Here is a 57,183-nt window from a genome sequence, read left to right as displayed (position 1 = left end):
GACGCACCTGCTGCACGCGATCGGACACTACGCGCGGAGCCTCTACCCGGGCACGCGCGTGCGGTACGTGAGCTCGGAGGAGTTCACCAACGAGTTCATCAACTCCATCCGCGACGGCAAGGGCGACAGCTTCCGCAAGCGGTACCGCGAGATGGACATCCTTCTTGTCGACGACATCCAGTTCCTCGCGGACAAGGAGTCGACGCAGGAGGAGTTCTTCCACACCTTCAACACGCTCCACAACGCGAACAAGCAGATCGTGCTCTCCAGCGACCGGCCGCCCAAGCAGCTGGTGACGCTGGAGGACCGGCTGCGGAACCGTTTCGAGTGGGGACTCATCACCGACGTCCAGCCGCCGGAGCTGGAGACGCGTATCGCGATCCTCCGTAAGAAGGCGGTGCAGGAGCAGCTCAATGCCCCGCCGGAGGTCCTGGAGTTCATCGCGTCCCGCATCTCGCGCAACATCCGCGAGCTGGAGGGCGCGCTGATCCGGGTGACGGCGTTCGCGTCGCTCAACCGGCAGCCGGTGGACCTGGGCCTGACGGAGATCGTCCTCAAGGACCTGATCCCCGGCGGCGAGGACTCGGCCCCCGAGATCACCTCGACGGCCATCATGAGCGCGACCGCCGACTACTTCGGGCTCACCGTCGAGGACCTGTGCGGCACCTCGCGCGGCCGCGCCCTGGTGACGGCACGGCAGATCGCCATGTACCTGTGCCGTGAGCTGACCGACCTGTCACTGCCGAAGATCGGCGCGCTGTTCGGCGGCCGCGACCACACCACCGTCATGCACGCGGACCGCAAGATCCGCAATCTGATGGCCGAGCGGCGCTCCATCTACAACCAGGTGACCGAGCTGACGAACCGCATCAAGAACGGCTGACAGCCGCGCCGACGGCTCGCTGAGGGCGCCCCGGGACGAGTTCCCGGGGCGCCCTTCTTCGTGTCGCGGCAACCTGCTGGGCAACCCGCTGTTCGAATACGGGCCGCGTTACGGCCTCTCTCCACAGATTCGGTGACTTTCTGCCGTCCACACCCTGGGGACCCAGGAGTTGTCCAGATCGTGTCCACAGGCGCCGCTGCCGAAAGACCGTCAGGCCAGGTCAGGTGCCTGTGGATTAGTGGACGAAGGATCTCCACAGACTGTGGACAGCCGAATGATCCACAAGCTGTGCACGAAGTTGTCCACCGACAACCCACAGGCCAGGGCCGGTTGTCCCCAGCGATCACCAGCTTCTCCACATCTCTGTCCACTGTTCGGCAACGCGACGCGCCTGATCACCGGGTCGAGTGAAAGGCGTCACACGAAGGTGCCGGGTTGGGCTGTGGGAAACGTGGGTAAAGCTGGGGACGGCGCTGGGGAGAAGTGCCCCTCGGCTGTGCACGGAGTGTGCAGAACTTTCCGTTCTCCACAGAAGCGCCCGGTTGTCCACCGCCTCCGCCCACAGGGCCAGTGGACAAAATTCCCGCTCTGAGCTGGGAAAACGAGGTTATCCACGGTTTCCACAGGCCCTACTACTACTAGCAACTAGAGAGAGCTGGGAAACCGTTTCGAAGTGGGTCCTGTGCACAACTCGCTGTCTCGCTCCCGACTGCCCCTCGTCACGACTTGACCCCGAGAGGCACCTACTGTCAGTGGGGTGCGTCAGACTGTTCCCCGGTGTCCTTCCCTTCACAGGGGCTGACAACACCGAGACAGACGACGAAGCCAGGCAGGCCGAGAAGCGCCGGCAACAGCAGGAGGCGGCAACAGTGAAGATCCGGGTGGAACGCGACGTACTCGCGGAGGCAGTTGCCTGGGCGGCACGCAGCCTCCCGGCCCGTCCGCCGGCGCCTGTCCTCGCCGGCCTTCTGCTGAAGGCCGAGGACGGCCAGCTGAGCCTGTCCAGCTTCGACTACGAGGTCTCCGCACGCGTGTCGGTGGAGACCGAGGTCGAGGAAGAGGGCACGGTCCTGGTCTCCGGCCGCCTGCTCGCGGACATCTGCCGCGCGCTGCCCAACCGCCCGGTGGAGATTTCCACAGACGGTGTACGGGCGACGGTGGTCTGCGGCTCCTCCCGCTTCACCCTCCACACCCTGCCTGTGGAGGAGTACCCGGCGCTGCCGCAGATGCCGAACGCGACGGGCACGGTCCCCGGCGAGGTCTTCGCGGCCGCCGCCGCCCAGGTGGCCATCGCCGCCGGACGCGACGACACGCTGCCCGTGCTCACCGGTGTGCGCATCGAGATCGAGGGCGACACGGTCACGCTGGCCTCCACCGACCGCTACCGCTTCGCGGTCCGCGAGTTCCTGTGGAAACCGGAGAACCCTGAGGCGTCCGCGGTCGCCCTGGTGCCCGCCAAGACGCTCCTGGACACCGCCAAGGCCCTCACGAGCGGCGACAGCGTGATCCTGGCGCTGTCCGGCTCCGGCGCGGGCGAGGGCCTCATCGGCTTCGAGGGCGCGGGCCGCCGTACGACGACCCGGCTCCTGGAGGGCGACCTCCCGAAGTACCGCTCGCTGTTCCCGACGGAGTTCAACTCCATCGCCGTGATCGAGACCGCCCCCTTCGTGGAGGCCGTCAAGCGCGTGGCCCTGGTCGCCGAGCGCAACACCCCGGTGCGGCTCAGCTTCGAGCAGGGCGTGCTGATCCTGGAGGCCGGCTCCAGCGACGACGCACAGGCTGTGGAAAGGGTCGACGCCCAGCTGGAGGGCGACGACGTGTCGATCGCCTTCAACCCGACGTTCCTGCTGGACGGCCTCAGCGCCATCGACTCCCCGGTCGCCCAGCTGTCGTTCACGACGTCCACCAAGCCCGCGCTGCTCAGCGGCAAGCCGGCGCTGGACGCCGAGGCGGACGAGGCCTACAAGTACCTGATCATGCCGGTGCGGCTGAGCGGCTGATCAAGCCTTCGGAAACCCGCAGGTCGGGGCGTACGTTTGAGCGCGTATGCCCACAGGTGTGCGTGAGCGTCCGGGTTTAGGCTCGGACGTGGGTGCGAACAAGCGCCCCACACGACACTCGGCAACCTAAGGAACAACTGATGGAGCTCGGTCTCGTCGGCCTCGGCAAGATGGGCGGCAACATGCGCGAGCGGATCCGCCGCGCAGGCCACACCGTCGTCGGATTCGACCGCAACCCGGACCTCGCCGATGTCCACAGCCTGGAAGAGCTTGTGGGCAAACTCCAAGGCCCGCGCGTGGTCTGGGTGATGGTCCCGGCCGGTGCCCCCACCCAGTCGACCGTCGACGAACTGGCCGAGCTCCTGGAGCCGGGCGATGTCGTCGTGGACGGCGGCAACTCCCGCTGGACGGACGACGAGAAGCACGCCGAGGAACTGGCCGCCAAGGGCATCGGATTCGTCGACTGCGGCGTCTCCGGGGGCGTCTGGGGCCTGGAGAACGGCTATGCGCTGATGTACGGCGGCGACGCGGAGAACGTCGCCAAGGTGCAGCCGGTCTTCGACGCCCTCAAGCCCGAGGGCGAGTTCGGCTCCGTGCACGCCGGCAAGGTCGGCGCCGGGCACTTCGCCAAGATGGTCCACAACGGCATCGAGTACGCGATGATGCAGGCCTACGCCGAGGGCTGGGAGCTGCTGGAGAAGGTCGACTCCGTCACGGACGTGCGCGAGGTCTTCCGCTCCTGGCAGGAGGGCACGGTGATCCGGTCCTGGCTGCTTGACCTCGCGGTGAACGCGCTCGACGGCGACGAGCACCTCGACAAGCTCAAGGGCTACGCACAGGACTCCGGCGAGGGCCGCTGGACCGTGGAGGCCGCCATCGACAACGCGGTGCCGTTGCCGACGATCACCGCGTCGCTGTTCGCGCGGTTCGCCTCCCGCCAGGACGACTCGCCCCAGATGAAGATGATCGCGGCGCTGCGCAACCAGTTCGGCGGCCACGCGGTCGAGACGAAGTAATCCACAGGGCTGCCCGGCAGTCCACAACCCGGGGGAGGTCGGCGAACGACCATGCACGTCACGCATCTGTCGCTGGCCGACTTCCGCTCGTACGCCGGGGTCGAGGTCCCGCTCGACCCCGGCGTCACCGCCTTCGTGGGCCCCAACGGGCAGGGCAAGACGAACCTCGTCGAGGCCGTCGGCTATCTCGCCACCCTCGGCAGCCACCGCGTCTCCTCCGACGCCCCCCTGGTGCGCATGGGCGCCGAACGCGCGGTCATCCGGGCGCAGGTCAGACAGGGCGAGCGGCAGCAGCTGATCGAGCTGGAGCTGAACCCTGGCCGCGCCAACCGCGCCCGTATCAACCGCTCTTCGCAGGTCAGGCCGCGTGACGTGCTCGGCATCGTGCGGACCGTGCTGTTCGCGCCCGAGGACCTCGCCCTGGTCAAGGGCGACCCCGGCGAGCGCCGCCGTTTCCTCGACGAGCTGATCACCGCCCGCTCCCCGCGCATGGCCGGCGTCCGCTCCGACTACGAGCGTGTTCTCAAGCAGCGCAACACGCTCCTCAAGAGCGCGGCCCTGGCCCGACGGCACGGCGGCCGCTCCATGGACCTGTCGACGCTGGACGTCTGGGACCAGCATCTCGCGCGCGTGGGCGCCGAGTTGCTCGCCCAGCGCCTGGACCTGATCGCGGCCGTCCAGCCGCTCACCGACAAGGCGTACGAGCAACTGGCGCCCGGCGGCGGCCCGATCGCGCTGGAGTACAAGCCGTCCGCGCCCGGTGAGGCACACACGCGTGAGGATCTCTACGAGCAGCTCATGGGGGCGCTCGCGGAGGCGCGCAAGCAGGAGATCGAGCGGGGCATCACCCTCGTAGGACCCCATCGGGACGATCTGGTGCTCAAGCTCGGGCAGTTGCCGGCCAAGGGGTACGCCTCGCACGGGGAGTCCTGGTCCTATGCGCTGGCGCTGCGGCTGGCGTCGTACGACCTGTTGCGGGCCGAGGGCAATGAGCCGGTGCTGGTGCTCGACGACGTGTTCGCCGAGCTGGACACCCGGCGGCGGGAGCGGCTGGCGGAGCTGGTCGCGCCCGGGGAGCAGGTGCTGGTGACGGCCGCGGTCGACGACGACGTACCGCATGTGCTGGCGGGGACGCGGTTCTCCGTGGCGGACGGGGCGGTGGAGCGCGTATGACCGACGAAGAGCCTGTCGTCCCCGAGAAGGCCGCCGAGCCGTCCGGTGTCGACCTCGCGCGCGTGGCGCTCAGGGCGGCGAAGGAACAGGCACGCGCGCGTGGGGACGCGGCGCGGCAGAAGAAGCAGGCGCGGCGCGGGGGCCTGCGCTCCGGCGCGCGCGCCGACGGTCGCGACCCCATGGCGTTCGGTGCGGCGATCAACCGGCTGATCACCGAGCGCGGCTGGGAGGCCCCGGCCGCGGTGGGCGGGGTGATGGGCCGCTGGCCGCAGATCGTCGGCGAGGACGTGGCCAAGCACTGTGTGCCGGAGCGGTACGACGAGGACGAGCAGGTGCTGGTCGTGCGCTGCGACTCGACGGCCTGGGCGACGAATCTGCGCCTGCTGGCGCCCACCCTGGTGGCCCGGCTGAACGAGGATCTCGGGCACGGCACGGTGAAGGTGATCAAGGTGCTCGGGCCCGGCGGGCCCGCCCGGAACTACGGTCCGCTGCGCGCTCCGGGCAGCAAGGGACCCGGCGACACCTATGGGTGACTGACATCACATATGTGGGTGCGTGACGGCCGGCTCGCGCAACGGCACACGGTTGCGAATCGCGATCTGACTCCCAAGTAGCCAAGGGTTGACAGCCGGAAGCGCTGAGTGCCGCTGTGAGCCTCTTGGAGCCCCGCTCCGTATATGGGGACCCGGAAGACGCCGGTTGAGGGCGGCACATGAGGACTCAGGTACCGGCAAACCCCCATCACTGTCGGTGCTACCGGTAGACTGGGAGCTAATCCCGCCCCACTGATGGGGACCGCCCGGGAAAAGCTGAGCAACGCTGATCAAGGCTTACCAACGCAACATGCCGCAGCCGCTCCGGCAACCCGCCGACGAGCCTGGCTGGTGCTGTGCCAGAAAGGGCGCTTCGTGGCCGATTCCGGCAACCCCAACGAGAACATCCCGTCCAGCGACGCCGACGAGAACGGCGCGGTGACCTCGTCGAACGGTGAGGTCACCGCCTCGTACGACGCCAGCGCCATCACCGTCCTCGAGGGTCTGGACGCGGTCCGCAAGCGACCCGGTATGTACATCGGTTCGACCGGTGAGCGAGGTCTGCACCACCTCGTGCAGGAAGTCGTCGACAACTCCGTCGACGAGGCGCTGGCCGGGCACGCGGACACCATCGACGTGACGATCCTGGCCGACGGTGGTGTGCGCGTCGTCGACAACGGCCGTGGCATCCCGGTGGGCATCGTCCCGTCCGAGGGCAAGCCCGCCGTCGAGGTCGTGCTGACGGTGCTGCACGCGGGCGGCAAGTTCGGTGGCGGCGGCTACGCGGTCTCCGGTGGTCTGCACGGCGTGGGCGTCTCCGTGGTGAACGCGCTGTCCAGCAAGGTCGCCGTCGAGGTCAAGACCGACGGCCACCGCTGGACGCAGGACTACAAGCTGGGCGTCCCCACCGCCCCGCTCGCGCAGCACGAGGCCACGGACGAGACCGGTACGTCGGTCACCTTCTGGGCCGACCCGGACGTCTTCGAGACCACCGAGTACTCCTTCGAGACGCTCTCGCGGCGCTTCCAGGAGATGGCGTTCCTCAACAAGGGTTTGACGATCAAACTCACTGACGAGCGCGAGGTGGCGAAGGCCACGGTCGGTGCCGACGAGGCGGGTGCGGACGAGAAGGACGAGGTCAAGTCCGTCACGTACCACTACGAGGGCGGCATCGTCGACTACGTGAAGTACCTCAACTCCCGCAAGGGAGAGGTGGTGCATCCGACGATCATCGACCTGGAGGCCGAGGACAAGGACAAGAGCCTGTCCCTCGAGGTCGCCATGCAGTGGAACAGCGGTTACAGCGAGGGTGTGTACTCCTTCGCCAACATCATCCACACGCACGAGGGCGGTACGCACGAAGAGGGCTTCCGGGCCGCGCTGACGTCGCTGATCAACAAGTACGCGCGCGACAAGAAGCTGCTCCGCGAGAAGGACGACAACCTCACGGGCGACGACATCCGCGAGGGTCTGACCGCGATCATCTCGGTGAAGCTGGCCGAGCCGCAGTTCGAGGGCCAGACCAAGACCAAGCTCGGCAACACCGAGGCGAAGACCTTCGTGCAGAAGGCGGTCTACGAGCACCTCAACGACTGGCTGGACCGCAACCCGAACGAGGCCGCGGACATCATCCGCAAGGGCATCCAGGCCGCCACCGCGCGCGTGGCCGCCCGCAAGGCCCGCGACCTCACCCGTCGCAAGGGCCTCCTCGAGACCGCGTCCCTGCCGGGCAAGCTGTCCGACTGCCAGTCCAACGACCCCACCAAGTGCGAGATCTTCATCGTCGAGGGTGACTCCGCCGGCGGCTCGGCCAAGTCCGGCCGGAACCCGCAGTACCAGGCGATCCTCCCGATCCGAGGCAAGATCCTCAACGTCGAGAAGGCCAGGATCGACAAGATCCTGCAGAACCAGGAGATCCAGGCACTGATCTCCGCCTTCGGCACCGGGGTCCACGAGGACTTCGACATCGCCAGGCTGCGCTATCACAAGATCATCCTGATGGCGGACGCCGACGTCGACGGACAGCACATCAGCACCCTGCTGCTGACCTTCCTGTTCCGCTTCATGCGGCCGCTGGTCGAGGCCGGGCACGTGTTCCTGTCGCGTCCCCCGCTGTACAAGATCAAGTGGGGCCGTGACGACTTCGAGTACGCGTACTCGGACCGTGAGCGCGACGCGCTGATCGAGCTGGGCCGGCAGAGCGGCAAGCGGATCAAGGAAGACTCGATCCAGCGCTTCAAGGGCCTCGGCGAGATGAACGCCGAGGAGCTGCGCGTCACCACGATGGACCAGGAGCACCGTGTCCTCGGCCAGGTCACCCTGGACGACGCCGCGCAGGCCGACGACCTGTTCTCGGTCCTGATGGGCGAGGACGTCGAGGCGCGCCGCCAGTTCATCCAGCGCAACGCCAAGGACGTCCGCTTCCTCGACATCTGAGTCGGTCTCAGCTGACCGCACCAGGAAGGATCCCCACCAGCAATGACCGACGAGAACGCTTCCAGTACGCCTGAAGAGGGCGTCATCGCCCAGCGCGTCGAGCCCGTCGGGCTCGAGACGGAGATGCAGCGCTCCTACCTCGACTACGCGATGTCCGTCATCGTGTCGCGAGCGCTGCCCGACGTCCGTGACGGTCTCAAGCCCGTCCACCGCCGCGTCCTGTACGCGATGTACGACGGCGGCTACCGGCCCGAGAAGGGCTTCTACAAGTGCGCCCGTGTCGTCGGCGACGTCATGGGCAACTACCACCCGCACGGCGACTCCTCGATCTACGACGCGCTGGTCCGCCTCGCGCAGCCGTGGTCGATGCGGATGCCGCTGGTGGACTCCAACGGCAACTTCGGCTCTCCGGGCAACGACCCGGCGGCAGCCATGCGCTACACCGAGTGCAAGATGGCGCCGCTGTCGATGGAGATGGTCCGTGACATCGACGAGGAGACCGTCGACTTCACGGACAACTACGACGGCCGCTCCCAGGAGCCGACCGTCCTGCCGGCCCGCTTCCCCAACCTGCTGATCAACGGCTCGGCGGGCATCGCGGTCGGCATGGCCACCAACATCCCGCCGCACAACCTCCGTGAGGTCGCGGCGGGCGCCCAGTGGTGCCTGGAGAACCCGGAGGCCTCGCAGGAGGAGCTCCTGGACGCGCTGATCGAGCGCATCAAGGGCCCCGACTTCCCGACCGGCGCGCTCGTCGTCGGCCGCAAGGGCATCGAGGAGGCGTACCGCACCGGGCGTGGCTCGATCACCATGCGCGCGGTCGTCGAGGTCGAGGAGATCCAGAACCGCCAGTGCCTGGTGGTCACCGAACTCCCCTATCAGACCAACCCCGACAACCTCGCGCAGAAGATCGCCGACCTGGTGAAGGACGGCAAGGTCGGCGGCATCGCCGACGTCCGCGACGAGACCTCGTCCCGGACCGGCCAGCGCCTGGTCATCGTCCTGAAGCGGGACGCGGTCGCCAAGGTCGTACTGAACAACCTCTACAAGCACACGGATCTGCAGTCCAACTTCAGCGCCAACATGCTGGCGCTGGTCGACGGTGTGCCGCGGACGCTGTCCCTCGACGCGTTCATCCGGCACTGGGTGGCGCACCAGATCGAGGTCATCGTCCGCCGTACGAAGTTCCGGCTGCGCAAGGCCGAGGAGCGGGCGCACATCCTGCGTGGCCTCCTGAAGGCCCTGGACGCCATCGACGAGGTCATCGCGCTGATCCGGCGCAGCGACACCGTGGAGATCGCGCGTACGGGCCTGATGGGCCTCCTGGAGATCGACGAGATCCAGGCGAACGCCATCCTGGAGATGCAGCTGCGCCGACTGGCCGCCCTGGAGCGCCAGAAGATCATCCAGGAGCACGACGAACTCCAGGCGAAGATCGCCGAGTACAACGCGATCCTGGCCTCGCCGGTCCGCCAGCGCGGGATCGTCAGCGAGGAACTCGCCGCGATCGTCGAGAAGTTCGGCGACGACCGCAAGACGATGCTGGTGCCCTTCGACGGTGACATGTCCATCGAGGACCTGATCGCCGAAGAGGACATCGTCGTCACCATCTCGCGCGGCGGCTATGTCAAGCGCACCAAGACGGACGACTACCGCTCCCAGAAGCGCGGCGGCAAGGGCGTACGCGGCGCGAAGCTCAAGGAAGACGACATCGTCGACCACTTCTTCGTGTCGACGACGCACCACTGGCTGCTGTTCTTCACCAACAAGGGCCGGGTGTACCGCGCGAAGGCGTACGAGCTGCCGGACGCCGGCCGTGACGCGCGCGGGCAGCACGTCGCGAACCTGCTGGCCTTCCAGCCGGACGAGTCGATCGCCGAGATCCTCGCGATCCGCGACTACGAGGCGGCGCCGTACCTGGTGCTGGCCACGAAGGGCGGTCTGGTCAAGAAGACGCCTCTGAAGGATTACGATTCGCCCCGCTCCGGCGGTGTGATCGCGATCAACCTGAGGGAGCGCGAGGACGGTTCCGACGACGAACTGATCGGCGCCGAGCTCGTTTCGTCCGACAGTGATCTTCTTCTGATCAGCAAGAAGGCACAGTCGATCAGGTTCACCGCTTCGGACGAGACTCTGCGCCCCATGGGGCGCGCTACCTCGGGTGTCAAGGGCATGAGTTTCCGGTCAGGCGATGAACTTCTGTCGATGAATGTTGTTCGACCCGGTACGTTCGTGTTCACTGCCACAGACGGCGGGTACGCGAAGCGGACCGCTGTCGACGAGTACCGCGTCCAAGGCCGCGGCGGCCTCGGCATCAAGGCCGCCAAGATCGTCGAGGACCGCGGCTCTCTCGTCGGCGCGCTGGTGGTCGAGGAGCTCGACGAGATCCTCGCCATCTCGCTGTCGGGCGGTGTGATTCGTACGCGAGTCAACGAGGTCAGGGAGACGGGCCGTGACACCATGGGCGTCCAACTGATCAACCTGGGCAAGCGCGATGCCGTCGTCGGTATCGCTCGTAACGCCGAAGCGGGGCGCGAGGCGGAGGAAGTCGACGGCGAGGACGCCGTGGACGAGACCGCCGAGGACGCCACGACCACCGGCACGGAAGAGGGCGAGTCGCCCTCCTCCGAGTAGCACGAGGAGAGAGACATCGTGAGCGGAGCCACGGGCGCCGGGTCGGCCGGTACCCCCAGGGGTACTGAAACTGACGGCGGCGGCCGTGGCTCCGCCGCGCAGGTGACGGACTCGCATACGACCCAGCTCAAAGCGATCAAGCCACCCGCGAACGAGCCGCGCTCGCCGGACACTCATGGATCCCAGGGGGGAACTGTGACGGACACCCGAGGCCCGCAGACCCAGCAGCACGCGGCTGGGACGGGTCCGGCGGCCCCGGGCGCCCAGCCGCACTCGCAGGCCGCGGCACCGCCCGCACCGCCGCAGCAGCAGCCGGCCTCCCCGCTCCCCGGCGAGCGCCAGCCGCAGCAGCCCAGCGGGCCGTACCACCCGCCGCAGGCCTACCAGAACCCGGCCGCTCAGGCCCCGCCGCAGGCCCCCGCACCGGCCGGTGCCGTGCGCCGGCCGCGCACCGGGGCACGCACCACGCCGCGCATCCGCAAGGCACGCCTGCGCGTGGCGAAGGCCGATCCGTGGTCCGTGATGAAGGTGAGCTTCCTGCTCTCCATCGCCCTGGGCATCTGCACGATCGTCGCGTCCGCCATGCTCTGGATGGTCATGGACGCGATGGGTGTCTTCTCGACGGTCGGCGGCACCATCTCCGAGGCGACCGGCTCGAACGAGTCGAACGGCTTCGACCTGCAGTCGTTCCTGTCCCTCCCGCACGTCCTGATGTTCGCGTCGGTCATCGCGGTCATCGACGTCGTCCTCGCGACGGCTCTCGCGACCCTCGGCGCGTTCATCTACAACCTCTCCGCGGGCTTCGTCGGCGGCATCGAGCTGACGCTCGCCGAGGACGAGTGACTTGGCCGTCCGCAGGGGGCCCGGCACGGGTTCAAACCTCCGCGGACGGTCCGGTGACTATCGATTTTGGGACTGCCCACGTCGTGCGCTAATCTTCAGGGGTCAGCGCGCGGGACACACACCGCAGAGCGCGGCGGGGCTATAGCTCAGTTGGTTAGAGCGCATCCCTGATAAGGATGAGGCCACAGGTTCAAATCCTGTTAGCCCCACCAGCTGAAAGACCCCCAACCAGTCGTGGTTGGGGGTCTTTTGCACGTCTGCCGACCCGCGCTTCCCGGCCGACCCGACCGCGACGGCATTCCGCGCGCGGTCAGGCCAGTTTCGTGATGATGTCCGCCACTCGGCCGGGCATCGACAGGAACGGCGAGTGGGAGGCGTCGAGTGCTACGACGGACGTCGGGTTGTCCGGGAAGGCGGCGTCCGCGTCCCCGATGAACTTCTGCTGGAGGGCGGGCCGGACCGCCATGTCCTGGGCGCAGGTGACGTAGGTGCGCGGCACGGAGCCCCAGCCCTCACGGGTCAGGCCGGTGGTGCCCAGAGCGATGCCGACCGGGGCGTCGGGCGTCAGCAGCCCGATGGCGGCGTCGGCGACGGCCTGGTCGACGTCTCCGAAGAACGCGTCCCGCAGCTGCTGACGGTAGGCGGCATCGTCCGATGCGATGTCGAGGCGCAGCGCTCCGACGGCGGCGGGATCGGCCCGGAGGGAGGGGCCGACGAGCTCACCGGCGTTCTCCGGGCTCTGGATGTAGGCGGCGGCCGGAGTGTCCGAAGCGGGCATGAACGCGGTCAAGTACACGGCGTGGACGATGAGTTCGGGGCGTTGCTGCGCGGCCCGCGTCAGGACCGTGCCGCCCATGCTGTGGGCCACCACGGTGACCGGCGCCCCGTGCCCGAACTGTTCGATCTGCGCGACGAGCAGGTCGGCTGCCCGGTCGAGGTCGACCTCGGCGACGGGCGAGACCTCCGTGGCGAGGGCAGCTGCGTCGAACGGACGCGCGCTGACGCACGCCGGGCGCCGGGCGCGCAGCCCGTGCCCGGCCAGGTCCACCGCGAGAGTCGTACGGCCGGCTGCCGCGACCTCGGCGATGACTTCGCTCCAGCACCAGGAGCCGTGCCAGTAGCCGTGGACGAAGAGCAAGGGGGTCGGTCGGGCGTCCATCAGCAGTCCTCTGGTCCGGAACGGTCGGTGCGGGCGAGCCGGTCAGGTCGTCACATCGGGAAGAATGGGGCGTAATTTCTGGTTCGTCAAGTGAAGATAATTTCGTATATGACTGGACCAAGAGTGAGCCCAACACTGAGACCCCCGACCGATTCACGGTCAGGGGTCTGCAGAGGGTCTTCAAGTGGGCGATTGGGTACGCAAGTTCGCCAGTTCGCCGTTGGGTCAGGGGAGGGCCGGAGCCTCAGAGTTGGAGGGGAGCGGTGTCCTCGGGGGAGCCGGAGGTCGCCTCGGTGGCCGTCGCGTCCGCGTCCATGTCCGTGCTCGTCTCCGCGTCGGCGTCCGCGGGTGCGCGGTGGCGGCAGCTGGGGGACTTGCCGTGGGCCTCGGCGCGGATGCGCTGCTTCATCGTGGGGGGCAGTGATCTGGCGAAGGCCCAGGGCTCGTGGGCCGTGGCCGGCGTCGTCATCTGCGCGCTGCTGTTGCTGGTCGTCCCGGTCTGGGGTACGGCCGCGACGGCGGTCGTCGTGATGAGTCCGAGCGTCGTGCACAGCGCCAGGAAGGCGGTGACGATGGCGGTCCACAGCTTCGTGACCTGGTTCTGGGCCATGGCCCCTCACTTTCGGGTTGGGCGATTTGCGTACTTTCCTCATGATGTGTATGGGGGTGGCGAAGTGGTGGACCGACGCCCGTGGCGCGTCGATCTTCTGATGAACACCACCCGGATGGACGCAAGCAGCCTGAAAAGGGGTCGGGAGGGCCCAAAGTGACCTTCTGTAGAGGTGTGATCACCCTCCGATCGGAGCGGTTGCTTCCGGTTCTACTGCGGTGCGTGGGAGGGGAGTTGAGGGGGCCCACGCAGGTCACCGATCGATATCGGGCGGTGTGTATAGTCGGGCGCCAGAGGTCCCCTACGTCAAAGAAAGACGAGGTCGCGCGGTGAAGAAGCTTCTCCTGGTCGCACTGGCCGCCATCGGCGGGCTCCTCGTGTACCGCCAGATCCAGGCGGATCGCGCCGAGCAGGACCTGTGGACGGAGGCAACTGACTCCGTGCCCACGGGTTCCTGAGCACCGACAACCGATACTGAAAACCCCGGCCGCCCCGCGGTCGGGGTTTTGCGTTGTCCGGGGGCGGGTCGGGGTGGCGAGGGGCTGGAAGTGCGTCACATCGGGGTCGGGGCGTCGAGGGGCTGGAGTGGCGTCACATCGGGGTCGGAGCAGGGCGTTTCGGACGCTCGTACGGAATGCGCGGATGACGCGCGGCCGTGCGGGGCAGGATGGGCCACGGCCTTGCGGGTCCGGGTGACGACGTGACGACTAGGGGTGACGCGGGATGGGGCGGCGGCGTACGGCGGGGTGGCGTACGGCGTTGTGGTGTGCCGGGGCGTGGTGCGGTCGTCCGTCGTGTGCCGGGATCTGGCACGGTCGTCCGTCGCGTGCTGGGGCGCGGCGCGGTCGTCCGTCGGCACGCGCGCGTGTGGCGGTCGGCGCGGTGGTGCTGTGCACGGCCGCGGGGCTGACGTCCTGGCCGGCGGGGACCGCGACGGCGGTCGGCAGGTCGGACCCGGACGCCTCCTCCCCCTCAGACATCTCCTTCCGCTCGACCGCCTCCCCCTCGACCAGTACCTCTCTCTCGACCAGTACTTCCCCCTCGGCCAGCACCTCCGCCTCGGGTGAGGCCTCCCCCTTGGGCTACGCCTTCGCGCCGGGCGCTCTGCCCGTCGACGGGGCGTCGGGTACCGCGGACGCGCCCCTCGTCGAGCCCGGCAGCACCTACCGCAGCACCCTCCCCGAGAGCGCGAAGGTCTACTACCGCCTCGACCTCGACGACTCCTCGAACGCGTATGTCTCCGTCACCGCCGTTCCGCGCACCGGCGGCGAACTCTCCGTCACCTCCGGCATCAAGGTGTGGATGCAGAACGCCGACGGCCGCTCCTGCTCCTTCGAGACCGCGAGCTTCGGCGCGTCCCGCAGCCCGCACCCCGTCACCACCTGGGGCGCTCGTACGACCTCCCCCCGCGACGCGGTGTGCGAGGACGCCGGCGCGTACTACGTCGTCGTCGAACGTTCCGGTACGACGGACACCTCGCCCGGCGCCTGGGACCTGGAGCTCACCGCCACGACCGAACCCCGCCTCAAGGCGGTCGGCGCGACGAGCGCGCCCAAGGTGTGGGACTCCGCCTCGCCCAGCGTCCCCACGGGCGAAGCCAAGGTGCGCCGAGGAGGCGCGGGATTCGCTCGGGCCGCCGCTGTGGGACAGGGCGTGTGGCGCACCGACATCGCGCCCGGGCAGACGCTCTTCTACGAAGTCCCGGTCGGCTGGGGCCAACAGCTCTCCGCCGCCGCCGAACTGGGCAGCTCCGGCGGCCCCACAGGGCTCGCGCCCGGCGCGCTGGACCTCGCCCTCTACAACCCCGTGCGCGCCGATGTCGAGGACGCGAGCGTCAGCTACGACGGCCGCCAGAAGACCGCCGCCCTCGACGCTGTGCCGCCGGTCGACTACGTCAACCGCTACGCGTTCTCCGACCGGGTGAACGGGATGCGGTTCGCCGGCACGTACTACCTGGTCGTGCACCTCGCCGAGGGTGTCGCCGACGACTTCGGCGACGGGCCGTTCGGACTGAGCCTGCGGGTCGGGGTGAAGGGCGAGGTGCGGGGCGGGCCCGGATACGCGGGGCAGTCCGTGCCGCGGAACATGTTCGAGGTCGCAGGGCAGGGAGCGGATGCGCCTGCGGACGGCGGTGCTGAGGGAAGCGGGACCGGGGGAGATGGCGACACCGCGATGACGGCTCTCGCCGTGGGCGGTATCGGCGGTGGCACGGCGGTGCTGCTGGGGTTGGGCGCGTGGACCGTCGTGGCTCGGCGTCGGGCCGGGGCCTTGTGACGGGGACGCCGACGGTGACTGGAGCTGCCGTTCAGATCTGGGTCAGGGCCCAGAAGCCGACCGCGTAGCAGGTCAGCGCCAGCAGCAGGAGCGGGATTGCGACCTTGGCGGGCGGGCCGGCCCGGCGTGCGGCGCGGGTGGCTCGGTGGGACCGGCGCGAAGTTTTCTCCGCGGGAGGTGGAACCTGCGGGACTTGGGCGGTGTACGAAGCAGTAGAGGGTTCAGCACGCGGGACGGGTGGCTGGGGGGAGAAGAGCACATGCGTGGGGTCGTGGGGAGAGGCGACGGCGGGGTGGTCGGGTTGCTGTGGTTGGTGCTGGGTGCCCTGGTGGGGCTGCGGAGTCTGCGGAGTGGGGACGGAGGCCGGGATCGGGATGCCGGGGGACGAGTCGGTGCTCTGAGGTGGTGGCAGATGGAAGCTGCCCGTGTCCGACATGCTGGACGAGGTGGAAATGGAAGGAGAAGGGGAGGGCGAGGAGTTGTCGGACGGCGGTTGAGGGCCGGTGCTCCGGCGAGGGTCCGACGGCCGGGACGGCATCCCGCTTCGGTCGGTGGTGGAATCGCCCGGCCGATACGGCCCTTGACGGCTTCCTCCGCCTACGGAGCCGGCGGCGCCGCCGGTGCCTGTACCGCTTCCCGCCAACGAACCCGTGTCCACCCCCGCGGCCGCCTTCAGCGGTCCCTCGGGTACGAACCCCGTTGGGAGCGGCCCGAGTTGGTCGAAGATCTCGATCAGCTCGTCGTCGGGGCCGGGCTCCGGGAGGAGTTCGCGGGCGGCGGCGAGTGCCTTGCGCGCCCCCGTGGCCGTGCGGAAGCGTGCGACCGGGTCCGGCTGCAGCAGCGTGGCCACGACCTGCCAGAGCGGCTCGGGGACGCTTTTGGGAGCGCTCGGTGTGCCGTACTCCGCGAAGTACTGGACGAGGGCCTTGGCGTCCGGCTTCGCGCCCTCCAGCAGATACAGCGCGACCAGGCCGACGGCGAACAGGTCGGCGGGGAAGTCCGGTTCGGAGCCCATCATCTGTTCGGGCGCGAGATAACCGGGCGTTCCCACCACGAGGTTGGTCTCCGTCAGGCGCGGCTCGCCCAGCCGCATGGCGATGCCGAAGTCGGACAGCCGCAGGCGCGGTCGGGCGGTGCCGGTGGCTTCGAGGAGCACGTTGGCGGGCTTGATGTCACGGTGTACGACGCCTTCCGCGTGCACGGCGGCCAGACCTGACAGGAGCTGGTCGATCAGCGTGCACACGAAGGCGGGTGGCAGGGGGCCGTAGTCCCCCACCAGGTGGACCAGTGAGCCGCCGGCCACCAGGTCCATGGTGAACAGGACCTGGTCGTCGTCGGCGGCCCAGCTGGCCGGTGCGAGTACATGGGGGTGATCGATACGCAGGGCCTGCTCGCGCACGAAGCGCAACAGGGCGTGGGCATCGCGCTGTTGGAGGACCTTGGCTGCCACATATCGGCGGCGGCGGTGGTCCCAGGCACGCCAGACTGCGCCGACCCCACCGCGTCCGATCGGGTCGACCAGTTCGTACCGTCCGGCGAAGACCTCACCCATGGCTGTGCGTCGCTCCTCCCCCTTCGGATACCCCGTTGCTTCCCCTCACCTCCCCTTCAATGAGCGATACGACTCCCTCTCGCGCGGTTTCTCGGTCGGGCGTTGGTCAACGGTGGTCGGTGGTGGTCGGCGAAGGTAAGCGATGGTCGATGTCGGCCGGTTGTGGCCGGTGATGAGTGATACGACCCTCTCGTGCCCCGCGCTCCTGCACCCCCGTGGCCCGTACCTCGGAGACCTGGACCCCCGTAGCCAGTGCCCCCGAGACCGGAACCCCCCGTGTCCCGTGTCTCCAAGACCTGGACCCCCGTGTCCCGTGCCTCCATGTTTCGAGCCTCCCCCGAGGCCCGAACCCCCTGTGACACGAACCCCCGTGACCCGCCCCCGTGTGACCCGTAACCCGCCCCCGTGACCCGAGCCCCCGCGCCTCGTGTCCTCCTTTGCCGTGGCCGTCGGCCCGGCTGCCGAACCCCCTTCGGCGACCGGGCCCCCGGTTCAGCTCTGGTGGGACTGGTAGTGCGCGACCGCGTCCGAGGTGCGGCCGGCGCCGTAGACCCGGAGGAACTCTGCCAGTTCCGGGTGGGTCGGGGCGAGGGTGTCGGCGGCATCGATGATGTCGCCGGCGGCGGCCACCGAGCGGAGCAGCGACTGGATCTCGCGGACCACCCGCTTGACCGTCGGCGCACCCGAACTGCTCGTCGTGGTCGTGGTGTTGCTGAGCACCGAGCCCCCCTGGGACTTCTTGATCTCCTCCATGCGTTCGGTGGCCTCCGCGGCGCTCACGCTGCCGTCCGCGACCTGCCCCGCCAGGTCCTGCAGCAGCTGAACCCGCTGTACGACGGCCGGGTTGCCGATCTTCGCCCGCTGACCGCTCATCAGCTGTGACAGCATCGGCGCGGACAGGCCCAGCACCCCCGCGAGCCTGGCCTGGTTGAGGCCGAGATCTTCTATGAGCTTACGGAAGAGCGCCCCCAGCGGCTCCCCGTACCAGTTCCGCTGCAGTTCCCGCGCTCTTGCGGTCGCTTCCTGCTGTGCGGCGTCCATTGCGTCTCCCCATCGCTTCCCCAAGTACGGTGGTTCGCTGTCGCGAACCACGCCGAGCATCTTACGGAGAGTGGTCGCCAGCGGGGACCCCCAATCTTTTTGCGAGATACGGGGGGTGACCCGGTACTCTGGTCTGCGGCGCCGACCGGTGTGGGTTTCCTCCGGCGGGCGCTACTTTTCCGGGGCCTTAGCTCAGTTGGTAGAGCGCTGTCTTTGCATGGCAGATGTCAGGGGTTCGACTCCCCTAGGCTCCACAGCAAGAACCCCCGTCCGACCTGCGGAAACGCGGTCGGACGGGGGTTTTCTCGTGTACGAGGGGCCGCAGGCCGGCAAGCCGCTGCTCAGGCCGTACCGGCGTGGACCCCGGTCTCCTCGCCGACCTCGGTGGCGCCTTCCGGGCGGAGCCGGGCGATGGTGGCCGGGTGGGCGATGGACGGCAGGATGTGCCGCCACATCCCGGCGACCCGGACGCGCAGGTCGGCCCGCCGGCTGAGGGCCTCGGAGACCAACTGGACGCCGGTGAAGGCGGCCACGACGAACTCGGCGGTCTCCCGGGGATCGACCTGGGGGAGCACCTCGCCCTGTTCCTGGCCCTCGGCCAGCAGCCGGGTGGTGCGGTCGAGCCAGTCGCCCCACGGGTGGGTGCCGCCGAAGTGCACGCCCTCGATGGACAGTCGCGTACCGGCCCGGGCGAGGGCGTCGTGGCAGAGCACGTGGGCGAACCGGTGGGTGCTGTCGATGACCGACTGCAGGGGCGAGAGCTGTGGCTCCACGTGCACCAGCGAGATCTGTTCGTCCATGACCGCCTGGGCGAGGGACTCCTTGGACGGAAAGTGGAAGTACATCGCGCCCTTGGTGACGTGCGCCCGGCGCAGGATCTCCGACGTGGCCGCCCGCTCGTAGCCGAACTCGGCGAACACGCTGGCCGCGGCCTCCACGATCGAGCGCCGCGTCTGCACCGCGCGGGCCTGCTTGGCCATGTCGTCCCCTTCGAGGCGTGCGTTCCGTCGTTCCGTGCCGGCGGCGCCTCGTCGAACCGCCGTCTGACAGGGTGTGGCGAGCACTCTACCGGACCACGCGGTCTGTTTCGTCGGGTCCTGCGTGGCGGCTTCGCCCGGGATGATGGGGTTCGTGGGCCCTGTTCCCGTGTATGCGTCACGTACGGACGGGGAGTAGTCCCTGATTCCACAAATAAAGAAACCGCTCGGCCCGTTTTTTGTCCGACCTGTTGTCCGACCTGTTGTCCGACCTGTTGTCCGATCTGTTCTGCGGCCTGTCGTGCGGACGACGAAGGGCCCCCGGCAACCGCGCCGGGGGCCCCAGGTCAGGGTCGATCGAACGTCTACCGGCCCTCGTCACGCTGGGCGGCCTCTTCCTCGGCCTCCTTGACCTGTACCTCGGGGTCGAGGTCGGTCTCACCGAGGCTGCCGTCCACCGACGTGAGCCGGCCGGTCTCGGGGACCTCGGTCGCCGCGGGCGGCTCGACCAGCCAGTCCGGGTTGGCCTGCTTGTCCCACCACTTCCAGGCGGCGAAGGCGCCACCCGCGAGCACGCCGACCACCAGCAGGGTCTTCGCGGCCCGACCGGCCCGCGCCCGACGCTGGTGCTTGCGGGCCAGCTTCTGGATCTCCTTCGGGGAGACCTGTCCGCGCAGCGCGGCCAGCGCGGCCGCCCCTCGCGCGGTGGCCTCCTCGCGCACGGGCCCGGCGGCGGCTACCGCCTGCTCGATCCTCGGCCGGGAGTAGTCGGCGGCCTGGCGAGCGGCCTGCCGGGTACGGATCGCGGCGTCGTGGGCGGCCTGGTCGACCTTGGGCGGCACATGCGTACGCGCCTGTTCCAGGCGCGGCGCGAGATGGGCGTCGTATTGGACGCGGGCCTGGTCGGCGGCGAGCGAGACCCGCGGCGCGAGCCGGACGCGGGCCTCCTGTGCGTAGTGGGCGGCCTTGTCCTTGGCCGTGTCGGCGTAGGGCGCCACCACTTCCGCGGCGTGCAGCACGCTGTCCTTCGCCGAACCGGTCGCGGCGCGCACGCTGTCGATGCGGGTCACTGGTTCCTCCTCCTCGGTGGCGTACGTAATTCGACTTTCCACCCTTTTACGGATCATGCCTGCCACCACACCCCGGGGCATGTTGGCCAAGTCCAATAGAGGATGAATGCGGTGCAACGGGAGCTTGTCGTCGACAATGCCACGGATCGACGGCGAGCGCGCCCGCCCCGGGGGCACTCGGCCGATTTCCGCGAGCAGGGCACGGGGCGTGGGAGGATCGGGGCGGCACAAGGAAGACAACGGAAGGCAGATCGTGGCCGAGCAGCTCTACGCCACCCTGAAGACCAACCACGGCGACATCGAAGTCCGGCTCCTGCCGAACCACGCCCCCAAGACGGTCCGGAACTTCGTCGAGCTCGCCCAGGGCCAGCGTGAGTGGACCAACCCCGAGACCGGCGAGAAGTCCTCGGACAAGCTCTACGACGGCACGGTCTTCCACCGGGTGATCAGCGGATTCATGATCCAGGGCGGCGACCCGCTGGGCAACGGCACCGGTGGGCCCGGCTACCAGTTCGAGGACGAGTTCCACCCGGACCTCTCCTTCAACAAGCCGTATGTGCTGGCCATGGCCAACGCGGGCCCGGCCACCAACGGCTCCCAGTTCTTCATCACCCTCGCCCCCACGACCTGGTTGAACCGCAAGCACAGCATCTTCGGCGAGGTCACCGACCCGGCCAGCCAGAAGGTCGTCGACGCCGTCGCCGCCCTGCAGACCAACCCGCGCACCGACCGCCCGCTCGACGACGTCGTCATCGAGACGGTCGTCGTGGAGACCCGCGAGAGCTGAACCCGACCCGCGGGAGCGAGCCGCACAGACCGGGAACCCCGCAGGGCAGGAACCAAACGCCCCGCCCATCCGTAAAGATTGGGCGGGGCGGTGCATTTCGTGCACGCCCTCGCGCGCGACCACCTATGCGACGACCTGGGGGATGTCATGGACGACCGAGCCGCCGACAGCTCGCAGGACGCCCAGCGCCTGCCCGGCTGCTACCGCCACCCGGACCGCGAGACCGGCGTCCGCTGCACCCGCTGCGACAAGCCGATCTGCCCCGAGTGCATGGTCGACGCGTCCGTCGGCTTCCAGTGCCCCGAGTGCGCCCGCGGCGATTCCGGCACCCGCCACACCCCCGCCGCGAGCCGCCCCCGCACCCTCGCCGGCGGAACCGTCACCGCCGACCCGCGGCTGATGACCAAGATCCTGGTCGGCGTGAACCTCGCGGTCTTCCTCGTCCAGCTCTCCGTCGGCGACCGCTTCACCGACCGCTTCGATCTGCTCGGCCAGGCCTACGTGCCGGTCCTCGGCTCGGTCGAGGGGATCGCCGAGGGCCAGTGGTACCGCATGCTGACCGCGATGTTCCTGCACGGCAGCTACATCCACATCCTCTTCAACATGCTCAGCCTGTGGTGGATCGGCGGCCCCCTGGAAGCCGCCCTCGGCCGCGCCCGCTACCTCGCGCTCTACTTCGTGTCCGGACTGGCGGGCAGCGCGCTCACCTACCTGATCGCCGCCGCCAACCAGCCGTCGCTGGGTGCCTCGGGCGCGATCTTCGGGCTCTTCGGTGCCACCGCCATCCTGATGCGCCGGCTCAACTACGACATGCGGCCGGTCATCGCCCTGCTGGTGATCAACCTCATCTTCACCTTCGGCTGGAGCAACATCGCCTGGCAGGCCCACATCGGCGGCCTCGTCGCGGGCGTCATCACCGGCTACGCGATGGTCCACGCCCCGCGCGAGCGGCGGAACCTGGTGCAGTACGGGACGTGCGCGGTGGTCCTCGTCGTCGTGGTCGCCATGACCCTGATCAGGACCGCACAGCTCACCTGATACCGAACCGTTGTCCACAGCGTGTGGCGGATCTAGTGCACACGGTGGGGGAACGGCGTCGCCCCCTGTCACCGACCGGCATACATGCAGGTCAGGCAGGGGGCGAACGAGTTTTCGGTTGCCGGTAGGTCTGTCACACCAGCGTCAACACCCGATGGGTTATCCACAGATCGTCTTTCTTTTCCCCATGTGGACAACGGCTGTGGATAACTCAGCGGATAGCCGTGGGCAGAGCTGCGTTCACCTGGTGGTGGCCGCTACTTCCACTGCGTGGAGACACCGAATCCGGCGGCGATGAAGCCGAAGCCCACCACGATGTTCCAGTTGTCCAGGCTGTCGATGGGCATCGACCCGTCCGACACATAGAAGACGACGATCCAGGCCAGCCCGATGAGGAACATGGCCAGCATCACGGGTGCCACCCATGCACGGCTGTTCAGTTTGATGGCGGTCGCCTGCTTCGCCGGTGGCGGCGTGTAGTCGGCCTTCTTGCGGATACGTGACTTCGGCACGAGGGTCTCTCCTGTCGATGCGCTGCGTGGCCGCGCAGGTAACTGGATCGGGCTCCGGGGCAGCGTACAAGGGGACTCCTAGGACCTCCCCGGCGGATCAGTCCGGCGTCGCGGGCCCTGGCACGCACATCTGCGGCGTTGTCGTCGGTCGCCGACGCTCCGCGTCGACTCCCTCCTCCGCCTTGCAGCTGCACGCACCAGACCCCGCTCGGGTCGGCCAAGAGGCACCGCGCCTCATAGCCGGCCTGATCCGCCGGGCAGGCCCTAGTGCTCCCCCGGGCGTCCGTTAGCGTAGTGCTTCCGCGGCGCCGAAGGAGATAAGGGTACGTTGACCAATTCTGCCGACTCCCCCGGTACGGGTACAACGGGTTCCGGCCCCGAACCCGCGCGTCGTCGGCTGCGGCCGGTGCGGGTGCTCACGGTGGCCGTCTTCGCCCTCGCGGGACTCATCTTCTTCACCAGCTTCAACACCGCCAAGGGCACCAACATCCGCACGGACGCGTCCTTGCTGAAGCTCTCCGACCTCATCCAGGAGCGCAGCCACAAGAACAAGGGGCTGGACGAGTCCAACGGGTCGCTGCGCGACGACGTCGAGTCGCTCGCCGAGGGTGACGACGGCAGCACCAAGGCCGAGGACGACAAACTCGCCGGCCTGGAGAAGAGCGCGGGCACCCAGAAGGTGACGGGCAAGGCGATGACCGTCACGCTGAACGACGCCCCGCCGGACGCCACCGCCAAGCTCCCCGGCTATCCCGAGCCGCAGCCCGACTACCTGGTCATCCACCAGCAGGACCTCCAGGCCGTGGTGAACGCGCTGTGGCAGGGCGGCGCCGAGGGCATCAAGGTCATGGACCAGCGGCTCATCTCCACCAGCGCCGTGCGCTGCGTGGGCAACACCCTGATCCTCCAGGGCCGGGTCTACTCACCGCCGTACAAGATCACCGCGGTCGGGGACCCCGACAAGCTGAATCAGGCGCTGTCCGCGTCGAAGGCGATCCAGAACTACATGGTCTACGTGAATGTCTACGGCCTCGGCTGGAAAGTCACCGAGGACGGGACGGTGACTCTGCCCGGCTACTCGGGCACAGTGGATCTGCACTACGCCGAGCCCGTGGGGTGAACTGAGCCGTTCAGGAGCTGCCGGTGCGCGTTGTCGTCAGGACCGTCAGCGAACTGTGCATCACGGTCGGCGCGCTGATCGTCCTCTTCGTCGTCTACGTACTGTTCTGGACCGGGGTCCGGGCGGACGGCGCGATGAACCACCAGATCGACGTCCTCCAGGGGCAGTGGGCGAAGCAGACTGCCCAGCCCAGGGCCACGGCGGCTCCTACGGCTTCCGCGCCCGTGAGTCCGAAGGCGCCGGCGGCCTACAGTCCGGGCAGGCCTTTCGCGATCATGTACATCCCGCGGCTTGGTTTCACGTGGAACAAGCCCGTGTTGGAAGACACCGCCGTGAACACCCTCAAGAAGGGCCTCGGTCACTACCGGGGCACCGCCCAGCTCGGGCAGGAGGGGAACTTCGCGGTCGCCGGGCATCGGCGGACATACGGGGATCCGTTCAAGGACTTCCCCAAGCTGCGCGCGGGTGACGCGGTGGTGCTGACCGACGGGACGACATGGTTCACCTATCGGATAGACAAAGGCCCCTACAAAACCGTCCCCACGGACGTTGAGGTGATCGACCCTGTCCCACGTAAGTCGGGGTATACGCGTGAAGGCCGGTATCTCACGTTGACCACGTGCGATCCCGAGTGGGGACACAGTCACCGGCTGATCGTGTGGGCGCACCTGGACTCCACGCAGCCGGTGGAGGCCGGGAGACCACAGGCTCTACGCCGTTAGTCTGGTGCGGTACGGCGTGAGTCTGGTGCCGTGGTGGAACGGAAGGGACGGCATGTACGGCTGGATCTGGCGGCATCTGCCGGGCAACGCATGGGTGAAGGCGCTCATCTCGCTCGTGCTGGCGATGGTCGTGGTCTACGTCCTGTTCCAGTACGTCTTTCCGTGGGCCGAACCGCTGCTTCCCTTCAACGATGTGACGGTGGACAACCAGTGACAGCGCGGATTCTCGTCGTCGACAACTACGACAGCTTCGTCTTCAACCTGGTCCAGTACCTGTACCAGCTGGGCGCCGAGTGCGAGGTGCTGCGCAACGACGAGGTGTCGACCGCGCACGCCCAGGACGGCTTCCACGGCGTGCTCCTGTCCCCGGGCCCCGGTACGCCCGAGGAGGCCGGGGTCTGCGTCGAGATGGTCCGCCACTGCGCGTCGACCGGAGTGCCCGTCTTCGGCGTCTGCCTGGGCATGCAGTCGATGCAGGTGGCGTACGGCGGGGTCGTGGACCGCGCGCCGGAGCTGCTGCACGGCAAGACGTCCTTGGTCGAGCACGGCGGCAAGGGCGTCTTCGCGGGCCTGCCGACGCCGTTCACGGCGACCCGGTACCACTCCCTCGCGGCCGAGCCGTCGACGGTTCCGGCCGAGCTGGAGGTCACGGCGCGCACCCACGACGGCATCGTCATGGGGCTGCGGCACCGTGAACTCCCGGTCGAGGGCGTGCAGTTCCACCCCGAGTCGGTGCTCACCGAGCACGGCCACCTGATGCTGGCCAACTGGCTGGTGGAGTGCGGCGACGAGGGCGCGGTGGGCAGGTCGGCCGGGCTCGCCCCGGTGGTGGGCAGGGCCTCGGCGTGACCGCGCTGCGCCCCGAGCGCGAGTCAGGCGCCTCGTACGGGCAGGAGTCGTACGAGGCGTCCTCGGCGTTGGGGGACTGGACCGTGGGTCGGCAGGCGCCCGAGCAGGCGTACCAGCCGCCGATCGACGAGGAGACGGTGGCGCTGCGGATACCCGAGCCGCCGCCGGGCGGGTTCATATCGCCGTCTGCCGCCTCAGCGACCTCATCCGCCACAGGAACCCCGGTGGGGGGCCGAGCGGCCCGCAGAAAGGCCGCGAAGGGCCGTCACGGGGGCCATGGGGGTCACGGGAGCCACGGAGGGCACGGGCGGCACGGGGGTTCGCCCTCGGGGGCGGAGTCCGCGGGGATCGCCGGGGCCGGCGAGGGGAGTTCGGGGGCGCCGCTCTCCCGGATGGAGGCCCGTCGGCAGGCCAAGGCCCGTAAGCCCGGTGCGGCGGTGATGGCCAGCAGGGCGATCGGTGAGGTGTTCATCACCACCGGTGTGCTGATGCTGCTGTTCGTCAGCTACCAACTGTGGTGGACGAACGTCCGGGCGCACGCGCAGGCGGACAAGGAGACGAGCAGCCTCCAGGACGACTGGGCCAGCGGCAAGCGGGCGCCGGGCAGTTTCGAGCCGGGGCAGGGCTTCGCGATCCTCCACATCCCCAAGCTGGACGTGGTGGTGCCGATCGCCGAGGGCGTCAGCAACAAGAAGGTGCTCGACAAGGGCATGGTCGGTCACTACGGCGAGGGCGTTCTCAAGACGGCGATGCCGTCGGCGAAGACCGGCAACTTCTCGCTCGCGGGTCACCGCAACACGCACGGCGAGCCGTTCCGTTACATCAACCGCCTGAAGGCGGGCGACGAGGTCGTCGTCGAGACGCAGGACGACTACTACGTCTACAAGGTCGCGTCGATGCTGCCGTCGACGGCGCCGAGCAACACGAGCGTGATCGACCCCGTCCCGAAGGGGTCGGGATTCACGGCACCGGGCCGCTACATCACACTCACCACCTGCACGCCGGAGTTCACCAGCAAGTACCGGTTGATCGTCTGGGGCAAGATGGTCGAGGAACGGCCGCGCAGCAAGGGGAAGCCGGATGCGCTCGTCGAGTAGGGGCGGATGAACGTGGCAGCGACCACCGACGGCACACAGCACGAAGAGCACACGGATGCGCCCGCGCCGCCGCCCGAGGCCCGTCGCGGGCCCGGTCCGATCGCGCAGGCGGTCAGCGTCCTCGGCGAACTCCTCATCACCGGCGGCCTGGTGCTCGGCCTGTTCGTCGTCTACTCGCTGTGGTGGACCAACGTCGTCGCCGACCGCAAGGCCGACAAGGAGGCCGACAAGGTCCGCGACAACTGGTCCCAGGAGGCGACGGGTCCTGGCGCCCTGAACACCAAGAACGGCATCGGCTTCCTGCACGTCCCCGCGATGAAGAACGGCGAGGTCCTGGTAGAGAAGGGCACCTCGACGAGCATCCTCAACAACGGTGTGGCCGGCTACTACACGGACCCCGCCAAGGCCACGCTCCCCACGTCGAACAAGAAGGGCAACTTCACTCTCGCCGCCCACCGCGACGGCCACGGCGCGAAGTTCCACAACATCGACAAGCTGAGCAAGGGCGACCCGATCGTCTTCGAGACGAAGGACAAGTGGTACGTCTACAAGGTCTACGCCGTCCTCCCGGAGACCTCGAAGTACAACGTCCAGGTCCTGGCGCAGGTCCCGAAGGAGTCCGGCAAGAAGAAGGCCGGCCACTACATCACGCTGACGACCTGCACGCCGGTGTACACCTCGCGCTATCGGTACGTGGTGTGGGGCGAGTTGGTGAGAGTGGAGAAGGTGGACAACAAACGGACTCCACCGAAAGAACTGCGCTGACCCGAGTCACTTGGACACCTGCAGGGAGACGGCGTCAGCGAGGACCGAGTTTTCCACAGGCGGCGTGCGTGCCAGGTACTCCATGTCCAGGAAGTACACACGCACCTGACGTGCGACTTCGCTGTCCCTGAGGAGCATGGCGACGTTGAGGACGGCGCGGCGGGAGAAGAGCGCGAGGGCTTTGGAACGTGACTGGATCCCACTGGCCCTCTTAAAGAGGGCCAGTGGCGGACCGGCCAGTACCTGGTAGCCGTTGGCAGTCAGCTCCTCACGGTGGTCCTCCACAGCGGATCGTCGTGCGGCAGTAAGGCCGGGGCAGAGCTCGGACGCTGCCCGATCCGATCAACGAGTTGTCATATGCGGGGACACGCGGCGCTGCGGCCTCGGGCAACAGAGGGCCCCCGCCGGATTCTCCGGCGGGGGCCCTCTGTTGTTCGTCGGTGGTGTCGGCGGCTAGCCGCTCGTGCCGCCGAAGAAGTTGGTGCCGCCGTCGTTTCCGCCGTTGTTGCCGTTGCCGGCGGCTACCACGTTCACCGAGGTGCCCTTGTCGACCGTGGTGCCCTGGACCGGGTCCGACGTGAGGACGATCGCGTTGTCGTCGTTCGAGCCCTGGACGTTGCCGAGTTGGAGGCCGACATTCTGCAGCGCCTGGCGGGCGGTCGCCACGGTCTGGCCCTGGATCTGCGGGACCTGGACCTGTTCCTGCTGCTTGGCCTTGCCGATCTTGATGGTGACCGTCGAGTTCTTGTCGACCTGGGTGCCGACCTGCGGGTCGGTCGAGATGGCCTTGTCGACCTGGTTGTTGTCGTCGGTCTCCTCGTCGACGCAGGTGCCGACCAGGTTGCTGGCCGCCATCTGGGCCTTGGCGTCGTCACAGCTCCGGCCGACCACGTCGGGCACCGTGGACTTCGCCTCGGCCTTCGCGATCGTCAGTGTGATCGTGGAGCCCTTCTCGACTTCCTTGCCGAGCGGCGGGTCCTGGTTCAGGACCGTGTTCGGGTCCTCCGTGGATACCTGGGTCTTGGTCTTGATGACGAACTTGTAGTCGTCGCCCTCAAGGATGTCCGTCGCCTCGTCGAGGCTCTTGCCGAGGACGCTGGGAACGGCGACCTTCGGCGCGCCGGTCGACACCACGAGGTTGACCGCGGTGCCCTTCTTGATGTTGGCGCCGCTCGCCGGGTCCGAGGAGCAGACCGTGCCCTTGGCCTGGTCGGCACAGGGCTTCTTGGTGACGTCCCCGAGCTTCAGCTCGCTGTTGGTCAGCTGTTTCTCGGCGTCCGACTGGGACAGGCTGACGAGGTTCGGCACGGCCACGTCGTCGTTGCCGACGTTGTTCCCGCCGAACGCCCACTTGCCGATCAGGATCGCGCCCACCAGCACCAGCACGCCCGCCACGACCAGCAGGATCGTCGAGGTGTTGGACTTCTTCTGGCGGCGCCGGTCCGGACGGTCGTCGTAGCCGTAGCCACCGTCGTCCGGGTTCATCGGCGGCAGCATCGACGTCGCGCCGGCGTCCGCCGCACGCAGCGCCGTCGTCGCCTGGTCGTCGCCGTAACCGCCGTAGCCCACCGAACCCATCGCCGCCGTGGCCGCGACCGGCTGGCCGTCGAGGCAGGCCTCGATGTCCATGCGCATCTCGTCGGCCGACTGGTAGCGGTAGTTGGGGTCCTTGACCAGCGCCTTGAGGACGATCGCGTCCATCTCGGGCGTGATCTCGGGGTCGAAGACCGACGGCGGCTGCGGCTCCTCGCGCACATGCTGGTACGCGACCGCGACCGGGGAGTCGCCCACGAACGGCGGGCGGACCGTGAGGAGTTCGTAGAGCAGACAGCCCGTGGAGTAGAGGTCCGAGCGGGCGTCGACCTGCTCGCCCTTGGCCTGCTCCGGCGAGAGGTACTGAGCCGTACCTATCACCGCGGACGTCTGCGTCATCGTCATACCGGAGTCGCCCATCGCGCGGGCGATGCCGAAGTCCATGACCTTGACCTGGCCGTTGCGCGTGAGCATGACGTTGGCGGGCTTGATGTCGCGGTGGACGATGCCGGCGCGGTGGGAGTACTCCAGGGCCTGGAGGATCCCGATGGTCATCTCCAGGGTGCGCTCGGGCAGCAGCCTGCGGCCCGAGTGCAACAGCTCGCGCAGCGTGGACCCGTCGACGTACTCCATCACGATGTACGGGATCGAGACCCCGTCGATGTAGTCCTCGCCCGTGTCGTAGACCGCGACGATCGCAGGATGGTTGAGCGAGGCGGCCGACTGGGCCTCCCGGCGGAAGCGGGCCTGGAAGGACGGGTCGCGCGCGAGGTCGGCGCGTAGCGTCTTCACCGCCACGGTGCGGCCGAGGCGGGTGTCATGGGCGAGGTAGACCTCCGCCATGCCACCACGACCGAGCACCTGGCCCAGCTCGTACCGGCCGCCTAGGCGACGCGGCTCTTCCATAGTTCCCTACCAGCCCTCTCCGTCGGTCCCGACCGGCACGGCTGTGCGGTCGGAGGCTGCCGTCCGGGCCTACCGTACCCGGCTGGCTTTGTGTGATCTGGCCAAGCCCGTCACCCGATACAGGACCGGTATCGCAACGTGCACCGATGTGAAGGGGAGGTGAGCGGCGTCACTTCTTGGAGTTGATGACCGCCTCCATCACACTCTTCGCGATCGGCGCCGCGAGGCCACCGCCGGAGATGTCGTCACGGACGGCGTTGTCGTCCTCGATCACGACCGCGACGGCGACCGGCGTGCTGCCGTCGCCGAGCTTGGCGTAGGAGAGGAACCAGGCGTAGGGGTTCTCGCTGTTCTCCACGCCGTGCTGGGCGGTGCCGGTCTTGCCGCCGACCGTCACGCCGTCGATCTGCGCGTTCTTGCCGGTGCCGTCCTTGACGACCGTCTCCATCATCGACTGCAGGATCTGCGCGTTCTCCGACGACAGGGGCTGGCTCAGCTCCTCCGGGTCGGTCTGCTCGATCGTGTCGACGTTGGAGGACTGGAGCTTGTCGACCATGTACGGCTTCATCAGCTTGCCGTTGTTGGCGACCGCGGAGGCGACCATGGCCATCTGGAGCGGGGTCGCGGCGGTGTTGAACTGGCCGATCGAGGAGAGCGCGGTCTGCGAGGGGTTCATGTCGTCGGAGAAGACCGAGGCGCTGGAGCGGACCGGCGTGAACTGCTCCTGGTCGAAGCCGAACTTCTTCGCCTCCGCCAGCATCTTGTCGTTGCCGAGGTCGGAGCCGATCTTGCCGAAGACGGTGTTGCAGGAGTACTGCAGCGCGACCCGCATCGTCGCGTTCTTGCAGGGGATGTTCCCCTCGTTCTTCAGCTCGGTCGTGGTGCCCTTCATGATGTAGGGCAGCGGCGAGTCGGTCTTCTCGTCGGCCGTCTTGTACAGGCCGTTCTGCAGCGCGGCGGCGGCGGTGACCACCTTGAAGGTGGAGCCCGGCGGGTAGGTCTCGCGCAGCGCGCGGTTGAGCATCGGGTCGTCGGGGTTGTTCTTCTTCTGGAGCTTGGTCCAGTTCTTGGAGTCCACGTCCGTGGAGTTCCCGGCGAACGACGACGGGTCGTACGAGGGGTACGAGGCCAGCGCCAGGATCTTGCCGGTGGCCGGGTCGAGCGCGGCGACCGCGCCCTTGCCGCCCTGCTTCTTCAGACCGTCGTAGGCGGCCTTCTGGGCGGCCCCGTTCAGCGTGGTGACGACGTTGCCGCCCTGCTTCTCCTTGCCCGTGATCATGTCCAGGGTGTTGCGGAAGAAGAGCCGGTCGTCGTCGCCGGTGAGGATGCCGTCCTCGATGGACTCCAGCTGGTTGGCGCCGAAGGCCTGGGAGGCGTACCCGGTGACCGGCGCCCACATGGGGCCGTTCTTGTAAGTCCGCTTGTACTCAAGGTCGTTGAGCCCCGACTTGCTCGTCTTCGTGGAGCCGGTGATCGGGTCGCCGTCGACGACGATGTCGCCGCGCGGGGTGGAGTAGCGGGCGATGGTGACGCGGCGGTTCTTCGGGTCGTCCTTGAGGCTGTCCGCCTGGACGTACTGGAGCCAGTTGTCGCGCACCAGCAGGGCGAGGACCAGAAGACCGCAGAAGATCGCGATCCGGCGCAGGGGCTTGTTCATGACGGGCGGACCACCTGGGTCATCTCGGCGTCGGGGTTGCCGGCGGGGGCGGGCGCCGGGCGGCGGGCGGTGTCGCTGATGCGGATGAGGATGCCGATCAGCGCCCAGTTGGCGATGACGGAGGAACCGCCGTACGCGAGGAACGGCATCGTCATACCGGTCAGCGGGATCAGGCCCATGACGCCGCCGGCGACGACGAAGACCTGCAGCGCGAAGGCGCCGGACAGGCCGACGGCGAGCAGCTTGCCGAACGGGTCGCGGGCGGCCAGCGCGGTGCGCACACCGCGCTCCACGATCAGGCCGTAGATCAGCAGGATCGCCATGATGCCCGCCAGGCCCAGCTCCTCGCCGAAGGTGGCGAGGATGAAGTCGGAGTTGGCGGCGAAGCGGATCAGCTCGGAGTGGCCCTGGCCCCAGCCGGTGCCGAGGGTGCCGCCGGAGCCGAAGGCCCACAGCGCCTGCATGGCCTGCTCGGAGTGGACGATGCCGTCGCTGCTGCCGTTGCGGCTGAGGGTGTACTCGCGCATCGGGTCGAGCCAGGCCTGCACACGGGTCTGGACGTGCGGCTCGAAGCTGGCCACACCGACCGCGCCGGCCGCGGACATCAGCAGACCGAAGACGATCCAGCTGGTCCGCTCGGTGGCGACGTACAGCATGATGACGAACATTCCGAAGAACAGCAGCGACGTACCGAGGTCGGTCTCGAAGACCAGGATGAGGATCGAGATCATCCATACGACGATGATCGGGCCGAGGTCGCGGCCGCGCGGCAGGTACAGGCCGATGAAGCGGCGGCTGGCCAGGGCCAGGGCGTCGCGCTTGACCATCAGGTAGCCGGCGAAGAAGATCGCCAGCACGATCTTGGCGAACTCGCCCGGCTGGATGGTGAAGCTGCCGACCTGGATCCAGATCTTGGCGCCGTAGGTGATGTTGGCGCCGAGGCCCGGGACCAGCGGGAGGAGCAGCAGGACCAGCGCGCCGACCATCGAGATGTAGGTGTAGCGCTGCAGCACCCGGTGGTCCTTGAGGAAGACCAGGACGACGGCGAACAGCGCGATACCGAGCGCGGTGTAGATCAGCTGGTTGGTCGCCTTGCCGCCGGCGACCCCGATCGACTGCAGCAGCTTGGACTGGTCCAGGCGCCAGATGGCGACGAGTCCGAGTCCGTTGAGCAGCGTGGCCAGCGGCAGCAGCAGCGGGTCCGCGTACGGGGCGAACTTCCGTACGACGAGATGCGCCACGCCGGCCAGCAGGCCGAGGCCCAGGCCGTAGCTCAGCAGGCCCGCCGGCACCTGGTCGTCGATGGCCAGGCCCACGTTGGCGTAGGCGAAGACCGGGATGACGACGGCGAACACGAGCATGGCGAGCTCGGTGTTGCGTCTGCTCGGTGCGCCGATCGCGCCGATCGTGGACGTGTGGTGCGTCGGTGTGTTGGTAGTACTGCTCATCGTGTGACGGGGCCTCTCACGGCTTGCCCTACTGCTTACCGCACAGCGAGACGACCTTCTGCTCCTCCTCCGAGAGGCTGGGGCCGGGGCTGGGGGTCGGGGCGGTCGCTGATGTGGACGGGTTCGGTGAGGTCGAGGGGCTCGGCGTGGCCTTGGACGTGAGTGAGGTGTTTGTGGTTCCCGTGGTCCCACCCGCCTCGCCCGTACCGGTCTTCGAGCTGTTCTCGCTCTCGGCGGCCTCGCGCTCGGACTCCTTCTTGCAGGCGGAGGCCTGCACGGAGAGCTCGTCGACCTTCGACTGGGCGTCCTTCAGCCCGCCTTCGGCGATCGTGGCCCTGACCTGCTTCTGCTGGTAGGGCGGCAGGTACTTGAGTTCGATCTCGGGGTGGTCCTTCTGGACCTTCGAGAGCGAGACCCAGGCCAGGTCCTGGCTGATGCCCCGGTACAGCGCGACGTGTTCGCCCTTGGTGCCGACGTAGTACTGGTTCTGCGTCCAGCGGTAACCGCCGTACAGGCCACCGCCGATGACGGCGAGTGCGAGCACGCTGTAGAAGGATCTCTTCAGCCACTTGCGGCCCTTGCCGGGCTTGACGAAGTCCTCGTCGGAGTAGTCGCCGAAGCCGCCCGCGGGCACGTAACCGGTGGTGTCGCCGGAGCCGGGCGGGCCGAACTCGCCGCCCCCGCCCTGGCCGTGACCCTGGCGGCCGAGCCCGGAGGCGCGGCCGGCCGGGGTCTGCATGATGCCGTTGTCGTGCTGCTGGTGCTGATGCTGGTTCTCGGCGACCGCGCCGACCACGACCGGGGTGTCGGAGAGCTGCCCGGCGAGGGTGTCCCCGGTGTCGAGGTCGAGGACGTCGGCGATGATCACCGTGATGTTGTCGGGGCCGCCGCCGCGCAGCGCGAGCTGGATCAGCTCCTGCACGGTCTCCTGGGGGCCCTGGTAGCTGGCGAGGGTGTCCTCCAGGGTCTGGTGGGACACCACCCCGGACAGACCGTCGGAGCAGATCAAGTAGCGGTCGCCGGCCCGGACTTCACGGATGGAGAGGTCGGGCTCGACATGGTCGCCACTGCCCAGCGCGCGCATCAGCAGGGAGCGCTGCGGGTGGGTGGTGGCCTCCTCCTCGGTGATCCGGCCCTCGTCGACCAGCCGCTGCACCCAGGTGTGGTCCTGCGTGATCTGCGTCAGCACACCGTCGCGCAGCAGGTACGCGCGCGAGTCGCCGACGTGCACGAGGCCGAGGCGCTGGCCGGTCCACAGCAGGGCGGTGAGCGTGGTGCCCATGCCCTCCAGCTGGGGGTCCTCCTCGACCATCATGCGCAGCTGGTCGTTGGCCCGCTGCACGGCCGTGCCCAGGGAGGTGAGGATGTCGGAGCCCGGTACGTCGTCGTCGAGCGCCACGATGACGGAGATGGCCTCGGAGGAGGCGACCTCACCGGCGGCGGCGCCGCCCATGCCGTCGGCGATGGCGAGCAGGCGCGGACCGGCGTATCCGGAGTCCTCGTTGCCCTCGCGGATCATGCCTTTGTGCGATCCGGCGGCGAAGCGCAGTGACAGACTCATGCGCACCTCGCCCGTCGGCTCCGGGTACATCCGCACGGTGCCCACCCTCCGGTCGGGAGCGCGCCGGGGCCCGTGGTGGGGGCCGCCGCTGCGTGCTCGCTCCGCTCGCTCATTGTCGTATCTACTTCCGCAGCTCGATGACGGTCTTGCCGATGCGGATCGGCGCGCCCAGCGGAATCGGCGTGGGGGTCGTCAGCCGGCTCCGGTCGAGATACGTGCCGTTGGTGGAGCCCAGGTCCTCGACGATCCACTGGCCGTCGCGGTCCGGATAGATCCTGGCATGGCGGCTGGAGGCGTAGTCGTCGTCCAGCACGATCGTGCTGTCGTGCGCCCGGCCCAGGGTGATGGTCTGGCCCTGGAGCGCGACGGTGGTGCCGGTGAGGATGCCCTCGCTCACCACCAGCTTGGTCGGTGCGTTGCGCCGCTGGCGGCCGCCGGCCTGCTGGCGCTGGGGTGGGGGCGCGGCCTGCTGGCGGGCGGGCTGCTGCTGGCGGCCCGCCTCCCGGCGGGACCCGCGCTGGGTGACCCGCGTTCCGAACAGGTCGCTGCGGATGACCTGCACGGCCACGATCACGAACAGCCATAGAACGGCCAGAAAACCTAGCCGCATGACCGTCAGGGTCAGCTCTGACATTGCCCCCGCTTCACCCTTCGGCTTGCCGGTAAACGATGGTGGTCTGGCCCACGACGATCCGCGAGCCGTCGCGGAGCGTAGCGCGGGTGGTGTGCTGCCCGTCCACCACGATGCCGTTGGTGGACCCGAGATCCTGGACGGTCGAGGGCGATCCGGTCCGGATCTCGCAGTGCCGGCGGGATACTCCGGGGTCGTCGATCCGCACGTCGGCCTCGGTGCTGCGGCCCAGCACCAGCGTCGCGCGGGTGATCTGATGGCGGGTGCCGTTGATCTCGATCCAGTGGCGGGTACGGGAGCCGGGCGCCGGAGCGCCGACCGGGCCGCCGCCCGCGCGCGGGGCCTGCTGCGGGGAGCCGTACCCACCGGGGCGCGCGCCGCCGGGGGGCGGCCCGGCGGGCATGGGCGGGGCGGCCGCGGGTGCGGCGGCCGGCGGGTAGCCGTAACCGCCGCCGGGCCGGCCGGCCGCGGGCGGAGCCGCCGGGGCGGCGCTGCCGGGAGCCTGCTGGTTGGTGGAGGAGGCGAGCGTACGGCTGCGCACCCGGTACAGACCGGTGTCGAGGTCGTCCGCCTTCTCCAGGTTGACCTTGATCGGTCCCATGAAGGCGTACCGCTGCTGCTTGGCGTAGTCGCGCACCATGCCGGCCAGTTCGTCGCCGAGCTGGCCGGAGTAGGGGCTGAGCCGCTCGAAGTCCGGCGCGCTCAGCTCCACGATGAAGTCATTGGGTACCACGGTCCGGTCGCGGTTCCAGATGGTCGCGTTGTTGTCGCACTCGCGCTGCAGCGCGCCCGCGATCTCCACCGGCTGGACCTCGGACTTGAACACCTTGGCGAAGGTGCCGTTGACCAGACCTTCGAGGCGTTGCTCGAACTTCTTCAGGACTCCCATGGGGCACCTCCTCCGTCTCTGCCGTCCTGGGCACTGCGTACTTGGTACTGCTTACTGATCGTATCCACGCGCCGCTGAATCGGCTGGTTCCCCCTGTCGGCCCTGTCGACGGGTGTCGACGCCTGCGAAGTTCCCTGCGGAGCCCGGTTTCGAACTCCCGCGGTGCACTCCCCTGGCGAACTCCTCCCGCGCACTCCTCTTCGCGTCCTCTGGCAAGGATCGTAGAGGCGGCCGCAGACCAGTGTCCCGCACCTGACTGTGCGCCCGGCCCGGCTCCTGGTGAGACGGGCCGGACCGGTACGAGGTTGATACGTGAACCGCCGCACATTGATACGGAGCCAGGGAACTTTTGGATCACTCGCCGACGGCACCGTCCGGTGGCGATCCGGCGGCGCCGCGACGACTGCCCTGGTCGTCGGCTGCCCCCGGATAAGGGATGTGAACCCACCCCGACCCCCGTGCTAATCTTCTGCATGTCGGAAGGCGCCAGCCCCTTGGGGAAAAGCCCGAGGACACACCCAATGCGCGGGTGGCGGAATAGGCAGACGCGCTGGATTCAGGTTCCAGTGCCCGAAAGGGCGTGGGGGTTCAACTCCCCCCTCGCGCACCAGACGAAGGCCCCCAAGTCTCAGGACTTGGGGGCCTTCGCGTTGTCCGGGGGCGGTGTGAGCCGTATTACCTGGTGAGGACAATCACACGGCTCGGACACCGCCCGACGGGCGTCACGCGGCGAGGCGTTCGGCGACCGCCTTGGCCTTGGTGGCGGCCTCCGTCAGGGCGCGCTCGCGCGAGGCCTCGTAGAGGGGGACCAGCTCGGCCATCGCCGGGTTGTGCGGGGCCATGGTCAGCTCCGGGACGATGAACTCGACGTCCAGGGCGAGGGCTCCGGAGAGGACCGCCGCGAGGTAGTTCTGCACGTACTCGCTGTCCTCCCGCGGGGTGCCCGGAGCGTAGGAGCCGCCGCGGCTGGCGACCACGGTGACCGGGGTGCCGGCGACCTTCGAGTCCTCGGTGCCGGCGGTGCGGCCCATGAGGATCACGTTGTCCAGCCAGGCCTTGAGGGTCGATGGGATCGCGAAGTTGTACATCGGGGCGCCGATCAGCACGGCGTCCGCCTCCTCCAGCTCCTCGATCAGCCGCAGCCGCGCGGCGAACGCGGCCGCCTGCTCGGGGGTGTGCGCGGCCGGATCCGCGAAGCCCGCGGTGTGGGAGTCGGCCGTGATGTGCGGCACCGGGTTCACGGAGAGATCGCGGTGGATCACCGTGCCGTCGGGGTGCTGCTCCTCCCAGGCCTTGCGGAAGGCCTCGGCGACGGCCTTGGAGGCGGAGGCGCCGGCGGGGAACACGGAGGAGTCGATGTGCAGGAGGGTGGGCATGGGGAGCTCCCGTAAGGTGGTGAGAATTCGTACTGGACTATTGATAACACAGTCACTTACTTTTTTTCATCCCCTCACGGTGAGGCAGTACCCTTGGGGGCATGGCGGTCGAGCAGGGTCACGATGTGGGCGCGTGCAAGCGGGTCGACGGCGGCATCACGCGCGTCTTCCAGCTGCTCGGAAAGCGCTGGACCGGCCCGATCGTGGCCGTCCTGACCGGCGGGCCCGCGTACTTCGCCGATCTGCGCCGCGCCATCCCCGGCATCAGCGAGCGCATGCTCTCCGACCGGCTCACCGAACTCGGCGCCGCCGGCCTGCTGGTGCGCGAGGTGGACGAGGGCCCGCCGCTGCGCGTCTCCTACCGGCTGACGCCGGCCGGGGCCGCGCTGGAGCCCGCGCTCAAGGAGCTCGGTGAGTGGGCGAAGCTGCACCTGCCCGAAGGGGCACAGCCGCCGGACTGCTAGCCGGTTTCCGGAGGCGCTGACCGTTGTCCGGTTTTCCACAGGCGTGGAGTTGTCCACAGGGTCTGACGCGTTTCGGCCACCGGCTGTACGGTCTGCACGAGTTGATGTTCGTGTGCGTGCGGGGGAGGCGGTCGATGTGACCGAAAACGGAGCGGTGACGGCGGACACGGCGGGAGCCGAGCCTGCGGCGTCGGCGGGGCAGGTTGCTGCTGCGGAGCCGACGTCTGCTGGGGAGCCGACCGTGGTCGTGGTGCCGGTCGCCGCGGCGCGCAGGCTGCCGCGGGTGCCGGGCTTCGCCCACGGGCTCGCCGAGGGCTCGCCCAAGGACGAGGGCAAGGCGCTGCGCAGACTGGTCCCGCGCCGCTCGCACGCGGCCTTCGACCTGGACGGCTCCCGGCCCACCGCGGTCGCCGCCGTCGAGGAGTCCAACCGCGGCCGCATCCCCGGGCTCACGCCGATAAGGGCCGGCCGGATGGCGGCGACCCCCTTCGCCTTCCTGCGCGGCTCGGCCGGCCTCATGGCCTACGACCTCGCGCGTACGCCCATGACGCGGATCCGCGCCCAGATCTGCGGGGACGCGCACGCCGCCAACTTCGGCCTGTACGGGGACGCGCGCGGCGACCTGGTCATCGACCTGAACGACTTCGACGAGACGGTCGACGGCCCCTGGGAGTGGGACCTCAAGCGGCTCGCCGCCTCGCTCGTGCTCGCGGGCCGGGAGGCCGGCGCCGACGAGGACACCTGCCGCAAGGCGGCCCACGGCGCGGTCGGCGCCTACCGCCGCACCATGCGGCTGCTCGCCAAGCTCCCGGTGCTGGACGCGTGGAACGCGATCGCGGACGAGGAGCTCGTCTCCCACACCGACGCCCACGACCTGGTCGGCACCCTGGAGCGGGTCTCCGAGAAGGCGCGGGGCAACACCAGCGGGCGGTTCGCGGCGAAGTCGACGGAGCGCACCGAGGACGGCGGTCGCCGCTTCGTGGAGGCCCCGCCGGTGCTGCGCCGGGTGCCGGACGAGGAGGCCGCCGCGGTCGCCTCGTCCCTGGAGCACTACCTGACGACCCTCTCCGAGGACCGCCTCCCGCTGCTGTCCCGGCACACGGTGCACGACGTCGCGTTCCGGGTCGTCGGCACGGGCAGCGTGGGCACGCGCTCGTACGTGGTGCTGCTCCTGGACCACCGGGGCGAACCGCTGGTGCTCCAGGTCAAGGAGGCCCGCTCGTCCGTCCTGGTGCCGCATTTGGTGGCGGCCGGCTTCGAGACACCCGTCGTCGACCACGAGGGCCGGCGCGTGGTCCTGGGCCAGAAGCGCATGCAGGTCGTCAGCGACATCCTGCTGGGCTGGACGACGGTCGACGGACTGCCCTTCCAGGTACGGCAGTTCCGCAACCGCAAGGGCAGCGTCGACCCCGCGGCCCTCGCCGCCGACCAGATCGACGACTACGGCCGCATGACCGGCGCCCTGCTGGCCCGCGCCCATTCCCACAGCGCCGACCCGCGCCTGATCTCCGGCTACTGCGGCAAGAGCGAGGAACTGGACGAGGCACTGGCCGACTTCGCAGTCGCCTACGCCGACCGCACGGAGGCCGACCACGCCGACCTGGTCGCCGCGGTGCGGGCGGGGAGGGTGCCGGCGGAGATGGGGGTCTGAGGGATGAGGGATGAGGGCCGAGGGTTGAGCATCCGAGGGTTGGGGGCCTGAGGGAAGTGACGGATGTGAGGAGCGTTCGGTGAAGTACGTCGACCTCGACGGGCGGGACGGGGAGGCGACCGGGGTCGTCGACCCGCGGCCCTATCTGGCGCGGTTGCCGGCGCTCGCCGACCAACTGCCGCCAGGGGCACGCGCGTTCGCCACCGACCCCGGGCACTACGACCTCGACGGGCGACGGTGTGTGAAGGATCTCAAGCCGCGGGCGGTGCGCAGGACCGGCGACGACGAGATCGAGATCCGCTTCGGCCACGACTGCGGGCAGCACGAGGAGGATCTCCTGGTGCGGTACGCGGGTGTCTCGCGCTTCCAGGTGGACGTCCTGGGCTTCTGCGACGTCTCGGCGCTGGGCGATGTGATCCTCGACGAACTCCTGCCGCACCCCGAGGGCTGCACCCACGAGATCGCCTGCCGCCCCGGCACGCTGGTCGTCGCCTGCCGGGATCTGGCGGCGGAGTGGGTGGCGGCGGAGTGCTCGGGGGTGGGTGCGGGCTCGGGGAGTGGGAGTGGGGGCGGGGACTGAGAGGGAGAGGGCGGAGAGGGGAGGGAGGCCCCCGAGGAACAGTGCCGGGCCGCCGTCGTGAGGGCCTGACGGTGGGGCGCCGTGGGCGACTCACGCGTGGCCTACGCTGAGCGGGTGACGAGCCCAGACGCTGAGCAGGGTGCCGGTGAGGCGCAGGCGGTGCCCGAGGACGGTACGCCGCGGCCCGAGGAGCGGCTGGAGCGGGCCGTGCGGGCCGCCGAACAGGCCTTGATCGAGTACGAGATCGCGGTCGAGACCTTCCGGATCGAGGTCGAGAACTTCTCCCGGCTGCACCACCAGAAGCTCGGGCCGATGTACACCCGCCTCGACGAGCTGGACGCGGAGATCGCCGAGGCCCGGGCCGCGCGCTCCGGGGACCCCGAGGATGTGCGCAAGGCGGACGAGGCGCGGGCCCGGGTGATGCCGATGCCCGGCGTCGAGGAGCTGTTCAACGGCTGGATGGACGGGGACGGGCTGTTCCCCGAGGCGGCCGCGATGCTCACGGACCAGCCGGTACGCCCCCCGCAGCGGGTGCGCCCCAGCGACGAGGCCCGCAAGCTCTACCGCGAACTGGCCCGCAAGGCCCACCCCGACCTGTCGACGGAGGAGGCCGAGCGGGCCCGGCGCGAGGAGTTCATCACCCGCGTCAACGCCGCCTACGCCCGCGGTGACGAGCTGCTGCTGCGCGAGCTGGCCGAGGAGTGGGCCAAGGGACCGGAGCCCGAGCAGCGCGGCCCGAGCCCCAGCGAGGAGCTCTACGCCCGCCTCGAATGGCTCGCCCGCCGCAAGGAACTCCTCGCGCTGGTGGCCAAGGAGCTGGAGGACGGGCCGATCGGCTCGATGCTGCGGATGGCACCCGACGATCCGGACCACCTGCTGGACGAGATCGCCGAGCAGCTGCTGGCGCAGGTCGCGGAGCGGGAGCGGGAACTGGCGGAGCTGGTCGGCTAGCCACGGGATTGGTCGGCGGGTCACCGGGTTGGTCGGCTGGTCGGTGTGCCGGTCGGCTAGCCACCGGGTTGGTCCGATGGCCGGCGAAGCAACCGGCCCCGCATGGTGTCCGGTGCGTCGGGTAGCGTCGGGGCATGCATTTTGGAGCTGGTGTGCCCACGGTCGAGGTCGGGGATCTCAAGGACGGCGACTTTCTGCTCGACGTCCGTGAGGACGACGAGTGGGAGGCGGGGCACGCGGAAGGTGCCCTGCACATCCCCATCAGTGAGTTCGTGGCCCGGTACGGCGAGCTGACCGAGGCTGCGCCGCAGGACGGCAAGGTCAACGTGATCTGCCGTTCCGGCGGGCGTTCGGCGCAGGTCACGACGTATCTGGTCCAGCAGGGCATCGACGCCGTGAACGTCGACGGTGGCATGCAGGTGTGGGCCGCGGCGGGCAAGCCCGTCGTGACGGACGAGGGCGGGACCGGGTTCGTCCTGTAGCCGACGCCCGGCCGATGTCCTGAATGGGGGCACTCAGCTGAGCGGATGGGCCGCCAGCAGGTCGCCCAGGGCCTCCTCGTGCGCCGCCGCGGGGCCGAGCGAGAGCTCCAGGTGCTTGGCCCAGGCGTGGTACCGGTGCAGCGGGTACTCGACGTCGGCCCCGAAGCCGCCGTGCAGATGCTGTGCCGTCTGCACGATCCGTCGTACGCCCTCCGAGGCCCAGATCTTGGCGACGGCCACGTCACCGGAGACCGGCAGCGCGCCCGGCGCCCCCGAGGCGACCCGCCAGGCGGCCTGCCACAGCGTGGCCTCCATCGCGCGCAGGTCGATGTACCGGTCCGCGGCCTGCACGGCCACCGCCTGGAAGGTGGCGACCGGGAACCCGAACTGCTCCCGCTTGCCGGTGTATTCGCTGGTCATGCGCAGCACCCGTTCGCCGAGCCCGAGCGCCAGCGCGCACGTCCCCGTGGTCAGCAACTCGCGCAGCCACTCCCAGGCGCCGTCGGCGTCGATGACGTCACGGGCGGCGATCCGGACGGACTCCAGGCGCAGTTCGCCGAGCCGCTCGCCGTTGGTGGAGAACTGCTCGCCCAGGCCGACGCCCTCGTGGACGCGGGGGACCACCGCGAGCACCGGCCGGTCCGCGGCCGTGTGCGCGGGTACGAGGATGTGGTCGGCGACCTGGGCCCACGGCACCGCCGTCTGCACCCCGTCCAGGATCCACGCGTCGCCCTCCTGCCGTGCGGTCACGGCGAGTTCGGCCCCGTCGTGGCCGGTACGGCCGCTGGAGGCGACGGTCAGCACCAGCTCGCCGCGGCCCGCCGGCGCGAGCAGGGCCGACCTCAACTCCTCGTCGCCGTACGCCTGTACGGCCGCCGCGGCCGCGCTGCTCTCCAGCAACGGCACCCTGGCCAGCACCTTCGCGGACTCGCGCAGCACCTGGCACAGCGCGATCGCGTCCAGGCCGGCCCCGCCGTACTCCGCGTCCAGCAGCAGGCTCAGCAGGTCCGCCTCGGCGAGCTTGGCCCACAGCGCACGGTCGAAGTCGTCGGCGACGGCGCCCGCGACGAGTGCGGGACTCGGCACCGCGTCGGGGGCGACCCCGGCGAACACGCCCCGCGCCGCCTCTGCCGCCGCCTGCTGCTCCTCGGTGAAGGTGAAGTCCACGGTCCTGTCCTCTCGGCGGCCGAGTTGATCTGACGGTGCGTCAAGATAGAACAGGTTCTAAAAGAAGGGAATGGTCGGGGGCGACCCCGGAATCTACCCCGACCGATCGTCCGGTTTGTCCTGGATTCACGGGCGGCTGTGCCCCGTAAGGTGTCAGTCGCTGTGGACCACCGGCACGACCAGGCGTTCGAGAGGGGCTGTGCCGGGCGGGCGGGGCTGAGTACCGTTCCCGTGCGAACGCGCTGGAGCGGATGGACCGGGATCGGGAAACGGGGTGGAATGGACGCGTACGACACGGACTCGGACGCCCGGCGGGAGCCGGACGGACCGGGCGGTCCGGACGAGGCGGAGACTCCCGCGGCCGACGCGGCAGCAGAGCCGACGACGCCGGAGCCGATCACGCCAGTGCCGACCACGCCAGCGCCGATCACGCCGGTGCCGACTTCAGCCGCACCCCCAGACGCTGTTCCCCCTGCCGCCGCACCCCCCGCCTTCATACCCCCGGTCCCCGACCCCCGTACCGGCGTGGCCGCGCTCTCTCCGCGCTATCAGGTCGCCGCGGCGCTCGCGCTCGCCGTCGTCGCCGTGACCGTGTGCGTGCATCTCGCGCTGGTCTTTCTGCACGTCGCGCCGTCGAACACGGTCACCAAGCAGCACGGCAACGCGATAGACGACTGGGTGTACCCGGAGTTCGAGCAGAACTGGAAGCTGTTCGCGCCCAATCCGCTGCAGCAGAACATCGCCGTCCAGGTCCGTGCCGAGGTGCACACCGAGGACGGCGACGTGAACACCACCGGCTGGTACGACCTGTCCGCCGAGGACGGCCGGGCCATAGACGGCAATCTGCTGCCCAGCCACACCGACCAGAACGAACTGCGCCGGGCCTGGGACTTCTTCGCCTCCACCCACGACGCCGAGAACCGCCCCTCGGGCCTGCGCGGCACCCTGTCCGAGACGTATCTGCGGCGGATCGTGGTGCTGCGCCTGGACCGCGAGGGCGCGGCCGGGCGGACCGGGGTCATAGAGAACGTGCAGGTCAGGGCGCGTACCACCAACGTGCCCGCGCCGAAGTGGAGTGACGAGAAGATCTCCGACCAACCGATGTACCGCGTGCTGCCCTGGTGGACGGTCACCGCCGCCGACAGCGACGGAGGCGCCGCGTGAACCGTTTCGCCCTGTCGGTCTCCGCGGCCATCGCCCGGATCACCGAGTCGGCGCTCGGCCCGTACCAGGCCGCCGTGGTCCGTATCGGTTTCAGCGCGACCTGGCTGCTGTTCCTGCTGCGCGAGTTCCCGCACCGCCAGGAGCTGTACGGTCCCGACAGCCCGTGGAGTTGGGACCTCGCCCAGCAGCTGATCGCCAACAACCACGCGTTCACGGCCCTGATGTGGTCGGACGGACAGACCTGGTTCGAGATCGTCTACGTGCTCGCCGTGCTGACCAGTGCGCTGCTGCTCCTTGGCTGGCGCACCCGCACGATGTCCGTGCTGTTCATGCTCGGTGTGCTCTCGCTGCAGAACCGCAGCGTCTTCATGGGGGACGGCGGCGACAACGTCCTGCACCTGATGTCGATCTACCTCGTCTTCACGCGCTGCGGCCAGGTGTGGTCGCTGGACGCGCGACGGGCGCGGCGCGCGGACGAGGCACGCGCGCGGGGCGAGCAGGTCACGGACCGGACCGGTCCGATCCTGTGGGCGATGCTCGGCTTCGCACTGGTCGCGCTGACCGCCGGAGGACGGCTCGACGGCGTCGACCCGACCGTGCCGGTGATCCTGTGGGGCATGTGGTCGGCGCTGGGCGTGTGGTGGGCCGTCGGGCGGCTGGCGAAGGGCAGCGAGCCGCGGATCCTGCTCGACGTCATCGGCAACATCGTGCACAACGCCGGTCTGTTCGTGATCATGGCCGAGGCCTGTCTGATCTACGCGACGGCCGGCTGGTACAAGATCCAGGGCTCGCGCTGGCAGGACGGCACCGCCGTCTACTACCCGCTCCACCTGGACTACTTCTCGCCCTGGCCCGCCCTGGCCGACCTGCTCTCCTCCAGCGGCACGATGGTGATGCTCGTGACGTACGGGACCGTGATCGTGCAGGTCGCGTTCCCCTTCACACTGTTCAACCGGCGGGTCAAGAACGTCCTGCTGGCCGCGATGATGTTCGAGCACGCCGTGATCGCAGTGGTCCTGGGGCTGCCGTTCTTCTCGCTGGCGATGATCGCGGCGGACGCGGTCTTCCTGCCGACGACGTTCCTGCTCCGCACGGGCGGCTGGGCGGCACGCGCGCGTGACGGCGTCCTCGCCCGGTTCCGACGCGGTAGTACGGAGCTGCCGGCGCCCCGCGCCCCGGAGGCCCCGGAGAACCCCGAGCACGCGCCCGTAGGCTTCACGCCATGACCGCCTCCGACCTGCTCAGCACCTGGCACCGGCTGGCCGACGCCTCCGTCCTGCTCGACGGCTTCCACGCCCTCAAGCACGCCGTGCGCTTCGGGGCGGACATCCCGGTGGCGGTGGCGGTGGACCGGGCGGCGGCACTGTCCCTCGCCGACGACCTGGCCCCGGACGTACGGGACACGCTGGCCGCACTCCTGACGGAGGTGGCGCCGGAGACGTACACGAACCTCGTGCCGCGCCCGCATCCGACAGAGGTCGCCGCGTTGGCCGTACGACCGTCCCGCGAGGCGGCGCTGGAGAAGCTGGCGCACCTGCCGCGCACCGCCCCTGCCGTGGTCCTCGACAACCCGCGCAACCTCGGCAACGCGGGCGCCGTCATCCGCCTGGCCGCCGGCTTCGGCGCGACCGGCGTGATCACCACCGGCACGCTCGACCCGTGGCACCCCACGGTGGTGCGCGCGGGCGCGGGCCTGCACTTCGCGACCACGGTCGAGCACCTGCCCGTGGCCGAACTCCCGACGGGCCCACTGTTCGCCCTCGACCCGGAGGGCGACGACATCCGGGCCCTCAAACTCCCGGACGACGCCGTCCTGGCCTTCGGCTCGGAACGCAGCGGGCTCTCACCCGAACTCCGCGCGCGTGCCGACCACTTGCTGTCCCTGCCGATGCGCCCCCAGGTCTCCAGCTACAACTTGGCGACGAGCGTGGCGATGACGCTGTACCACTGGAGCATGGGAACAGGGTCACCCCTTTAGCAGCAACGCCGACTGCTTTTAGGGGCGCGGGGAACTGCGCGACCAGCCACATACGGCCGTCAGCCGCGCAGAATCCGCACCACCCACCCCCCTAGGCGTCCCGACGCACCTCAATAACCCGGAACCGGTTGGCCACGAACGCCCCGTCGGCCAGCGCAGCATTCGCCGCCGGATTCCCACCGGACCCGTGGAAGTCCGAGAACGCAGCCGTCTGATTGACGTACACCCCACCCGTCAAGTTCAGCGACAACTGCGCCGCCTCCTCAAGACAGACCTCCTCAACCGCAGCCTCAACCCCGGCATCAGTCGTGTACGCCCCAACGGTCATCGCCCCCTTCTCCCGAATAGTCCGCCCCAGCAACTCCACCGCATCCGCAGCGGAGTCGACGGCGACGGCGAAGGAGACCGGACCGAAGCACTCGTTCATGTACGCGGCCTCGTCATCCGGCTTGGCCCCGTCCAGCTTCACGATCACCGGCGTACGCACCACCGCGTCCGGGAACTCCGGATTCGTGATCTCCCGTGAGGCGAGGGCGACTTCGCCGAGCCCGGCGGCGGCCTCCACGCGGGCCTTCACGTCAGGGTTGACGATCGCGCCGAGCAGACCGTTGGCGCGCGCGTCGTCACCGAGCAGACCGTCGACCGCGCGGGCGAGATCCGCGACGACCTCGTCGAAGGTCTTGTGGCCCTGGTCGGTGCCGATGCCGTCGCGGGGGATCAGCAGGTTCTGCGGGGTCGTGCACATCTGGCCGCTGTAGAGCGAGAGCGAGAACGCCAGGTTGGCGAGCATGCCCTTGTAGTTGCCGGCCGACTCCACGAGGACCGTGTTGACGCCGGCCTTCTCCGTGTAGACCTGCGCCTGGCGGGCGTTGGTCTCCAGCCAGTCGCCGAAGGCCGTGGAACCCGTGTAGTCGATGATCCGGATCTCCGGGCGGGTGGCCAGCGTCTTGGCGATGCCTTCGCCGGGACGCTCCGCGGCCAGCGCCACCAGGTTCGGGTCGAAGCCCGCCTCGGCGAGCACCTCGCGGGCGATCTTGACGGTGAGCGCGAGCGGCAGCACCGCGCGCGGGTGGGGCTTGACCAGGACCGCGTTGCCGGTGGCCAGGGAGGCGAACAGGCCCGGGTAGCCGTTCCACGTCGGGAAGGTGTTGCAGCCGATCACCAGGGCGATCCCGCGCGGGACCGGCGTGAACTCCTTGGTCATGACCAGCGGGTCGCGCTTGCCCTGCGGCTTGGTCCACTGGGCCGTGTCGGGCGTGCGGACCTGCTCCGCGTACGCGTAGGCCACCGCCTCCAGGGCGCGGTCCTGTGCGTGCGGGCCGCCCGCCTGGAACGCCATCATGAAGGCCTGGCCGCTGGTGTGCATGACCGCGTGCGCGAACTCGTGCGTCCGGTCGGCGATCCGCTTGAGGATCTCCAGGCTCACCACCGCTCGGACCTCCGCGCCCGCGTCCCGCCAGGCGCGCTGTCCGGCCTTCATGGCGGGCAGCAGCACGTCGAGGTCCGCGTGCGGGTACTCGACGCCCAGCTCGATGCCGTACGGCGAGACCTCGCCGCCCGTCCAGCCGTCCGTGCCCGGCTGGTCCAGGTCGAGGCGGGTGCCCAGGAGGGCGTCGAAGGCGGCCTTGCCCGCCGCCATGTCCAGGCTGCCGTTCTCCCCGTACGCCTTGGGGTGTTCGGGGTGGGGCGACCAGTACGCGCGCGTACGGATCGCTTCCAGGGCCTGGTCGAGTGTGGGCCGGTGCTTGGCGATCAGTTCGTGCGCGGTCGGTTCGGCAGCCATGGGGGGACCAACTCCTCGTCTTGCGAACACTGTGACTCTTTTGTCGGACACTGTCTGGCACGGTCCGCGACCATCAGGACGGTCGGGGACTCTTTGCCGGGCTCATGACCTGGGCAGTAACAAGGCGCGGGAACACCCGCTCAGAGTTAGAGTAACCGAACGATCGGTCGGGACAAGGGGGTCCGCCGCATCTGTGGAAAACCCCGTGCGGGAGGATCGCGCACATGACAGCACTGGACCTCAGCAGCCCCGTGGCCGTCGTCGGTACCGGCACCATGGGCCAGGGCATCGCCCAGGTCGCGCTGGTCGCCGGCCACCACGTGCGGTTGTACGACTCCGTCCCCGGGCGCGCCCAGGAGGCGGCCGAAGCGATCGTCGCCCGTCTCGACCGGCTCGTCGCGAAGGACCGACTCTCCGCCGACGAGCGGGACGCGGCCCGCGCGCGGCTGCTGCCCGCCGCCGAGCTCGCCGACCTCGCGGACTGCACGCTGGTCGTCGAGGCGGTGCTGGAGCGGCTGGACGCCAAGCAGGAGCTGTTCCGCGCGCTGGAGGACCTGGTCGACGAGGACTGTCTGCTCGCCACCAACACCTCGTCCCTGTCCGTCACCGCCATCGGCGGCGCCCTGCGCAACCCCGGCCGCCTCGTCGGCCTGCACTTCTTCAACCCCGCCCCGCTGCTGCCGCTGGTCGAGGTGGTCTCCGGCTTCGCCACCGACGTCACGTCGGCCACGCGCGCGTACGAGATGGCCCGCGCCTGGGGCAAGACACCGGTCGCCTGCGCCGACACCCCCGGCTTCATCGTCAACCGCCTCGCCCGGCCCTTCTACGCCGAGGCGTTCGCGGTCTACGAGGCCCAGGGCGCCGACCCCGCCACCATCGACGCCGTGCTGCGCGAGTCGGGCGGCTTCAGGATGGGCGCGTTCGAACTGACCGACCTCATCGGGCAGGACGTCAACGAGGCCGTGACGCGCTCGGTGTGGGAGGCCTTCTTCCAGGACGTGCGCTTCACGCCCTCGCTCGCCCAGCGGCGCCTGGTGGAGTCCGGCCGGCTCGGCCGCAAGAGCGGACAGGGCTGGTACGACCACGGCGAGGACGCCGAGCCCGCCGAACCGCACACCGCGGAACCGCAGCGGGCGCCCGCCTACGTCGTCGTCGAGGGCGACCTGGGCCCGGCCGCCGAACTGCTCCCGCTGCTGCGCGAGGCGGGCATCCAGGTCCGTGAGGACGAGGAGGACCACGGCACCCGCCTGGTGCTGCCCGGCGGCGGCCAGCTGGCGCTCGCCGACGGCCAGACCTCCGTGGAGTTCCGCGACGTCGTCTACTTCGACCTCGCCCTCGACTACCGCAAGGCCACCCGCATCGCCCTGTCCGCCTCCCAGGACACCTCCCCGCAGACCCTCACCGAGGCCACCGGGCTCTTCCAGGCGCTCGGCAAGGACGTCAGCCTCATCGGGGACGTCCCCGGCATGATCGTCGCCCGCACGGTCGCCCGGATCGTCGACCTGGCGCACGACGCCGTCGCCAAGGGCGTGGCCACCGAGGAGGACATCGACACCGCGATGCGTCTCGGGGTCAACTACCCTCTGGGCCCGTTCGAATGGAGCCGCAGGCTCGGCCGCAACTGGGCCTACGCCCTCCTGGACGACCTGCACATGCGCGACCCGTCCGGACGCTACGCGCCGTCCCTCGCGCTCTACCGACACGCGTACGCCACCGACAAGCGGGAGGGCAGCACGTCATGACCACCGCCAAGCGCGACACGTACACCCCGGAGACGCTGCTGTCCGTCGCCGTCCAGGTCTTCAACGAGCGCGGCTACGACGGCACCTCCATGGAGCACCTCTCCAAGGCGGCCGGCATCTCCAAGTCGTCGATCTACCACCACGTGACCGGCAAGGAGGAGCTGCTGCGCCGGGCCGTGAGCCGGGCGCTCGACGGCCTCTTCGAGATCCTCGACGAGGAGCCCGCGCGCGTGGGCAGCGCCGAGGGGCGGCTGGAGTACGTCGTGCGGCGGATGGTCGAGGTGCTGATCACCGAGCTGCCCTACGTGACGCTGCTGCTGCGGGTGCGCGGCAACACGGGCACCGAGCGGTGGGCCCTGGACCGGCGCAGGGACTTCGACCACCGGGTCGCCGACCTGCTGCGGGCGGCGGCCGACGCCGGGGAGGTGCGCGGCGACGTGGAGGTGCGGCTCGCGACCCGGCTGGTCTTCGGGATGATCAACTCGATCGTCGAGTGGTACCGCCCCGACGGACGCGGCATGAACGAACGCGAGGTCGCGGACGCGGTCGTGCGGCTGGTCTTCTCGGGGCTGCGCAAGCAGGACTGAGCGAGAACGAGGAGCCATCCGGTCGTAGAGAGGCTTGGCCAGAGCCGGGGATGCTCAGCCCTGTGGCTCCAGGTCCTCCTCCTCGAACACCAGCAGCGTGCGCGTGCTGAGCACCTCCGGCATGTTCTGCAGCCGGGTCAGCACCAGCTCGCGCAGCGCCTTGTTGTCGGGCGTGTGCACCAGCAGCAGCACGTCGAAGTCCCCGCCCACCAGCGCGATGTGGGAGGCCCCGGGCAGCTGTCTGAGCTGTTCGCGCACCGTGCGCCAGGAGTTCTGGACGATCTTCAGGGTGATGTACGCGGAGGTGCCCTGACCGGCGCGTTCGTGGTCGACGCGGGCGCCGAAGCCCCGGATGACACCGTCTTCGAGGAGGCGGTTGATCCGTGCGTAGGCGTTGGCGCGCGAGACATGCACCCGTTCGGCGACGGACCGTATCGACGCGCGGCCGTCCGCCTGGAGCATCTGAAGGATGTCCAGATCGATCGCGTCGAGGGGGCGCGCGGGCGGCTGGGGCCCGCCGGCCCCGCCGCTCCCGCTGCCCTCTGATCCTTCGGCCATTTGTTCAGGTGCCATGTCCCCCCGCCTCCCTACCATGGACGTACTGCGTTCATTTGAGGTTGTGCAGAACCGTTTGTCCACAGCCTGGAGGTGCCTGTAGCCAAAATGTGCCGACGACCGAACAATCGGTAGGTGAGGCGCATCACTCTCGTGACGCGTCCACAGTCGCTCGCACGAGGAGGTGCCGTCATGACGGTCCTGGAGCAGCGGGGCGCGTACCGGCCCGCGCCGCCGCCCGCCTGGCAGCCCCGCACGGACCCCGGGCCGCTGCTGCCCGACGCGCGGCCCCACCGCGTGCTCGGCACCGAGGCCGCCGCGCAGGTCGACCCGGCCCTGCTGCGCCGGCTGTACGCCGAGCTGGTCCGCGGGCGCAGATACAACACGCAGGCCACCGCCCTCACCAAGCAGGGCCGGCTCGCCGTCTACCCCTCCAGCACCGGCCAGGAAGCCTGCGAGGTCGCCGCCGCGCTCGTCCTGGAGGAGCGCGACTGGCTCTTCCCCAGCTACCGCGACACCCTCGCCGCCGTCGCCCGCGGCCTCGACCCCGTGCAGGCCCTCACCCTGCTGCGCGGCGACTGGCACACCGGCTACGACCCGCGCGAGCACCGCATCGCCCCCCTGAGCACCCCGCTCGCCACCCAGCTCCCGCACGCCGTCGGCCTCGCGCACGCCGCCCGCCTCAAGGGCGACGACGTGGTCGCGCTCGCCATGGTCGGCGACGGCGGCACCAGCGAGGGCGACTTCCACGAGGCGCTGAACTTCGCCGCCGTGTGGCAGGCCCCGGTCGTCTTCCTGGTCCAGAACAACGGCTTCGCCATCTCCGTCCCGCTCGCCAAGCAGACCGCGGCCCCCTCCCTGGCCCACAAGGCGGTCGGCTACGGCATGCCGGGCCGCCTGGTCGACGGCAACGACGCGGCGGCCGTGCACGCGGTCCTCGCCGACGCCGTACGGCACGCGCGCGCAGGTGGCGGCCCGACGCTCGTCGAAGCGATCACGTACCGCATCGAGGCCCACACCAACGCCGACGACGCGACCCGCTACCGCGGTGACACCGAGGTCGAGGCCTGGCGGGCGCACGACCCGATCGCGCTCCTGGAGCACGAACTGACCGAGCGCGGCCTGCTCGACGAGGCCGGCGTCCAGGCCGCCCGGGACGCCGCCGAGACCATGGCCGCCGACCTGCGCGAGCGCATGAACCAGGACCCGGCGCTCGACCCGATGGACCTCTTCGCGCACGTCTACGCCGAACCCACCCCGCAACTGCGCGAGCAGCGCGAGCAGTTGGCGGCCGAGCTGGCCGCCGAGCGGGAAGGGGCGCACTGATGACCACCGTCGCCCTCAAGCCGGCCACCATGGCGCAGGCCCTCACGCGCGCGCTGCGCGACTCCATGGCCGCCGACCCGACCGTGCACGTCCTCGGTGAGGACGTCGGCACGCTCGGCGGGGTCTTCCGGGTCACCGACGGGCTCGCCAAGGAGTTCGGCGAGGACCGGTGCACGGACACCCCGCTGGCCGAGGCGGGCATCCTCGGCGCGGCCGTCGGCATGGCGATGTACGGGCTGCGGCCGGTGGTGGAGATGCAGTTCGACGCGTTCGCCTACCCGGCGTTCGAGCAGCTGATCAGCCATGTCTCGCGGATGCGCAACCGCACGCGCGGGGCGATGCCCCTGCCGATCACCGTCCGCATCCCCTACGGCGGCGGCATCGGCGGGGTCGAGCACCACAGCGACTCCTCCGAGGCGTACTACATGGCCACCCCGGGCCTGCACGTCGTCACGCCCGCGACCGTCGCCGACGCGTACGGCCTGCTGCGCGCCGCGATCGCCTCCGACGACCCGGTCGTCTTCATGGAGCCCAAGCGGCTGTACTGGTCGAAGGACTCCTGGAACCCCGACGACCCCTCGCCCGTCGAGCCGATCGGCCGCGCGGTGGTGCGCCGCCCGGGCACCAGCGCCACGCTCATCACGTACGGGCCCTCCCTGCCCGTCTGCCTCGACGCCGCCGAGGCGGCCCGCGCCGAGGGCTGGGACCTCGAAGTCGTCGATCTGCGCTCCCTGGTGCCGTTCGACGACGAGACGGTGTGCGCGTCGGTCCGGCGGACCGGGCGCGCGGTCGTCGTGCACGAGTCGGGCGGCTACGGCGGCCCCGGCGGGGAGATCGCGGCCCGCGTGACCGAGCGCTGCTTCCACCACCTGGAGGCGCCGGTGCTGCGCGTGGCCGGGTTCGACATCCCCTACCCGCCGCCGATGCTGGAGCGGCACCACCTGCCCGGCGTGGACCGGATCCTGGACGCGGTGGCCCGTCTGCAGTGGGAGGCCGAGGGCTGATGGCACAGGTGCTGGAGTTCAAACTGCCCGACCTCGGCGAAGGGCTCACCGAGGCGGAGATCGTGCGCTGGCTGGTCCAGGTCGGCGATGTCGTCGCCATCGACCAGCCGGTCGTCGAGGTCGAGACGGCCAAGGCGATGGTCGAGGTGCCCTGCCCCTACGGCGGCGTGGTCACGGCCCGCTTCGGCGAGGAGGGCGCGGAACTGCCCGTGGGGGCGCCGCTGTTGACGGTAGCGGTGGGCGGGTCGCCGTCCGGCGGTTCGACGGAGGGCTCCGGCGGTTCGGCCGAGGGCTCGGGCAACGTCCTTGTGGGGTACGGGACTTCGGAGGCACCGGCGCGACGGCGGCGGGTTCGGCGGGCGGAGCCTACGGGTGCTGCGGTGTCGGCCGCTTCGACGGCGCCGGTTCGCAATGGTGCGGTCGGGCAGGAGCGGATCGACGGCACTACCGTCGGGACCGCCGACGGCCCCGTCCCGGTCATCTCGCCCCTCGTGCGACGCCTTGCCCGCGAGAACGGTCTCGATCTGCGGGCGATGACGGGGTCCGGCCGCGACGGGCTGATCCTGCGGGCGGACGTGGAGCAGGCGATGCGTGCCGGGGCCTTGCCGGGCACGGCCACGGCGACGGGTTCCGAGCCCGCCGCGCCGACCGTCACACCCACCCCGCCGGCCACCACGTCGGCCGCCTCGCGCGCGGGAACTCGCGTGCCCCTCAAGGGAGTTCGCGGGGCCGTCGCCGACAAGCTCTCCCGCAGTCGGCGCGAGATCCCGGACGCGACGTGCTGGGTGGACGCCGACGCGACGGAGTTCATGCGCGCGCGGGCCGCGATGAACGCCGGGGGTGGGCCGAAGATCTCCGTGCTCGCCCTGCTGGCCCGCGTCTGCACCGCCGCCCTCGCCCGCTTCCCCGAGCTCAACTCCTCCGTCGACATGGAGGCCAGGGAGATCGTCCGGCTGGAGCACGTGCACCTCGGCTTCGCCGCGCAGACCGAACGGGGTCTGGTCGTGCCGGTCGTGCGGGACGCGCACGGGCGGGACGCCGAGTCGCTGAGCGCGGAGTTCGCAAGGCTGACCGAGGCGGCCCGGGCGGGCACGCTCACGCCCGGGGAACTCACCGGCGGGACCTTCACGTTGAACAACTACGGAGTGTTCGGCGTCGACGGTTCCACGCCGATCATCAACCACCCAGAGGCCGCGATGCTCGGCGTCGGCCGCATCGTCCCCAAGCCGTGGGTGCACGAGGGCGAACTGGCGGTGCGCCAGGTCGTCCAGCTCTCCCTCACCTTCGACCACCGCGTCTGCGACGGCGGCACGGCGGGCGGCTTCCTGCGCTACGTGGCGGACTGCGTGGAACAACCGGCGGTGCTGCTGCGGACGTTGTGAGCGGGACACGTGCGTGGGGCTCGGGCAGGTTCGGGTGCACGGCCTGTGCTTGGGCCTGCCAGGCCGGGGCCCGCGTCCCGTACGCGGTGAGTCGGAGTGTGTGCTGCGGGTGCGCACGCGTTGCCCGCGCTGAGCCACACCTCGCGTCCCGCACGCGGTGAGCCGGGGTGCGTGGTGCGGGTACGGATGTGTGGCCGTGCGCCGTGCGCCGTGCCCGGCCCCGTCCCACGCCCCGCCCGCAGCGAGCGGTGCCCTGTGCGTGGGGCGAGTGCGGACGCGTTGCCTTTGCCCAGGCTCGCCTCACCTCCCGCGCGCGGTGAGCGACTCGTGGGCGCGGCTGCCTGTCCCGCGCCCGACCCACCCGTCCCGGCCCGGCCCCCGCACCCCCGTGATTGCGTCGCCGCCCGCACGTTCCCTGTGATCGTGACGGCACGCATACTCGGGGGGTGACCTCGTACGAGCCTCCGGGCCGCCCCGGTGTCGACCCGGCCTACGACGCCGTCGTGCTCGCCGGTGGTGCCGCTCGGCGGCTCGGTGGTGCCGACAAGCCCGGAGTGCGGGTCGGCGGGCGGGCGCTGCTCGACCGTGTGCTCGCCGCCTGTGCCGACGCGCGCACGACCGTGGTCGTCGCCGATGTCCGGCCGACCGCCCGGCCCGTGCTGTGGGCGCGGGAGGAACCGCCCGGCGGGGGCCCGGTCGCCGCGCTCGCCGCCGGTCTCGCGCACACCACGGCGGACCACGTCGTCGTCCTCTCCGCCGACCTCCCGTTCCTCGAACCGACCACGGTACGGCGGCTGTTGGCGGCCCTGCGGGCGGGCGGCACGGAGGGCGCCCTCCTCACCGACGCCGACGGCCGCGACCAACCCCTCGTCGCCGCGTACCGCGCGGACGCCCTGCGCAGGGAGCTCGCCGCGCTGGCCGGCGCCGACGGGGAGGGCGCCGACGCGAAGAAGGGGACCGGCGTCCCTGCCGCTGCCCTGACCGGCCTCCCCCTCCGTCGCCTGGTCAGCGCTCTCCACCTCACCCGCGTCCCCGACCCCGTCGCCTCGTTCGACTGCGACACCTGGGACGACATCGCCGCCGCCAGGGCACGTATCAGGGAGCATGGGCACGTGTTGGATGAATGGATTTCCGCTGTCAAGGACGAGCTGGGGCTCGAACTGGACGTCGATACCGGCGTGCTGCTCGACCTCGCTCGTGACGCCGCCCATGGAGTGGCCAGGCCCGCGGCGCCGCTGACGACGTTTCTCGTCGGGTACGCGGCCGCGCAGGCCGGGGGTGGTCCGGAAGCCGTCGCCGAGGCCGCCCGCAAGGCCGCCGCGCTCGCCCTGCGATGGGCCGAGGAGGACGACTCCGAGGCCAAGCCCGCTCCGGACGCCGGATGACCGCCCGGACCGGTGGGAACGCCGAGGACACCGACTTCGACGTCGATGAGGTGCTCGCGCTGGTGAGGGATCCCAACAGGCCTGCTCCCGCTGACGCTCACGGCACAGGCACAGGCACAGGCACAGGCACAGGCACCGGGACCGGCACCGGCACCGGTCCCGCTTCCGGTGACGCCGTCCCCGCCCCCGCCGGACCCGGCGCCCGGCACGACCAGCACGCGGCCTCGCACAAGGCCACCGGCTGGGCCGAGGCCAGGGCGATCGCCGCGCGGGCCGCTCGGTCCGGCGGGCGGCGCGCTCCCGTTTCCGTGCGGATCGAGGACGCCCTCGGGCTCACCCTCGCCGCCCCCCTCACCGCCCTCACCGACCTGCCCTCCTTCGACACCTCGGCGATGGACGGCTGGGCGGTCGCCGGACCAGGGCCCTGGGACGTACGGGACGAGGGGGTGCTGGCCGGGCACGGGGAGCCGGCGCGGCTCACCGACGGGGAGGCCGTGCGGATCGCCACCGGCGCGCGGATCCCGCCGGACACCACCGCCGTGCTGCGCAGCGAACACGGGCGTACGGACGACAAGGGGCGCCTGCACGCCGGGCGGGATCTCCAGCACGGGCAGGACATCCGGCCGCGGGGGCAGGAGTGCCGCTCCGGGGACCAACTCGTGCCCCTGGGCACGCTCGTGACCCCGGCGGTGCTCGGTCTGGCCGCGGCCGCGGGCTACGACACCCTCACTGCCGTACCCGCTCCCCGTGCCGAAGTCCTCGTGCTGGGCGACGAGTTGCTCACCGACGGGTTGCCGCGGGACGGGCTGATCAGGGACGCGCTCGGGCCGATGCTGCCGCCGTGGCTGCGGGCGCTGGGCGCCGAGGTCGTGGCGGTCCGTCGGATCCGCGACGACGCCAAGGCCCTGCACAAGGCGATCACCGGCTCCGACGCCGACCTGATCGTGACCACCGGCGGTACCGCCTCCGGGCCCGTCGACCACGTCCACCCCACCCTGAGCCGCATCGGCGCCGAACTCCTCGTCGACGGCGTCAAGGTGCGCCCCGGCCACCCCATGCTGCTGGCCCGCACCAAGGAGAACCAGCACCTCGTGGGCCTGCCCGGCAATCCCCTCGCCGCCGTCTCCGGTCTGCTCACGCTCGCCGAGCCCCTGCTGCGGACCCTCGCCGCACGCCCGGCCCCCGAGCCGTACACGATGCCGATCCAGGACGCGGTCCACGGGCACCCGTACGACACCCGGCTGATCCCCGTCGTGCTGCGCGGTGACCACGCCGTGGCGTTGCACTACAACGGTCCGGCGATGCTGCGCGGTATCGCGGCGGCCGATGGCCTGGTCGTCGTACCACCGGGTGGTGCCCGTGCAGGTGAGGAGCTCGAACTGCTCGATCTGCCCTGGGCGTTCGCCGGGATCGGGGTGTGTTTCACGTGAAACTTCCGGGCCATGACGCGATCGCCCGGCAGGCGGACGAGCATCTCGTGACCCATCGGGTGAAACTCCCGAAGAAGGTCGTCGAGCGCCCCATCCAACAGGTCGTGAGACGGCTGCTCATGGCACTGTTCGTGCTGGCCGCCACCGCCTTGATCGTCTGGATCGACCGGGACGGCTACAACGACAACTCCGACGGCTCGGTCGACTTCCTGGACGCGGCCTACTACGCGACCGTCACCCTCTCCACCACCGGATACGGCGACATCGCCCCCGTCAGCGACGGCGCCCGGCTCACCAACATCCTCGTCATCACACCGCTGAGGGTGATCTTCCTGATCATCCTGGTCGGCACCACGCTCGAAGTCCTCACCGAACGGACCCGGGAGGAGTGGCGTCAGAACCGCTGGAGGTCCACCTTGCGCGATCACACCGTCGTCATCGGCTTCGGCACGAAGGGGCG

The 57,183-nt window shown here is 69.9% G+C and carries 52 protein-coding genes, 3 tRNA genes and 1 pseudogene (2 of these 56 running past the window's edge); 37 read left to right on the top strand and 19 right to left on the bottom strand.

Translation table 11 applies throughout. The features are described 5' to 3' along the window. The 9 genes from dnaA to ACWDR3_RS03945 all read left to right on the top strand — a co-directional run. Positions 1-883, top strand: partial view of a chromosomal replication initiator protein DnaA gene (gene dnaA / locus ACWDR3_RS03985; protein WP_450350580.1) — the final stretch only. 1,028 nt of this gene lie to the left of the window's left edge; the window shows 883 of its 1,911 coding nt (coding positions 1,029-1,911); the start codon falls outside the window, past its left edge; it ends in the stop codon at positions 881-883. A gap of 869 nt (positions 884-1,752) precedes the next feature. Continuing rightward, the gene (dnaN, locus tag ACWDR3_RS03980; protein WP_123998963.1) at positions 1,753-2,883 is read left to right on the top strand and encodes a DNA polymerase III subunit beta; all 1,131 of its coding nucleotides are present in this window, start codon (positions 1,753-1,755) and stop codon (positions 2,881-2,883) included. 140 nt (positions 2,884-3,023) lie between these two features. Further along, positions 3,024-3,899, top strand: a complete 876-nt coding sequence (gene gnd, locus ACWDR3_RS03975; protein WP_401720231.1) for a phosphogluconate dehydrogenase (NAD(+)-dependent, decarboxylating) — start codon at positions 3,024-3,026, stop codon at positions 3,897-3,899. A 51-nt stretch (positions 3,900-3,950) separates the two neighbouring features. Continuing rightward, complete coding sequence (recF, locus tag ACWDR3_RS03970) at positions 3,951-5,072, top strand: DNA replication/repair protein RecF (RefSeq protein ID WP_450350579.1); 1,122 nt, start codon at positions 3,951-3,953, stop codon at positions 5,070-5,072. Next, entirely contained in the window at positions 5,069-5,605 is a 537-nt protein-coding gene (locus ACWDR3_RS03965) for a DUF721 domain-containing protein (protein WP_450350577.1), read from the top strand. Before recF ends, ACWDR3_RS03965 begins: the two co-directional genes overlap by 4 nt. A gap of 375 nt (positions 5,606-5,980) precedes the next feature. Then, on the top strand, positions 5,981-8,041 hold the full coding sequence (gene gyrB / locus ACWDR3_RS03960; RefSeq protein WP_450350575.1) for a DNA topoisomerase (ATP-hydrolyzing) subunit B: 2,061 nt from the start codon (positions 5,981-5,983) through the stop codon (positions 8,039-8,041). Positions 8,042-8,083: 42 nt separating this feature from the next. Continuing rightward, positions 8,084-10,675 carry a DNA gyrase subunit A gene (gyrA, locus tag ACWDR3_RS03955; RefSeq protein ID WP_450350573.1) on the top strand — a complete coding sequence of 864 codons (2,592 nt, stop codon included), beginning with the start codon at positions 8,084-8,086 and terminating at the stop codon, positions 10,673-10,675. Positions 10,676-10,693: 18 nt separating this feature from the next. Next, complete coding sequence (locus ACWDR3_RS03950; protein WP_450350572.1) at positions 10,694-11,518, top strand: DUF3566 domain-containing protein; 825 nt, start codon at positions 10,694-10,696, stop codon at positions 11,516-11,518. A gap of 135 nt (positions 11,519-11,653) precedes the next feature. Further along, positions 11,654-11,730 (top strand) — tRNA-Ile (locus ACWDR3_RS03945). 98 nt (positions 11,731-11,828) lie between these two features. On the opposite strand, the gene ACWDR3_RS03940 is transcribed toward ACWDR3_RS03945, so the two are convergent. Then, positions 11,829-12,677, bottom strand: coding sequence for an alpha/beta fold hydrolase (locus ACWDR3_RS03940; RefSeq protein ID WP_450350571.1), 849 nt, complete (start codon positions 12,675-12,677; stop codon positions 11,829-11,831). 244 nt (positions 12,678-12,921) lie between these two features. Further along, on the bottom strand, positions 12,922-13,287 hold the full coding sequence (locus tag ACWDR3_RS03935) for a DUF6344 domain-containing protein (protein ID WP_450350569.1): 366 nt from the start codon (positions 13,285-13,287) through the stop codon (positions 12,922-12,924). Between the two features lie 329 nt (positions 13,288-13,616). Between ACWDR3_RS03935 and ACWDR3_RS03930 the strand changes: the two genes are divergently transcribed. Next, a complete protein-coding gene (locus ACWDR3_RS03930; protein ID WP_003999697.1) occupies positions 13,617-13,745 on the top strand; it encodes a DLW-39 family protein in 129 nt (42 codons plus the stop codon). Positions 13,746-13,994: 249 nt separating this feature from the next. Here ACWDR3_RS03930 and ACWDR3_RS03925 read toward each other — a convergent pair whose 3' ends face one another. Next, positions 13,995-14,267, bottom strand: a complete 273-nt coding sequence (locus tag ACWDR3_RS03925) for a hypothetical protein (protein WP_450350567.1) — start codon at positions 14,265-14,267, stop codon at positions 13,995-13,997. A gap of 97 nt (positions 14,268-14,364) precedes the next feature. Here ACWDR3_RS03925 and ACWDR3_RS03920 point away from each other — a divergent pair, with 97 nt between their 5' ends. After that, positions 14,365-15,561, top strand: coding sequence for a hypothetical protein (locus ACWDR3_RS03920; protein ID WP_450350565.1), 1,197 nt, complete (start codon positions 14,365-14,367; stop codon positions 15,559-15,561). Between the two features lie 31 nt (positions 15,562-15,592). Here the strand turns inward: ACWDR3_RS03920 and ACWDR3_RS03915 are convergent, their stop codons facing one another. Continuing rightward, positions 15,593-17,113, bottom strand: coding sequence for a protein kinase domain-containing protein (locus ACWDR3_RS03915; RefSeq protein WP_450350563.1), 1,521 nt, complete (start codon positions 17,111-17,113; stop codon positions 15,593-15,595). Between the two features lie 492 nt (positions 17,114-17,605). Continuing rightward, positions 17,606-18,154 carry a helix-turn-helix domain-containing protein gene (locus tag ACWDR3_RS03910; protein WP_280876032.1) on the bottom strand — a complete coding sequence of 183 codons (549 nt, stop codon included), beginning with the start codon at positions 18,152-18,154 and terminating at the stop codon, positions 17,606-17,608. A gap of 181 nt (positions 18,155-18,335) precedes the next feature. On the opposite strand from ACWDR3_RS03910, the gene ACWDR3_RS03905 reads away from it, so the two are divergent. Beyond that, positions 18,336-18,408, top strand: a tRNA-Ala gene (locus ACWDR3_RS03905). A gap of 114 nt (positions 18,409-18,522) precedes the next feature. Here ACWDR3_RS03905 and ACWDR3_RS03900 read toward each other — a convergent pair. Beyond that, positions 18,523-19,134 (bottom strand): annotated as a pseudogene (locus ACWDR3_RS03900) (ScbR family autoregulator-binding transcription factor); the annotation flags it as partial. Between the two features lie 362 nt (positions 19,135-19,496). Beyond that, entirely contained in the window at positions 19,497-20,201 is a 705-nt protein-coding gene (locus tag ACWDR3_RS03895; RefSeq protein ID WP_450350561.1) for a DUF5324 family protein, read from the bottom strand. 253 nt (positions 20,202-20,454) lie between these two features. Between ACWDR3_RS03895 and ACWDR3_RS03890 the strand changes: the two genes are divergently transcribed. After that, positions 20,455-20,988, top strand: a complete 534-nt coding sequence (locus tag ACWDR3_RS03890; RefSeq protein WP_450350560.1) for a peptidylprolyl isomerase — start codon at positions 20,455-20,457, stop codon at positions 20,986-20,988. 147 nt (positions 20,989-21,135) lie between these two features. After that, positions 21,136-22,026 carry a rhomboid family intramembrane serine protease gene (locus ACWDR3_RS03885; protein ID WP_450350558.1) on the top strand — a complete coding sequence of 297 codons (891 nt, stop codon included), beginning with the start codon at positions 21,136-21,138 and terminating at the stop codon, positions 22,024-22,026. 257 nt (positions 22,027-22,283) lie between these two features. Here ACWDR3_RS03885 and crgA read toward each other — a convergent pair whose 3' ends face one another. Then, on the bottom strand, positions 22,284-22,538 hold the full coding sequence (gene crgA, locus ACWDR3_RS03880; protein WP_123998946.1) for a cell division protein CrgA: 255 nt from the start codon (positions 22,536-22,538) through the stop codon (positions 22,284-22,286). Between the two features lie 328 nt (positions 22,539-22,866). On the opposite strand from crgA, the gene ACWDR3_RS03875 reads away from it, so the two are divergent. From ACWDR3_RS03875 to ACWDR3_RS03850, 6 genes are read left to right on the top strand one after another with little or no spacing between them, the layout of a single operon-like run. Beyond that, entirely contained in the window at positions 22,867-23,658 is a 792-nt protein-coding gene (locus tag ACWDR3_RS03875; protein WP_450350556.1) for a DUF881 domain-containing protein, read from the top strand. A gap of 23 nt (positions 23,659-23,681) precedes the next feature. Further along, positions 23,682-24,380 (top strand): class E sortase, encoded by a 699-nt coding sequence (locus tag ACWDR3_RS03870; RefSeq protein ID WP_450350554.1) that lies wholly within the window; start codon positions 23,682-23,684, stop codon positions 24,378-24,380. 16 nt (positions 24,381-24,396) lie between these two features. Further along, entirely contained in the window at positions 24,397-24,594 is a 198-nt protein-coding gene (locus ACWDR3_RS03865; RefSeq protein WP_185146162.1) for a hypothetical protein, read from the top strand. Next, a complete protein-coding gene (locus ACWDR3_RS03860) occupies positions 24,591-25,229 on the top strand; it encodes an aminodeoxychorismate/anthranilate synthase component II (RefSeq protein ID WP_450350553.1) in 639 nt (212 codons plus the stop codon). The genes ACWDR3_RS03865 and ACWDR3_RS03860 overlap by 4 nt, the downstream gene beginning before the upstream one ends. Next, positions 25,226-26,326: a class E sortase gene (locus tag ACWDR3_RS03855; protein WP_450350552.1), complete on the top strand. Its 1,101-nt coding sequence runs from the start codon at positions 25,226-25,228 to the stop codon at positions 26,324-26,326. Before ACWDR3_RS03860 ends, ACWDR3_RS03855 begins: the two co-directional genes overlap by 4 nt. A 6-nt stretch (positions 26,327-26,332) precedes the next feature. Continuing rightward, a complete protein-coding gene (locus ACWDR3_RS03850; protein WP_450350550.1) occupies positions 26,333-27,091 on the top strand; it encodes a class E sortase in 759 nt (252 codons plus the stop codon). Positions 27,092-27,097: 6 nt separating this feature from the next. Here the strand turns inward: ACWDR3_RS03850 and ACWDR3_RS03845 are convergent, their stop codons facing one another. The 7 genes from ACWDR3_RS03845 to ACWDR3_RS03815 all read right to left on the bottom strand — a co-directional run bounded on the left by ACWDR3_RS03845 (position 27,098) and on the right by ACWDR3_RS03815 (position 35,716). Further along, entirely contained in the window at positions 27,098-27,376 is a 279-nt protein-coding gene (locus ACWDR3_RS03845) for a hypothetical protein (RefSeq protein WP_450350548.1), read from the bottom strand. Between the two features lie 168 nt (positions 27,377-27,544). Next, the gene (gene pknB / locus ACWDR3_RS03840; RefSeq protein ID WP_450350547.1) at positions 27,545-29,530 is read right to left on the bottom strand and encodes a Stk1 family PASTA domain-containing Ser/Thr kinase; all 1,986 of its coding nucleotides are present in this window, start codon (positions 29,528-29,530) and stop codon (positions 27,545-27,547) included. Positions 29,531-29,699: 169 nt separating this feature from the next. Further along, the gene (locus ACWDR3_RS03835; protein ID WP_450350545.1) at positions 29,700-31,187 is read right to left on the bottom strand and encodes a peptidoglycan D,D-transpeptidase FtsI family protein; all 1,488 of its coding nucleotides are present in this window, start codon (positions 31,185-31,187) and stop codon (positions 29,700-29,702) included. Then, on the bottom strand, positions 31,184-32,635 hold the full coding sequence (locus ACWDR3_RS03830; protein WP_450350544.1) for an FtsW/RodA/SpoVE family cell cycle protein: 1,452 nt from the start codon (positions 32,633-32,635) through the stop codon (positions 31,184-31,186). Before ACWDR3_RS03830 ends, ACWDR3_RS03835 begins: the two co-directional genes overlap by 4 nt. 28 nt (positions 32,636-32,663) lie before the next feature. Continuing rightward, positions 32,664-34,226: a Stp1/IreP family PP2C-type Ser/Thr phosphatase gene (locus ACWDR3_RS03825; RefSeq protein ID WP_450350594.1), complete on the bottom strand. Its 1,563-nt coding sequence runs from the start codon at positions 34,224-34,226 to the stop codon at positions 32,664-32,666. Positions 34,227-34,317: 91 nt separating this feature from the next. Further along, a complete protein-coding gene (locus ACWDR3_RS03820) occupies positions 34,318-34,830 on the bottom strand; it encodes an FHA domain-containing protein FhaB/FipA (protein WP_123998936.1) in 513 nt (170 codons plus the stop codon). A gap of 10 nt (positions 34,831-34,840) precedes the next feature. Next, positions 34,841-35,716, bottom strand: a complete 876-nt coding sequence (locus tag ACWDR3_RS03815) for an FhaA domain-containing protein (protein ID WP_450350543.1) — start codon at positions 35,714-35,716, stop codon at positions 34,841-34,843. A gap of 523 nt (positions 35,717-36,239) precedes the next feature. Between ACWDR3_RS03815 and ACWDR3_RS03810 the strand changes: the two genes are divergently transcribed. Then, positions 36,240-36,326 (top strand) — tRNA-Leu (locus ACWDR3_RS03810). A gap of 112 nt (positions 36,327-36,438) precedes the next feature. On the opposite strand, the gene ACWDR3_RS03805 is transcribed toward ACWDR3_RS03810, so the two are convergent. Further along, positions 36,439-37,092: an FMN-dependent NADH-azoreductase gene (locus ACWDR3_RS03805; protein ID WP_450350542.1), complete on the bottom strand. Its 654-nt coding sequence runs from the start codon at positions 37,090-37,092 to the stop codon at positions 36,439-36,441. A gap of 101 nt (positions 37,093-37,193) precedes the next feature. On the opposite strand from ACWDR3_RS03805, the gene ACWDR3_RS03800 reads away from it, so the two are divergent. The 5 genes from ACWDR3_RS03800 to ACWDR3_RS03780 all read left to right on the top strand — a co-directional run bounded on the left by ACWDR3_RS03800 (position 37,194) and on the right by ACWDR3_RS03780 (position 41,220). Beyond that, a complete protein-coding gene (locus tag ACWDR3_RS03800; RefSeq protein ID WP_450350540.1) occupies positions 37,194-37,556 on the top strand; it encodes a winged helix-turn-helix transcriptional regulator in 363 nt (120 codons plus the stop codon). Positions 37,557-37,797: 241 nt separating this feature from the next. Beyond that, positions 37,798-39,207 carry a DUF2252 domain-containing protein gene (locus ACWDR3_RS03795; RefSeq protein WP_450350592.1) on the top strand — a complete coding sequence of 470 codons (1,410 nt, stop codon included), beginning with the start codon at positions 37,798-37,800 and terminating at the stop codon, positions 39,205-39,207. A 79-nt stretch (positions 39,208-39,286) separates the two neighbouring features. After that, complete coding sequence (locus ACWDR3_RS03790; RefSeq protein WP_450350538.1) at positions 39,287-39,787, top strand: hypothetical protein; 501 nt, start codon at positions 39,287-39,289, stop codon at positions 39,785-39,787. A 114-nt stretch (positions 39,788-39,901) separates the two neighbouring features. Beyond that, positions 39,902-40,738 carry a hypothetical protein gene (locus ACWDR3_RS03785; protein WP_450350537.1) on the top strand — a complete coding sequence of 279 codons (837 nt, stop codon included), beginning with the start codon at positions 39,902-39,904 and terminating at the stop codon, positions 40,736-40,738. Positions 40,739-40,890: 152 nt separating this feature from the next. Beyond that, positions 40,891-41,220, top strand: coding sequence for a rhodanese-like domain-containing protein (locus ACWDR3_RS03780; protein WP_450350591.1), 330 nt, complete (start codon positions 40,891-40,893; stop codon positions 41,218-41,220). 33 nt (positions 41,221-41,253) lie between these two features. On the opposite strand, the gene ACWDR3_RS03775 is transcribed toward ACWDR3_RS03780, so the two are convergent. After that, the gene (locus ACWDR3_RS03775; protein WP_450350535.1) at positions 41,254-42,387 is read right to left on the bottom strand and encodes an acyl-CoA dehydrogenase family protein; all 1,134 of its coding nucleotides are present in this window, start codon (positions 42,385-42,387) and stop codon (positions 41,254-41,256) included. Between the two features lie 279 nt (positions 42,388-42,666). On the opposite strand from ACWDR3_RS03775, the gene ACWDR3_RS03770 reads away from it, so the two are divergent. From ACWDR3_RS03770 to ACWDR3_RS03760, 3 genes are read left to right on the top strand one after another with little or no spacing between them, the layout of a single operon-like run. Then, the gene (locus tag ACWDR3_RS03770; protein ID WP_450350533.1) at positions 42,667-43,551 is read left to right on the top strand and encodes a DUF5819 family protein; all 885 of its coding nucleotides are present in this window, start codon (positions 42,667-42,669) and stop codon (positions 43,549-43,551) included. Beyond that, on the top strand, positions 43,548-44,777 hold the full coding sequence (locus ACWDR3_RS03765) for an HTTM domain-containing protein (protein WP_450350531.1): 1,230 nt from the start codon (positions 43,548-43,550) through the stop codon (positions 44,775-44,777). Before ACWDR3_RS03770 ends, ACWDR3_RS03765 begins: the two co-directional genes overlap by 4 nt. Further along, entirely contained in the window at positions 44,774-45,529 is a 756-nt protein-coding gene (locus ACWDR3_RS03760) for a TrmH family RNA methyltransferase (RefSeq protein ID WP_450350530.1), read from the top strand. The genes ACWDR3_RS03765 and ACWDR3_RS03760 overlap by 4 nt, the downstream gene beginning before the upstream one ends. 91 nt (positions 45,530-45,620) lie before the next feature. Here ACWDR3_RS03760 and paaN read toward each other — a convergent pair whose 3' ends face one another. Beyond that, positions 45,621-47,312 carry a phenylacetic acid degradation protein PaaN gene (gene paaN / locus ACWDR3_RS03755; protein ID WP_450350529.1) on the bottom strand — a complete coding sequence of 564 codons (1,692 nt, stop codon included), beginning with the start codon at positions 47,310-47,312 and terminating at the stop codon, positions 45,621-45,623. A 224-nt stretch (positions 47,313-47,536) separates the two neighbouring features. Between paaN and ACWDR3_RS03750 the strand changes: the two genes are divergently transcribed. Beyond that, on the top strand, positions 47,537-49,054 hold the full coding sequence (locus tag ACWDR3_RS03750) for a 3-hydroxyacyl-CoA dehydrogenase (RefSeq protein WP_450350527.1): 1,518 nt from the start codon (positions 47,537-47,539) through the stop codon (positions 49,052-49,054). Continuing rightward, on the top strand, positions 49,051-49,641 hold the full coding sequence (locus ACWDR3_RS03745) for a TetR family transcriptional regulator (protein ID WP_123998924.1): 591 nt from the start codon (positions 49,051-49,053) through the stop codon (positions 49,639-49,641). Before ACWDR3_RS03750 ends, ACWDR3_RS03745 begins: the two co-directional genes overlap by 4 nt. A 54-nt stretch (positions 49,642-49,695) precedes the next feature. Here the strand turns inward: ACWDR3_RS03745 and ACWDR3_RS03740 are convergent, their stop codons facing one another. After that, on the bottom strand, positions 49,696-50,214 hold the full coding sequence (locus ACWDR3_RS03740) for an Lrp/AsnC family transcriptional regulator (RefSeq protein ID WP_450350525.1): 519 nt from the start codon (positions 50,212-50,214) through the stop codon (positions 49,696-49,698). Positions 50,215-50,388: 174 nt separating this feature from the next. On the opposite strand from ACWDR3_RS03740, the gene pdhA reads away from it, so the two are divergent. The 6 genes from pdhA to ACWDR3_RS03710 all read left to right on the top strand — a co-directional run. Next, complete coding sequence (pdhA, locus tag ACWDR3_RS03735) at positions 50,389-51,522, top strand: pyruvate dehydrogenase (acetyl-transferring) E1 component subunit alpha (RefSeq protein ID WP_450350524.1); 1,134 nt, start codon at positions 50,389-50,391, stop codon at positions 51,520-51,522. Beyond that, positions 51,522-52,526 carry an alpha-ketoacid dehydrogenase subunit beta gene (locus tag ACWDR3_RS03730; protein WP_450350523.1) on the top strand — a complete coding sequence of 335 codons (1,005 nt, stop codon included), beginning with the start codon at positions 51,522-51,524 and terminating at the stop codon, positions 52,524-52,526. Before pdhA ends, ACWDR3_RS03730 begins: the two co-directional genes overlap by 1 nt. Further along, on the top strand, positions 52,526-53,908 hold the full coding sequence (locus tag ACWDR3_RS03725) for a dihydrolipoamide acetyltransferase family protein (protein ID WP_450350522.1): 1,383 nt from the start codon (positions 52,526-52,528) through the stop codon (positions 53,906-53,908). Before ACWDR3_RS03730 ends, ACWDR3_RS03725 begins: the two co-directional genes overlap by 1 nt. Positions 53,909-54,354: 446 nt before the next feature. Next, entirely contained in the window at positions 54,355-55,293 is a 939-nt protein-coding gene (locus ACWDR3_RS03720; RefSeq protein ID WP_450350521.1) for an NTP transferase domain-containing protein, read from the top strand. Then, the gene (locus ACWDR3_RS03715; protein ID WP_450350519.1) at positions 55,290-56,723 is read left to right on the top strand and encodes a molybdopterin molybdotransferase MoeA; all 1,434 of its coding nucleotides are present in this window, start codon (positions 55,290-55,292) and stop codon (positions 56,721-56,723) included. The genes ACWDR3_RS03720 and ACWDR3_RS03715 overlap by 4 nt, the downstream gene beginning before the upstream one ends. Continuing rightward, positions 56,720-57,183, top strand: partial view of a potassium channel family protein gene (locus ACWDR3_RS03710; protein ID WP_450350517.1) — the 5' end (the start) only. Its footprint extends 634 nt past the window's final position; 464 of the gene's 1,098 nt are visible here — the first part of the coding sequence; it begins with the start codon at positions 56,720-56,722; the stop codon falls past the right edge of the window. Before ACWDR3_RS03715 ends, ACWDR3_RS03710 begins: the two co-directional genes overlap by 4 nt.

The sequence above is a fragment of the Streptomyces sp. NPDC001002 genome (genome assembly GCF_053599215.1).
The sequence above is the reverse complement of the archived record's forward strand: the minus strand, read 5'-3'. Positions and strand labels throughout refer to the sequence as shown.

Coding starts and splice junctions, on each gene's coding strand:
- gnd (WP_401720231.1), top strand. CDS start 3,024: ATGGAGCTCGGTCTCGTCGGCCTCGGCAAGATGGGCGGCAACATGCGC.
- recF (WP_450350579.1), top strand. CDS start 3,951: ATGCACGTCACGCATCTGTCGCTGGCCGACTTCCGCTCGTACGCCGGG.
- ACWDR3_RS03965 (WP_450350577.1), top strand. CDS start 5,069: ATGACCGACGAAGAGCCTGTCGTCCCCGAGAAGGCCGCCGAGCCGTCC.
- gyrA (WP_450350573.1), top strand. CDS start 8,084: ATGACCGACGAGAACGCTTCCAGTACGCCTGAAGAGGGCGTCATCGCC.
- ACWDR3_RS03940 (WP_450350571.1), bottom strand. CDS start 12,677: ATGGACGCCCGACCGACCCCCTTGCTCTTCGTCCACGGCTACTGGCAC.
- ACWDR3_RS03935 (WP_450350569.1), bottom strand. CDS start 13,287: ATGGCCCAGAACCAGGTCACGAAGCTGTGGACCGCCATCGTCACCGCC.
- ACWDR3_RS03925 (WP_450350567.1), bottom strand. CDS start 14,267: ATGTCTGAGGGGGAGGAGGCGTCCGGGTCCGACCTGCCGACCGCCGTC.
- ACWDR3_RS03915 (WP_450350563.1), bottom strand. CDS start 17,113: ATGGGTGAGGTCTTCGCCGGACGGTACGAACTGGTCGACCCGATCGGA.
- ACWDR3_RS03910 (WP_280876032.1), bottom strand. CDS start 18,154: ATGGACGCCGCACAGCAGGAAGCGACCGCAAGAGCGCGGGAACTGCAG.
- ACWDR3_RS03885 (WP_450350558.1), top strand. CDS start 21,136: ATGGACGACCGAGCCGCCGACAGCTCGCAGGACGCCCAGCGCCTGCCC.
- ACWDR3_RS03850 (WP_450350550.1), top strand. CDS start 26,333: ATGAACGTGGCAGCGACCACCGACGGCACACAGCACGAAGAGCACACG.
- pknB (WP_450350547.1), bottom strand. CDS start 29,530: ATGGAAGAGCCGCGTCGCCTAGGCGGCCGGTACGAGCTGGGCCAGGTG.
- ACWDR3_RS03835 (WP_450350545.1), bottom strand. CDS start 31,187: ATGAACAAGCCCCTGCGCCGGATCGCGATCTTCTGCGGTCTTCTGGTC.
- ACWDR3_RS03830 (WP_450350544.1), bottom strand. CDS start 32,635: ATGAGCAGTACTACCAACACACCGACGCACCACACGTCCACGATCGGC.
- ACWDR3_RS03825 (WP_450350594.1), bottom strand. CDS start 34,226: ATGTACCCGGAGCCGACGGGCGAGGTGCGCATGAGTCTGTCACTGCGC.
- ACWDR3_RS03820 (WP_123998936.1), bottom strand. CDS start 34,830: ATGTCAGAGCTGACCCTGACGGTCATGCGGCTAGGTTTTCTGGCCGTT.
- ACWDR3_RS03815 (WP_450350543.1), bottom strand. CDS start 35,716: ATGGGAGTCCTGAAGAAGTTCGAGCAACGCCTCGAAGGTCTGGTCAAC.
- ACWDR3_RS03805 (WP_450350542.1), bottom strand. CDS start 37,092: ATGCCCACCCTCCTGCACATCGACTCCTCCGTGTTCCCCGCCGGCGCC.
- ACWDR3_RS03800 (WP_450350540.1), top strand. CDS start 37,194: ATGGCGGTCGAGCAGGGTCACGATGTGGGCGCGTGCAAGCGGGTCGAC.
- ACWDR3_RS03770 (WP_450350533.1), top strand. CDS start 42,667: ATGGACGCGTACGACACGGACTCGGACGCCCGGCGGGAGCCGGACGGA.
- ACWDR3_RS03760 (WP_450350530.1), top strand. CDS start 44,774: ATGACCGCCTCCGACCTGCTCAGCACCTGGCACCGGCTGGCCGACGCC.
- paaN (WP_450350529.1), bottom strand. CDS start 47,312: ATGGCTGCCGAACCGACCGCGCACGAACTGATCGCCAAGCACCGGCCC.
- ACWDR3_RS03750 (WP_450350527.1), top strand. CDS start 47,537: ATGACAGCACTGGACCTCAGCAGCCCCGTGGCCGTCGTCGGTACCGGC.
- ACWDR3_RS03745 (WP_123998924.1), top strand. CDS start 49,051: ATGACCACCGCCAAGCGCGACACGTACACCCCGGAGACGCTGCTGTCC.
- ACWDR3_RS03740 (WP_450350525.1), bottom strand. CDS start 50,214: ATGGCACCTGAACAAATGGCCGAAGGATCAGAGGGCAGCGGGAGCGGC.
- pdhA (WP_450350524.1), top strand. CDS start 50,389: ATGACGGTCCTGGAGCAGCGGGGCGCGTACCGGCCCGCGCCGCCGCCC.
- ACWDR3_RS03730 (WP_450350523.1), top strand. CDS start 51,522: ATGACCACCGTCGCCCTCAAGCCGGCCACCATGGCGCAGGCCCTCACG.
- ACWDR3_RS03725 (WP_450350522.1), top strand. CDS start 52,526: ATGGCACAGGTGCTGGAGTTCAAACTGCCCGACCTCGGCGAAGGGCTC.
- ACWDR3_RS03715 (WP_450350519.1), top strand. CDS start 55,290: ATGACCGCCCGGACCGGTGGGAACGCCGAGGACACCGACTTCGACGTC.